Raw genomic sequence first — 57671 nt, 5'->3', positions numbered from 1 at the left:
CGCGGCCAGGCGCTGCTTGAGAAGGTGGCGGAGCCGCTAGCTTCCATCGCCAGGCTGCACGGCGGGGAGTATCCGCATCATCTGTTTACTTACGCCTGGAAGACACTGCTGCAGAACCATCCGCATGATTCGATCTGCGGCTGCAGCGTGGATGAAGTGCACCGCGAGATGGTAACCCGCTTTGACAAAAGCCGCCACATCGCCGAAGGCATTGTGGAGGGCAGCATGCAAACCATCACCCAAGCGGTTGATACTTCCCTGTTCTCCGGGTTTGGCGAAGACGCCTTGCCGCTTGTAGCGGTCAATACAAGCGGCTGGAGCCGCACGGGCACGGTGAGCGTGGAGCTGGACGTTGCCCGCCTGTATTTGCGGGAAGGTCTGCCGCTGGAAGTAACGGCCAGCCGGATGAAAGCGGCAGATCTGGACGGACGGGTGCTGATCAATGAACAGGGGACAGAAATTCCCTGCACCGTCGAGGATCTGGGCCTGTCGTTTGGCTATGATCTGCCGGACGACAGGTTCCGGCAGCCGTACATGTGCCGCAAGGTAAAGCTGACCTTTGAGGCTGCGGACGTTCCGGCGCTGGGTTGGCGCAGCTACGCATGGGTACGCCTTCAAGAGGGTAAAGGTGCACTGCTTACCGAAAAGGTCTCCCTGCTCCAAGGAGAGCAGGTGCTGGAAAACGCAAACCTGCGTGTAGAAATCATGGCGGACGGTTCCTTTGCGCTGACGCACAAAGCGAGCGGCAAGGTGTACCGTGATCTTGGCATTTATGAGAATACCGGCGATATCGGCAACGAATATATGTTCAGACAGCCGGCAGGTGAAACGCCGCTCACTACCCAGGGCTTTGCGGCCGGCATCCGCGTGATTGAAGACACGCCGTACCGGGCTTCCGTAGAAATTACCCATGAGTGGGCAATTCCGGCTTCAGCCGACTCCCTTCTGGAAGATGAACAGCGTTCGCTGGTCTACTATCCCGAGCGGCAGGCGCAGCGCTCCACGGCAACCGTGCTGCTTAAGCTGCGCACGGTGCTGAGGCTGGAGCAGGGCGGCAAAGGTCTGAAGATCGAAAGCTTCATCAGCAATACGGCGAAGGACCACCGGTTGCGGATGCTGTTCCCGACCGATCTGGCCGCGTCCACCCACCGCGCCGATTCCATGTTCGAGCTGGCCGAACGACCGAACGAGCCGGCGCCGGAGTGGCTGAATCCCAGCAATACACAACATCAGCAGTCTTTCGTGGATGTGGCGGAAGCAGGCGCAGGACTTGCAGTAGCCAATCTTGGACTGAATGAATATGAAATTCTGCGCGACGGCCGTAATACGATAGCCGTAACCCTGCTCCGCTGTGTCGGTGAGATGGGAGACTGGGGCTGGTTCCCTACGCCGGAAGCCCAGTGTCAGGGCGAACAGACAGCGGAAATGCTGCTCATTCCGCATGACGGAGACGTTGTGTCCTCCGGCGCTGCCGCCGGGGCTTATCAGTTCCAGATTCCTTGGATCACCGCCCAGGCGGAGCTTCATCCGGGAACCCTTCCTGCCGTTTATTCACCACTTCGCTGGAGCGGCAAGTCCGCTGCCTTGTCCTCGTTTAAAATGAACGAGGACAGCGGGGACTTGCTGATCCGCTGGTTTAATATGGAGAGCAAGCCGTGTGAATTGCATTTGGAGACGGATATACCGAATAGGGGATTTTACAAATCCAATATTCTAGAGGACAAATCGGCAGTCCTGGACTGCAGCAGCACTGTTGCGCTGGAGCTGCCGGTTGGCGGACATGAAATTGTGACCGTGGGAATCGGCCTCGGCTGAACCCAATGATCCTTCTCACTATATAAACGCAAGAAAGTTAAAAAAGCAGCGATCCTCTTGTTACCGGAGGGTCGCTGTTTTTGTTGTTGTTATTGTCATTGGCCGCTCCGCATGAAGGTCGCGTCCGGGTCTTTCTTGCTGAAGCAGTGTTTGGTACTGCTGTTATTTTGGCAGCGGGGTAGCAGGTCCTTGCTAAATATCCGGACGGCTCTCTAAGAGGGTTGTCTTTGGGCTTGTCTAGGGCGTGTCTTCAAACCGCTTCCCCGCCAACACCTGCTGCTGTATGCCCTAAGGAATCATGGGTACAGTACCATTTTCTGATCACACGCAGAGAAAGGCGTTTCGCCACTATATAGATTGAACTTGAAAACTTGAGCTAAAGGAAAGGAGCAACCGAGGGGGATTTTGGAACTGGAGGAGCGGTAGTGTCCGCCTGAAAGCTTTCCGAAGGAAAGCTAGCATCGAAAGCATAAGCAGTCTTCGGATTTCTACCGCTAATAGCGGTTGAAATCAAGAAATTTGAAGACAACAGCGGCCGGAAGTCCAAATATTCACCGTAGTTGCGACTGATCTTGTACTCTAAAACCTTAAGTTCAATCTATTTAGGTAGTTTTTTCGGTAGAGGCTTACGACTCGGTGTTTCAAAGACTTCGTTCTTCTTCCGAAGGCGTGTGTATGCGCCTGGAAAGTGTATTCCTGGCTCTGAGCACGAACGGACCGAGTTGCACTTATTTGAGGATTTTAGCCTGTTACAGGAGGAAAACGGACTCCAGTGCAGTTATTTCTCCCTGCTGGCCGTTTTTAGATAAAATGCAGAGCAGATAAGGCCGCCTGGGTCCGCAAAAGAGAATAAACAGGGGGTTTACTCTCCATAACGCCTCCTGAGTCCGAGTAAACGAACCCGCTGCGGGTTTTTAGGGCCCTATTTTCAATTCTAAATCCTTGCTTCCCCAGAGCTCTTCCATTTGAAGGTATGCTCTAGTTTCAATCTACCTTTCCCAGTTTCACCAGCGTCCACAATCAACACTTTTATATCTGGACTTGTATCTGTAGAATCAAGTGGGGGGTGTTCTGTCTAAGGACACATGAAGGACATATCACTCGATTAAGCTGAAAAATATAAAAATGGTTTGAAGGCGGGGACTATATTGAAAAAGAAAGTTCTTCTCGTTGAGGATGAAAGCCGCATTCGTGAACTTGTTTCCGATTATTTCATAAAGAACGACTGGGAAGTACAAGAGGCGGATAATGGAAAAGATGCATTGAGCTGGTTTGATTCGCTGCAACCGGATCTGCTGATTCTGGATATTATGATCCCCAAGATGGACGGCTTTGAAGTGTGCCGGGAAATTCGCAAAAAGGCAGCGATACCCATCATATTGTTGACGGCCAAATCCGGAGATGAAGATAAAATTCACGGTTTTGAACTGGGTGCGGATGATTATGTGACGAAGCCGTTTAGCCCAAAAGTACTGATAGCCCGGGCGAATGCGCTAATGAAACGGGTCGAGGGAGGTCATTTGCCGGAATCCAGCATCGTAAAGTTTGGTTCCGCGATGTTTAATACGCTGGCCCATCGGCTTGAGGTTGCTGGTGCAGAAATAGAGCTTACCCCTAAGGAATATGATCTGTTATGGCTGTTGATCCGAAATAAGGGCATTGTGATCTCAAGGGACACGATCCTTACCCGGATATGGGGGATTGAATTCGAAGGCGATTCCCGTGTAGTGGACAGCCACATCAAAAAACTGCGAAGTAAGCTGGGGTATGAGTCACGTTATATTCGCACGGTGATTGGCACCGGGTACATATTTGAGGATGAGGCATGAAAAGATGGGGAATTACCTTTAAGCTGTTCGTGATGACAGTTGTGTTTTTTGTCTGCTTTTACGGGATGGTGATTTTGAGCCAGCTGTTTTTCTTTGACAGCTTCTATCAGCAGCAGAAGGAAAACCGTGTGGAGAAGCATCTCAAGAGCTTTGGGTCAAGCTACACAAGCGGGTCGTGGGATACGAGCAGGACTTCCCAGGAGCTTGCCCGCTTCATGCTGCGCAATAAAACGCAGCTGGTTATTATGAAGCTGGACGGCAAGATGAAGTCGGAAGACCCGTTTCATATGAAGGTTATGAATGAAGACGGCCAGATCATAGCTGTTTCTTTATCCCTGTTCATCAATCAGTATGGAGATGAGTTCAGTGCAGCGAATATTAAGCTGGATGATCCGTTGACCATTCAAGGAGACCAGCTGATTGAAGGAGATGTCTACTCACCGGAGCTCATATTCCCCACTAGCATAAAAAAGCAAGGGTCCGCAGCCATTGGGGATGAATCAGAGGGAGGAGACACTCAATTTTCCGGTATTGTCACGGAGATCGTCTTACCTAATCTGAAAATATGGAATCCGCGTCAGGGCATCATGTTTGAGGCCTTGGACGAGTGGTTTCCGTTGTCTGAGGCCCGGGTGGAACAGTTCAAAGGACTGCAAATGCAAAAAGCGGATTGGACAGCTCCTTGGGGTGGGATTCGCAACTCTGTGATGATTCTGCCTGTGCAGCAACGCAACGGAGATATTGATCTGTTATTCACTGTCACTTCCTTACAGGAGGTTAAGGATTCGAATGATGCGCTGCGCTGGTTCTTTTTATATCTCGGAATCGGAGGTTTTGTATTTATTCTTATACTGTCCTACTTCTATTCTAAAATGGTAGCCCGTCCACTGATCAAGCTGAACAAAATTGCCAAACGTATGGTTTCCCTGGACTTTACAGGACATCCCTCCATCCGGCAGAAGGATGAACTTGGAAGCTTGTCCAATAGCATGTTCACCTTATCACAAAGTTTAGACTCCGCCTTGAGTGAGTTGAGGGAGGCCAATCAGCAGCTGGTCGAAGATATGGAGCGCAAACAAAAAATGGAGACCATGCAGCAGGACTTTTTTGCCAATGCCTCTCATGAATTGAAGACGCCTCTAAGCATTATTAAAGGATTTGCCGAAGGACTAGAAGACGGAGTAAGTGCTGCTAAACAGGATTACTACATTAAGGTCATTATAGAGGAATCTGAAAAAATGGGATTTCTTGTGAATGATATGCTGGATTTGTTCAGATTGGAGTCGGGGACGACTAAACTCAGAAAGACCTCCTTCATGCTGACGGAACTGACGGAAAAGGTAGCGGACAGGCTGATTCACTTTCTGCAGGAAAAGCAGCTGCAAGTGATGATAATTCCTGCTAATGAATTGCCGGTATACGCGGATGCGGGCTGGATCGAACAGGTTATTCTTAATTTTCTAACCAATGCAATCAGGCATGCTGAAGATGGAAGTACCATAACCGTGAATGTTCAGAGCGATGAGAAGTCTACTGTATTCTCTATTCATAATAAAGGTGAGTCGATACCCGAAGATCAGCTGGGGCAAATCTGGGAGCGGTTCTACAGGGTTGAGCCTTCCCGGAGCCGGCTGACAGGTGGAACGGGACTGGGGCTTTCCATTGCAAAGCGGATACTGGATATGCATGGCTGTAGTTATGCAGTGGAAAATATCGAGGAAGGCGTCAAATCTATGGTTAGATTTGAAGGCTAATCCCACCAATACATGTACTGTAGCGAAAGGAGTAAGACAGCATGAAATGGAATTGGCTGCCTTCAATGTTTACTCTGGCAAATTTGGGAATTGGAGCATTCTCTTTGCTTTTCACAATTCAAGAACGATATAGTTTGGCATTAACCATGATATTGTTAGCAGCTTTGTGTGATGTAATGGATGGTTTGCTGGCCCGGTGGCTGCATTGTACCAGCGATTTCGGCAAGCAATTAGACTCACTGGCAGATATCATATCCTTTGGATTGGCTCCTGCGTTTCTGATTTTGTTGTACAAGCTGGAAAATGTTCAGTGGCTGGGGACCCTGGCTGCAGTTGCTTTCCTGATCTGCGGCGCACTGCGGTTGGCCAGATTTAATATATCAGCTTCTTCGAAGGGTTTCGTAGGGATGCCGATTACTGCTGCAGGGGTGATCCTTTCGATGATCTCTTTGCTGGATGGACGGATGAAACCGGAATACATAGTAGTATTAATGTTGATGCTGTCTATAATGATGATCAGCCGGATTCCCTTCCCTTCTTTCAAAAAAAACTTCAACAGGAAGTGAAATATTGATGCCTTGGATGATGGAGTTAATTTCACATTACGGCTATTTAGCAATTTTTGCTCTTTTGGCGCTTGGAATTCTTGGACTTCCCGTACCTGACGAAGTGTTGATGTTGTTTGTAGGGTATTTGTCGTCCATTATGGTTCTGAATTTCACACTTTCGGTACTGATCGGCTGCATAGGGTCCATAACAGGAATGATGATCAGCTACACCATTGGTTTGCGGCTGGGACAACCGGTAGTGAATAAATACGGCAAGTGGATTGGGCTTACCCCGAAGCGGTTTATCAGAGTCAAGGGATGGTTTATACGCTTTGGAATTTGGACGGTTGCTTTTGCCTATTTTATTCCGGGGGTCAGGCATGTTGCCAGTTATATTTCCGGTATCAGTGCCATGCCCTTCAAAAAATATGTATGTATATCCGTTGCATGTGCGCTGACCTGGTCACTCCTTTTTGTTTCAATTGGCTACTTTATAGGTGCCAAGGTTTCTTTCTCCTAGACGTATCAACGCTAATCCGAAGATCTGGCGAATCAAACAATAATACTCCTTTTCAGGGCTTGCCTAATCACAAGTTCTGGAGAGGAGTTTTTTTGGGATTGGGCCTAAAGGGGGCTTGACACCTTTTTTGAAAGCGGTTATATTTATCTCGTAAGTAATACGTTATATAACGTTATACAAAGGAGAGAATCAAATGAATGTACATCAGGTTGTTGAAGCTATTCATGGAAAAGTGAACAAGGGGATTTCAGAGGTTTATTTTGTAGCCTGTGGGGGTTCGCTGGTTGATATGTATCCCTCAAAGTATTTTCTTGAAAGCGAAGCAAAAAAACTGGTAGCGGGTCTATATACGGCTAACGAGTTTGTTCATGCTTTGCCTAAACGTCTGGGTAAACAATCGGTAGTCATTGTTTGTTCTCATGGCGGAAATACGCCGGAATCGGTGGCTGCTGCACAGGCTGCCAAAGAGAATGGCGCACATACCATTGGCTTAACCCATAATCAGGAGGCCGCGTTGCTGAATTATTCCGATTATTCTTTCCTGTATGAATGGGGAGATGACAGTGACGTCAAAAACAATCCGATGGCTATCATTCTGGAGCTCGCTGTAGAATTGTTGCATGTGGCTGAAGGTTATACACATATTGACGCTTTTCAAAAAGGCTTGCAAACCATTAACGGTATTATTAACCAGGGTAAAAAGCAGGTTGCTCCACGAGCCCGTGTATTTGCCGAAAAGTACCGCAACGAAGAGTTATATTATATCCTGACAAGCGGAGCTTCGTATGGTCATGCTTATGGATTTGCGATCTGCTCTTTGATGGAAATGCAGTGGCTTCATGCAGCGGCTATCCACTCCGGCGAATTCTTCCATGGTCCCTTCGAAGTGACCGACAAAGAAACTCCATTCATCTTAATGATTAATGAAGGCCGCACCCGTGAGTTGGATGAACGCGCACGCACCTTCCTGAATCAATATGCTGAAAAAGTCGAAGTGATTGATGCTAAGGAGCTTGGCTTAGGTGTTATTGCCGATGAAGTCGTGGAATTCTTTAATCCGGTATTGTTCTACAGTATTATCTGCGTCTACCGCGAGGCTCTGGCCGAAATAAGAAATCATCCGCTGGAAACCCGCCGTTATATGGGGAAAGTAGCCTACTGAACGGGAGTGTAAACCATGAGAGTATTAGGAATTGGCGATAATGTGGTCGACAAGTATGTGCATCTGCGTATGATGTACCCCGGTGGCAATGCACTCAATTTCAGTGTTTTCGCCAAAGGAGAGGGTGCGGATGCGGCCTTCCTCGGCGTGTTCGGTGATGATGCTGAGGCAAGGCTGGTGGAGAATACATTGCAACAGCTGGAGATAGATACCTCGCGCTGCAGACATCACAGCGGTGAAAATGGATGTGCACGTGTAACGCTGGAGAACGGGGAAAGAGTCTTTCTCGGCAGCAACGAAGGCGGGGTTACCCGACTTCATCCCATAGAACTTAGTGAAGATGATAAGGAATACATCCGCGGGTTCGATATTGTCCATACGGGGCTTTACAGCCACACCGGGCATCTGCTTGCTGAGCTGAATGAGCTGAAGATTCCTCTTTCCTTTGATTTTTCCGATGACTTTGAGGAAGAGCAAGTAGAACGTTATATCGGTAATGCCGATTTTGCCTTCTTTTCCTGCAGTCACATGACGGATGAAGCGACCCAAAGTTACATCCGTTCCAAACGCAAGAGAGAGGGGCAGGTATTAGTTGCAACACGCGGCGGAGACCGGTCTATCGCCTATGATGGAACAGCCTTTTATTATCAATCGCCGGAGTTCATCCATGCTGTGGACACGATGGGAGCGGGGGATTCCTATATTACGGCTTTTTTACTAAGCATGCTTAAGGACAGAGATATTCAAGCCGCAATGAAGGAAGGCTCACGATTAGCTGCCAAGAGCTGTCTGGTAGAGGGTTCATTTGGATTCGGAGCCCATTATTAAGGCGCACACTTATCTTTGCTTGTGAAAAAGAGGATCGTTTGTTACTCTAAGGAAAGAGTGATATAACGTTATATAACAAGTGAGGGTAAACTATGTTAAATGCAGAAAACGCTGAGCCATTATACATTCAATTGAAAAATGCGGTTCAATCCGCAATCGCCAACGGCAGCTTTAATCAAGGGGATAAAATACCTACTGAAATTGAGCTGGCCGAAACCTATAATGTGAGCCGGATTACTGTGCGCAAAGCGATAGAAGAATTGGTGAGAGACGGATATTTGACGAAGCGGCAGGGCAAGGGCACCTTTGTGAATAGGCCCAAGATCGGCCGGAAGATTGAGCATATCATCAGTTTTACGGCTGCCTGCAAAGCGAATGGAGTTTCATCGCATAGCATAGTCACGGAGAGAAAAAAGCTGAAAGCCGATTCAGATACCGCAGAGCGGCTGCAAATCCAGCCAGGTGAATCTGTGCTGTATATTCAGCGCCAGAGATATGCCGGCGAACAACCGCTGATGCTGGAAAATAACTATTATCCGTTTGACCGGTTCGCTTTCTTGATGGAGGCTAATCTTGAAGGCTCGATATATGAGCTGCTGCGCAGCGAATACAATATTGATCCGAACCAGCCGGGAGAGACGATATTACAAATTGTCTTGGCGGACGAACCTCAGGCGAAATTACTGGAAGTTCCGATCGGCCAGCCTCTGTTTTACATGAACACCATTATTTACGACCAGTATAGTAAGCCGGTTCATGTAGGGAAGCAGTTCATTATTGGTGACCGTTACCAATTTACTTTGTGATTCATTAAAGTCAGAGTCAGCTGGAATTTCAAATACGTAAAAGCTACTGTTTCTTCCAATGATGGAGAAGCAGTAGCTATAGTATAACGTTATAAGTCGTATTATAAATTTGAACTAAGGCGGAGAGATCATGGGAGCAGCTGAACATGGTTTTGCAGAAAGAGTACTAATGTCTAGTGCCGTGTTTACAGGAAAAGAGGAGGATGCCTCGCCTGGATTCATCGCCCTGCAAGGGGAACGGATTGCCGCGGTCGGCGATCCGGCAGAGGCAGAAGCCTGGATCGGACCGAAGACGATTGTTCATCATCTGAGGGATGCTTTGATTATGCCTGGTGTGCATGATAATCATGTGTTTTTTACCGGTTATATGTCCTTGCATCGTGGTGTGGATCTGACAAATGCAGCCTCTATAGAAGATGCCTTGCAATTGCTTATAGAAGAAGCGGAACAACAACCTGCTGATCGAAATGTATACGCTTACGGTTGGAGCCGGGAGTTATGGGGAAAGCTTCCAGAGCAAAGTATATTAGATAAAGCTTTTCCTCAAAGGGCTGTCATTGCCATGAATCGGACGAAAAATTATTGCTGGATGAACCAAATCGCCCAGGATAAATATCAGTTCACCCCCGATCATTGCAGTGCCGAGGCGCGTGCCAGTTTGCTGTATGAGATGATGCAGGATCGGGAATTAGTCAAAAAAGAGTTTCTGGATTTCACCCGGATGCTTGCCAAGCGGGGTGTAACCTCCATAAAAGATATAGGCTTTGACCAGCACAGCGGTTTATTGCCGGTTCTTGAAGAACTGGAAGCTGCCGGGGAATTGCCGCTGCGGTTTCATTTTGCGCTGGAACCTGTGCTGCAGCCGATTGATATTCCCGCCGGAATTCAATATAAAGATCGCTATCAAGGGGAGGTTCTCCGCTTTCAGGGATTCAAGCTGATGATAGACGGTGTTGTCGCTGATCATACAGGAGATATGCTGGAGCCTTACGCAGATCTGCCAGGAGTAACTACTTTGCAGCCGGTTGACTATGACGTAATTGAAGCTGCAGTATTTGAAGCAGACAGGCATGGAATTAAGTGCTGTCTTACGGCTGAAGGGGATGCAGCAATTCGCAGGGCGGTAGATATGCTCGAAACTTGCCAGCAAAACCAGGGGGATCATCCGGTTAAACATTCTATTAGTGATTTGGAATACCCTCACCCCGATGATTTAAAACGGATGGGGGAAAACGGGATTTTCGCCGAGGTGTATGCCCAGATCCTGCTGTTAAATCCCTCCTATGAAGATGCTTATATGGCGGCTGTGGCTGGAAAAGCGAATGAAAGCCGGTTCTATGATTACCGGTCCATGCTGGATGCGAACATCCCCATAACGATTGGCACTGATTTACCTTTGTTCCTCACTAGTGTTCCTGATTCGATCTACGCGGCCACTTTCCGGTTGTTTCCTGACGGCTCACCACCTGAAGGCTGGAATGTTGAACAGGGAATGCCAGTGTCTGAAGTCTTAAAGGCATGGACCCTTAACGGGGCCAGACACTGTGGTATGGAAGAGAGCACGGGAACTTTAGAAGCGGGGAAATATGCCGATATTGCTGTATTTGACCGCAATCTTCTGGATACAACAGCTGCCGATATCAGAGACGCACATGTCGTATTAACTATCGCTGCCGGAAAAATCACCTACGACGCTTCTAGGAATGAGGGATAGAATGGAAACCTCTAAACGTAAAATAAAATGGTCTCTGCCTCATAGTTATACATTGATTTTCTTGATCATAATTGCTATTGCCGGTTTGACTTGGGTTGTCCCGAGCGGTCAATTTGACCGGCAGGAAGTCATTGTAGATGGTTCTGCCAAGACAACTATTATCCCGGGAACCTATCATTCTGTAGCGAAAGTCAGTGAAGAGGGAGATTTGCGGCAGGGCCTTGCACAAATCGCCAGTGCACCTATGGAAGGCATAATCAATGCCGCTGACGTAGTTGCCTTCGTACTTATTGTGGGCGGAGCCTTCGGGATTATTTTGCAGACTGGAGCGATTGACCGGGCGCTGATGGCCTTGGCCGGACGGCTCAAACAAAAAGGGATATTGCTGATTCCGATAGCGATGGTCATTTTCAGCCTTGGAGGTTCCACGTTTGGAATGAGTGAAGAAATAATACCTCTTTACGCCATTTTTATTCCTTTAATGTTTGCACTTGGTTTTGACTCCATTACGGCCATCCTCATCCTTTTTCTTGGAACACAGATTGGTTATGTCGGCTCCACCGTTAATCCGTTTTCGGTATTGATTGCCCAAGGTGTAGCGGGAGTGCAAGGTAATCCACAGCTATGGCTGAGATTTATTGAATGGATTGTATTCACTGCGATATCGATCGGTTTTACCATGTGGTATGCGCAGCGGGTGAAGAAAAATCCGGAGAAATCTCCTGTATTCCAGAATGACATTTTAAACCGCCAACACTTTATTAAAGAGAACTCAGGTATAGAGGTGAGCTTTACCCATCGGGATAAACTCATCATTGGCGGCTTTATCGTTACCTTGGGGTTGATTGTGTGGGGAATTATGACCCAGGGCTGGTATATGACCGAGATCGGTGCCCTTTTCTTCGTACTTGGTATTTTCTCGGGTGTGGTCACCAAGATGAATCAGAAGGAAATCGCTGAGAACTTTGTAAAGGGCTGTGGCGAATTCATCTATGCGGCAGTCATTATCGGGCTGGCCCGGGGAATTCTCGTCGTTGCTGAGAACGGCATGATTATCGATACGATCCTGAATGCGCTGGCTAACCTGCTTAAAGGTCTGCCGAACTATTTGTTCACTACCATCATGCTGGTCGTCCATAATATTATCACGTTCCTGGTTCCCTCTTCCTCCGGTGAGGCTGCGTTAACGATGCCCGTGCTTGCCCCATTGGGCGATCTGGTCGGTGTCAACCGTGAAGCGGTAGTAACGGCTTATCAATTTGGCAATGGGTTGACCAATCTGATTTCGCCAACAGGTGGAGTATTATTGGCAGGTCTGGCAATCGCCCGGATCAATTTTGGGCAGTGGCTCAAAGTCATCCTTAAGCTGTTTCCAATCTTGTGGCTGGTGGCTGCAGTCTTTGCCGCGATATCTTCAGCTGTGGGAATGTAAGTACTATATAGATTGAACTTATAATTCTTCTGTTTTGGGATTGGCCGTGACTACAGAGAATGTTTGGACTTCCGGCCGCTGTTAGGTTTGGATTTCCTGAAATAACCGCGAATCGCGGTAGAAATCCAAACCTAAAGGCGGACGCTACCGCTCCTACAGTTCCAAAATTCCCCTCCGCCACTTTTCCCTTTTGTCTAGTTATTAAGTTCATTCTATATGGAGGTGTCCCAAAAGTCGATTTTCTATGACCAGGTCCAATCTTCTTCTTTCTAAAAAACAGAGCAGCGATTCTCCTGTAATTGGGGAATCGCTGCTCTTCGTTTTTGCTCCATTGCGGCTTGCTTCTGCATGTTATGGGCAAGCAAAAGCCAACCGTCTTGCCTTTTCAATGTGGCTGTAAACAGCGAGTATCTGTCCTGCTTTGGTGTAGACAGTAAGCCAAAGTAAACTGGTTTGGTGGTAGCTGTTACAGCGGCCGCCCGGGAGGCAGAGTCGAAGATGGCTTCGTCCAGTCGATTTACCGCTGCGTGGGCGATTTTTTGCGTTTTTAAAAGATTGCAGAAACTTTTTCTGCTCAAACAGCGGAGAGGACGGACTGACCCGCGGAAAAGCGGCAGCGGTCGCCTTTGTCCCCGGATTTTCACCGCTAAGGAGAATCAAAAAAAATCTGGGGACAACAGCGATTGGAACAACGGTCCGTTCGCGGAGCGTCCACCCAAGTGCTTACGTTGATCCTGCTCAAAAAACGATGGGTGTCTCAAGCATCCGTTTCACGGCATTTGGGACACCACCGTTGTATTTAGCTGACACCTTGATTTTCCCGATAACCTTTACGATAAAGAGCGGGTGTGACCTCTTCGAATTTTTTGAAGATTTTAATGAAATAACCCGGTTCATTGAAGCCCAGCTCATCACTGATTTGAGAAACGGGCATATCGGTCACTTCGAGCAGCTGCTTCGCCCATTTCACCTTTAGCCTTGCCAAATAAGTGGTGAAGTTTTCTCCCGTTTCCTTCGCAAAAAGTCTGCTGAAATAGCTGGGACTGATGTGACATAGCTCAGCCATATGACTTAATGTTATATTTTCACTTTTGTTATTGTAAATATAATCCCAGGCGGGTTTAAAGATCGGATTTGTACAAATACTCATATCACTGGATGTGTTTTTAAGGTAGGCATCCGCGATGGCATTGGTCATTTCTTTTTTGATCGACTCAATATTTTTTATGGTGTAGCCGGGCAGAATAGTGGAGAGGTTTAGGGCTTCATCGTTTCCGGCAGCCTTCTCGAACATTTCGACCAGCAGGTTTTTGTTGAGTGCCTCTTCGATAATATAGTTGCACAGGAGAAATAGCATGTTGGATATTTTCACGACTTCTTCATAGGTCATCGTTGGTATATCATCGTAGTATGCCTTCAATTGATTCCCTTTGAGCAGATGTGATGATTTGTTTGGCGAAGATACAATTTGCTCCAGATCTGTACCGTTCTCAGGATCGGAAAGCTTGACCTGCCCCGCCATCACAGCACCCAGGTATTTATCATCCACAGTGATCGGAATTGCAATATCTATAATATTAAAGTGGCATAGATAAACGTAAGGTGCATTTAACCGGACCGCTTCAAGCCCGCCGCGGGAATCACACTTCTGGCAAAACGGAAGGAGCTCCGGATCCTTCCGCACATTCTGACAGAAAGCCTGGCAGCTGCTGTGGCTGGTCACAGGGATTCCCTTGTAATCAACCGTCAAAATAGCCAGCTTGGTAACGGTAGCCAAGGAATCCTGAAGCCGCTTCCATTTTTTGAGATCCAAAAATTTGCTTATATTTAAGGACTCTTGCATCAAAAAAATCACCCCTCGATTTAAAATCGTATAATAAGGACCTTCTCTATGGCAAGAGGATACCATTGTTACTGCACAGTGCAAATAATTACGATTAAGAATTATAATTATTGGTTATGATATTCCACTATCAAGATCAATATCCTGCTTTATACTCTAATTAATTAATAAAATTTGTTATAAAAAACAGGAGGCGTTAGATTCATGAGAAAAGCATTCATTAGTCCAACTAAATATGTTCAAGGTGAAGACGAGTTATTAAATCTTGGCTACTTTGTAACTTCATTTGGTTCCTCCGCTTTGTTGATTGCCCATCCGGATGATGTGAAACGGGTAAAGGATAAGCTCGATGCTACGTCTAAGAAGTTTAACATCACCTTTGTTGAAAGCGGTTTTAAGGGAGAGTGCTCACGTCAGGAAGTCGCCAGATTGCAGGCTATTGCGACAGAAAAGGGCTGTACCTGCACAATCGGCCTGGGCGGAGGCAAAGCGATTGATGCGGCCAAATGCGTGGCCCAGGGGGAAGCTCTGATCATTTGCCCGACGATTGCCGCTACCGATGCACCTACCAGCCATTCAGCCGTGCTGTATACACCGGAGGGTGCTTTTGATGATTATGCCTATTTCAAGCAAAGTCCAAGTGTTGTTTTGGTAGATACAACGGTGATAGCCAATGCGCCTACACGCTTTCTTGTGGCAGGGATGGGGGACGCTTTGTCCACCTATTTTGAAGCAAGAGCGACTTCCAAGTCTTATTCGAGAGTGAACGCCAGTCTGCCCATGGGCTCAAGAGAAGGCCACTGTGCCCCTGCTGTAGGCACGAACGCAGCGCTCGCTCTCGCAACCCTATGTTATGAAATGCTGCTTAAAGACGGGGCGAAAGCGAAGATAGCCAGTGATAGTAATGTGGTTACACAGGCGCTGGAGAATATCGTGGAGACTAATATTTTGTTGTCGGGGCTTGGTTTTGAAAGCGCAGGCTTGGGCGGCGCACACGCGATCCATGATGGTTTAACCATTCTGGAAGGAACACATTCCTACTATCACGGGGAAAAGGTTGCCTTCGGCACACTTGCCCAACTGGTGCTGGAGAATGCCCCGACGGAAGAATTGCACCAGGTTCTGGATTTTTGTCTGGAGGTAGGGCTGCCAGTGTGCCTGGCGGATATCGGCGTAGATCATATTACGGCTGAGGAACTGCTTCAAGTCGCTGAAAAAGCCTGCATCCCTGAAGAATCCATTCATGCGATGCCATTCCCTATCACTGTAAAGGAAGTTGCAGCTGCGATTGCCGCGGCAGACAGAATTGGCCAAAATTACAAAACAGCCCGGGAGGCCTAATCCATGAAGAAGATCATCAATCAGCCGGAGAACACGGTCATTGAAATGTGCAATGGCATTGCCATGGCCCATCCGGAGCTTGAATTTGTGAGGAAGTATAAAATCATTAAGAAAAAAGAAATCAATGAAAACAAGGTCAGCCTGATTAGTGGCGGCGGCAGCGGACATGAGCCTGCCCATGCAGGGTATGTGGGGAAAGGCATGCTGGATGCAGCGGTGTGCGGAGATATTTTCGCCTCCCCGTCCCAGATTCAGGTGTATCAGGCCATTCAGGCAACCGCCAGCAATAAGGGTACCTTGATGATTATAAAGAATTACAGCGGTGACATGATGAACTTCAAGAACGCAGCTTTTTTGGCTGAAGAAGACGGAATCGAAGTAGATTATGTCCGGGTAGATGATGATATTTCGGTACAGGACAGTTTATATACGGTAGGACGCCGGGGAGTTGCCGGAACTGTACTGGTGCATAAAATTGCCGGGGCGGCGGCAGAAGAGGGCTGGAGTCTGGCGCAGGTGAAAGCCGCTGCGGAGAAAGCGGCTGCAAATGTTCGCAGCATCGGTTTCGGATTAACCTCATGTACGGTTCCTGCCAAGGGAACCCCCACCTTCGAAATTGCTGAGGATGAGCTGGAATATGGCGTCGGCATTCATGGGGAGCCGGGAATCCGCCGCGATAAAATCGCAACTGCCGATAGTCTGGCAAAACGTATGGTGGAGGCACTTTTAGCGGATTTAAAGATCGGGGGCGAAGCTTCTTCCGAGATTGCACTACTCGTTAACGGGTTTGGGGGAACTCCGCTGCTGGAGCTGTATCTGTTAAATAACGCCGTGACCCGGGAATTAGCAGAGAAGAAAAATATTAAGATTTGTAAAACCTTCGTCGGAAACTATATGACAAGCATTGATATGGCCGGAGCCTCCATCACTCTTCTGAAATTGGACGAAGAACTGAAAATGCTCTTATTCAAGGAAAGCGATACCCCTGCCTTCAAAGTTTCAGGGCCTACGGAAAGCGTTCCGTATGTTGATATTGCCCAGGACAATCTCACAGAATCATCCGTATCCTTTGAGACAGAAACACCTGAAGCATATGCCAAGATCAATGGCGATACCTTTACACTCGATAATTTCGTCTATCTGTTAGACAAGATGAGCGAAATCATTATTAGAAATGAAGTTCCGTTCTGTGAACTGGATTCACATGCCGGTGATGGCGATTTCGGGATGAGTATTGCCAAAGGATTCCGGCAGTTGAAGCGGGAGTGGAAAGATATTCTGACACATAGCCAAGCGGACATTGGGAGCTTTCTGAATGCTTGTTCACTGGTTATTATGGAATATTGCGGAGGGGCTTCCGGGCCGATCTGGGGTTCTGCATTCCGTTCAGCGGGTAAGGCTGTTGGTGCGAAAACAGAAATAAGTGTTTCTGAATTTGCTGACATGATGCAGGCCGCTGTACAAGGCATACAAACAGTCGGTGAACGTTCATTCGGGCGTGGAGCCGTGGTGGGGGACAAAACCTTGATCGACGCTCTTGTGCCTTGTGCAGATTCCTGGTCGAAGAGCAGTCAGGCCGGAGATGATTTCAAAACCGCTTTTGTGAAGGGTGCCGATGCAGCCATTGAAGGAGCCAAAAAGACAGAAGCTATTGTGGCACGTATGGGACGCGCAGGCACTGTTGGCGAAAGAAGTATTGGATATCCGGATGCGGGTGCCTATGCGCTTGGGGTTATTTTTAAGGAGCTTTCGGATCAATTGAAATAAAAAGATTACATTCTCAAAAGGTATCAGCGTTAGATCTCTTAGCGCTGCTATACCTATTGCGAATATTGATAACGCTTACATTCAGGGGTCTGTGATGATGTAACCCCATAAGTTCAAGACAAAGGAGCTATCTATAATGAGTAAAATGGTTTCGCAATTAAAAAAACCACAGGGCTTGCTGGCCTTAGCCTTGAGTCTGATCATTCTTGGCAGTCTGATCGCCAATACGTTTAACACTTCATTTTACTCGGTGAACGTGAAAGAAATTAAATTCAAGGCGGATCACGGCACACTTTCCGGGCTGCTCTATACACCCGATGGGGCCGGTGCAGAGGATCCCAGACCGGTAATCATAACGACACATGGCTATTTGAATACCAAAGAAATGCAGGATGCTCCGGCGATCGAAATGTCCAGACGGGGTTATATTGTCCTGGCGCTTGATATGTATGATCATGGTGATTCGCGCTGGGAAAGTGACATCCCCGTGAAGGACTTATTCGGCACCTTCTGGGTTTATTCCCAATTTGACGCATCCAAGTACATTTTTGAACAGGATTACACCAAAAAAGATGATAAAGGTAACGCATATGTCGCGGTCAGCGGCCATTCGATGGGCGGATTTTCCTCATTGGTAGCTATGTACATGGATGAACTGACCTCGTTACAGACCGGACAGCGCATGATTTATGCCGGGATTTCTGCGGGCGCCGATTTCTCTTACGCCTCTGCGGTTGCTCCTCAGGATCAGATTCAAGCTGCTTTTGGCAGCCGGACAGTAGGCATGATTGCGGGTAAATATGATGAGTTCTTCTTCAATAAGTCGGATGATGAAAAGAGTGCCACAGAGAAGAAAGTACAGGGGACCGTTACGGAAAAGGATTTTGCGGCAACGATCTCGGGCAAAGGGTTCCTTGGACTTGCCGCGGACAATCCGGCTGCAGAGACGGGAAAGTTCTACACTGTAGAATCTGGAGAATTGAAGCTTGAAGATAAGGTCGTTCGTCCAGCGCAGAGCGGTGAGCATATCTTATTTACACCTAGCCAGACTCACCCGTGGAACCATTTTTCCAAAACTGCAACCGCCAACTTTATTGATTTTTATGCTCATGCCTTTAAAGGTGTGACCTCACCCAACCAGACAAACGCCGGCCTTGGTTCAGGCAATCAAATCTGGTGGGTGAAAGAAGCGGGCAATGGGATAGCATTAGTGGGCTTCTTTCTACTTCTGGTTCCCTTGATCAGCTTACTGTTGAAGGTTCCATTCCTGAAGCGTTCGGCCACGGCTTCCACAACCACCGTAGGCGCGCCTTCAACCGGGATGCAGAGAATCGCCTATTGGGCAGCCATTGTGTTCTCGACGTTGTTTCCGGCCATATTGTTCCCTACGTTAATGGATAAGCAAGCGGATGGACTGAATGTTCTGAGTGTAATTTCCATGATCCTGCTGGTCATTTGTTTGATTGCAGCTGCCGCAGGCTTTATTCTGGCCAATAGCCAGAAGGCGAACCCGGATGCCCGCGCCAAAATGAAAAACATAGGCATAGGAAGTGCGTTGCTGGCGGTAATTTCGCTTGTTATGTGGATCGTCTTTGAGAAATCGGCTCGTATTCTCTCGACCAGTTCTTACTTTAACGAACCTACAACAAACCAGATTGGATATTGGGCACTTGTCTCCGGTCTCATTATTGCTTTTATAACCTGTGCGTTCTACTATTTCTCGAAAAAGCAGGCGGGTACGAAATTCAGCAGCTATGGTATCCATCTGAACTCTATTACCATCATCGCCAGCTTGTGCACTGCCATTGCTGCTGTGTTTGTCGGTTACCTGCTGCTGTTCGCCGTGCAGGCAGTAGCTGGCACAGATTTCCGTTTTTGGACCTTTGCTGTACGTACCTTTGAAATCGAGCATTTGATCACGGGGCTTCGGTATATGCCATTTTTCTTTATTTACTACTTTGTCAGTGTTGTTGCACTAAATGCCAATACAAGAGGGCAAAAAAGGGGGTATCTGCTATCCATTATTCTGAATGTGGGCGGACTTATTCTTTGGATGGCCGCTCAATATGGCAAAGATTTCATTACGGGTGTTGCGCTGTATCCAGGGCAATCCTTAAACGGTATTCTGTTGTTCGCTATGGTGCCGCTTCTCGTAATAGCTGCTGTATATGCCCGGAAGATTTTTGAGAAAACTAACAATGTGTGGCTGGCCTCCTTCTTGAACACGATTCTGTTCACCATGATTACAGCAGCGAATACGGCAATGTTCTGGAATCTGGTTTAGATCAACGAGAGACAAAATTAAAGAAGGTCCCGGGCTATTAGCTGAACTGTGACCCGTAAGATGGAAACTTTGAAAAAAGTGACCCTCTTATGGGTCATTTGTGTTTTAATCGAAATAGCGAAATAGCGGAGGAAGCCTTCATGAATAATAAAACAAGAGGAAGCTCAAAAATATTCAACGAAAAAGAGATTAAACTACTAGAGAACAATCCAAATGTAGAGAACGTGACGGAAAAGAGTATCACCTATTCGTCAACGTTTAAGTTGGCTGCGGTTAAGGCCTATAAGGAGGGTCAAACTCCAATGGAAATCTTCCTTAGTGCGGGATTTGACGTAGATATTATCGGTCGCAAGAAGCCTAAGCATTGCCTAACCCGTTGGCGTAATACGTACAATGCTCTGGGAGATGCTGGATTACTAGAGGAACAACGAGGAAAGGGATCCCCGGGCAGACGACCAGCTGGAGAACTTTCTATCGAGGAAAAGTTCAAACGTGCAGAGGCACGAATCAAGCTTTTGGAGATGGAGAACGATTTTTTAAAAAAGCTAGAGGCGCTCGAAAAGCAGAAGATGCAGAGGGAACATTGACACCCTCCGAGCGCTTTGAAATTATTAACCAAACGATACGTAAGCACGGTTTGCAGCGAGTGACGCGTTATTTGTGCAGGCTAGCCAGTGTGAGCTTAAGCGGATATTACCGTTGGCAAGCTGTTGAGGAAGCCAGACAGTTGCGAGAGGAAGCGGACGAGCGTGACGCTTTCCTCATCAAGAAACACTATGATGCTTTAAATGGTAGAGCAGGAGCATTGGTCGTGAAGATGAGGCTGGAACGGGAGAACGGTATCATCATGAATCATAAGAAAATTCGAAGATTAATGCGAAAATATAAGCTCATTGCTACGATCCGGCAAGCCAATCCCTATCGGAAGATGGCAAAAGCCACACAAGAGCACCAAACGTGTCCCAACTTACTCAAGCGTCAGTTTGACCAAAGAGAGCCCGAGAAAGTGCTACTGACGGATATTACCTATATGCATTATGGCGATGGACAATGTGCTTATTTATCCGTGGTGAAAGACGGGGCTACGAGACAGATTCTAGCTCACTACCTCTCTTCGTCATTGGCCATGCCAATTGTAGAACGAACACTGGAGAAACTACTTGAACGACTGGATGGCAATATTCATCCAGAAGCTCTGTTACACTCGGATCAAGGAATGCACTATACTCATCCTAGATTCCGCCTTCTCGTACACAAAGCTGGGTTTACACAGTCCATGTCACGGAAAGGAAACTGCTGGGATAACGCCGCCATCGAGAGCTTCTTTGGCCATATGAAGGATGATTTGGAGTACAAGTCATGTATGACTCTCGTGGAATTACGAACAAGGGTGGATGACTATATCGCCTACTATAACTCCGAGCGATATCAATGGGCATTAAAAAAAATGACTCCCGATGAATTCAGGAGTCACCTATTAACCGCTTCTTAAAGGTCTTCTTTTTTAAACTTTCCACAAATACGGTCACAGTTCATAGCGTAGCTGCGGGACTTTTTTTAAAATATAAAAATTTATATGCTTCACGCTATAAATTATCCTTCTATTTCTCGCTGAAACGGATACCGTCCTTTTGAGGACGGCGAAGCCATTTCTACTTGGTGTTTTAAAGAAAACGGAATGAATTTAATGATTTTACACTGGTGTTCGGAGGATGATTTTGATAGGTTAAGCCGTAAGAACAGTTCAATACCTGCAAGCTATACAGCACCGGAATCGCATTTATAATGGAAAATGTAAAGCGATGAGTGAGACAAAGAGGGGGGATGATGTATATGCCCGAATATAAAAAAACCATTTTCATACGGTTTATCATGTCTTATACGATCCTGTCTGTTGTTCTGATTGGCATCATGGGAGGGTATTGGTATACCCAAACCAATGGAATCATGGAGGATGAGATTGTTAAAGACAATCAGAACCGGCTGAATTCCGCCAAGGATTATATCGAACAGACAGTACTTAAGAAATACGAAGATAATCTGCAAAACAAAGCGCTCTCCATCCGGTTTATCCAGGAAAATTTCAATTTGAATCTGCTACTCAACAAGAGCTGGGAGGGGAATTTGAGCCGTATTGCTTCCTTCCGGCAGGATCTTGATTTTTACAGGATCGAAAATGAAGGGCTCAGCAATGTCACCGTTTATTTCCCGGCCAATAATTATGTGGTGGATTCCAGTCAATTTTATATGAAGACTGAGAATTCGGAGGAAGCGGCGTTTATCTTAAAGCTGAACAGGGTGAAGCCTAAAGAATGGCTGTTCCGGACATTGGCGGATGGAAGTCAGGTCATGACCTACGTGATTAAACTGCCTTATGAGACACCGGGTGTGCCGACCATGGGATACTTTTTTATCGATGTAGGCATGGAGTATCTTCAGACGGCGGCAGCCCAAATGCTCAGCTCTGCGGCTGACCGGCTGTATATCTTTAGCCCTTCCGGGCAGGCCGTTCTTCATACGGGGGAGTATGATGAAGCTTTAGGCGGATTGCTGAAGGAAACGATTCAAAACAGGCGGAACGGCAAACAGATCACCGAGGAGTCAGAAGGCAAAGCCGTCCTTTCGTATCTGGAGCCGGCCCATTCGGCGCATGACTGGACATATGCGATGTACCGCCCGATGAATTCTTTTGTACTTTCTTCCGAACAGTTGAAGGAAAGCCTTTTCATCAGCTGCGGGGCGGTCGTGCTGTTTGGTCTTTTGATGTCATTCTTTTTCTCCAAGCAATTGTATATTCCGGTGAAAAAACTGGTAATGCAGATTAAAGGGTTGCAGTCACCGGGTTCTGTCACGTTATGGGGCAATGAATATGCGTTTATTGGCAGCACCTTTAATTTGTTGGAAGAGAAAATAGTGAATCTGGAAACACAGGCCAGAAAAAATGATTTGAAAAATCTGCTGCTAGGGGTAAACCTGGAAATGGAGGTAGAGTCATTCATCAGGCCGGATTACAGCTATTGCACAGTTTATCTGAATAACCTTGAAGAGGGCAGTGAAGAGTTTAAGGACCATTATGAGCGGATGGACCACTCCTTGCCTAGCGTAGTTGTCGCCTTGAATGAGCAGGAAGCGGCTATTATTTATTATATTCCGCGGGCTGAGCCGGAACCGGAAAGGGTTATGTTGGCCGATTTGCAGCAAACTAAGTCTTCAGAGCAAGCGTCAAGCTTCGGGGCAGCCATCGGTACGATAGTGAACAACCCGGAGGAAATCGCCGATTCCTACCAGATGGCTAAACAGGCGGACCGATATCATTTTTTATACGGGAAGGATTCCATTGTTGCCTATTCCAGTATCGTTGAGCTGAATACGGCGCCTTATCTGTTTCCTTACGATCATTTCAAAAATGCGCTGCAGGCGGGAGACGAGGATAGCGTGAACAGCTTCCTTGATCATTTTCTGCAGACTCTCCGGGAAAGCAAGCTGCAGATTGAGGCGGTGGAACTGGCCTTGCTTCAGCTGATTATGCAGTTGTATCAATCCGTTATTGAGCTTAAGCTGCAGCACTTTCTGCCGCACTCGAATATCTTTGATGAATTAAAGAAAGACACGCTCGCCGGTACGGTTGAAGGGATACGGGTGCTGTCCATGCAGATTACCGAGCATCTGAAATATTCGGGCAACCATGCGCATACCGATCTGATCCGTACTCTGAAAAATTACATTGAAGACCATTTACACGAGGATTTATCCCTGCAGATTCTTTCAAAGGAAGTATCGCTTGCTCCAGCTTATATTTCCACACTGTTCAGTGAGGGGACAAAGGAGTCTTTTACAGAGTATGTAACCCGGCTGCGTCTGGAAAAAGCTGCGGATCTGCTGCGTTGCCAGCCGCGTCTTTCGGTGTCGGCGATCGCCTCGCAGGTCGGATATCGTAATCCCCAGTATTTTCACAGCAAATTTAAGACGCGTTTTGGTGTCACGCCCGTCCAATACCGGAACTCGCAGCTGGCGGCCCTCGATAGCTTGTATTTAGAGAACGAATAGCAAGAAAACGATAAGGAAAAACAGGATGATGATAGGGCTGTTGGTTGGAGCATTTGGTTATGCTATCCAGTCAACGGCCTTTTTTTATGCCTTTAAGGGCAGAAATGAAAGATTTTATAAGGATTCGAATGAAGTTGCAATGGAAAAAGCGCTTTCAGGACCCTAAGATGGGAATGTGGTTTGAGGGATTTTGGATTTTGGAAAGGAGCAGTCAACATGAACCCGGTGAATCGTCCGGAAATTGACGGAGGGAAGAAATTGTACCATGCCCGGCCGTCGAGAATTGCAGCAACCTGGAGAGAGTACAAAAAATGCAGATACCTGTTTCTGCTGCTCGCTCCAGTGATGATTTGGTACGCAGTGTTTGCCTACGCCCCGATGTACGGTATTCAACTGGCTTTTAAGGATTTTAGGATTATGGATGGCATCTGGGGCAGCCCGTGGGCCGGCCTCAAGCATTTCGAGTTCCTGTTCTTTCAGTCCCCTGATTTTCTGCGGATTTTGAAGAATACGGTTACGATCAGTTTTCTGCATATTGCCTTCGGCTTTCCCGCACCGATTATACTCGCGCTGCTGATCAACGAGATCCGCTCAAGCACCTTCAAAAGGGTTGCGCAGTCGCTGACGTATCTGCCGCACTTTTTTTCCTGGGTCATTCTCTCGGGAATTCTGATCACCTTGCTGTCCCCGTCGAGCGGTGTGGTGAATTACCTGCTGCAGCTTGTGGGACTAGAGCCGGTTTATTTCCTGGGCAATCCTAATTATTTCCGCTTCACGCTGGTAACCTCGGGGATATGGAAAGAAGTGGGCTGGGGGACGATCATTTATTTGGCCGCGCTCGCCGGAATACAGCCCGAAATGTACGAAGCTGCCGTCATGGACGGAGCTAGCCGCTGGAGGCAGACCCTCAGCATTACTCTTCCGACGATTTTACCGGTCATTATCCTGATGTTTATTCTGCGGATTGGCAGTGTGCTGGATGCCGGATTTGATCAGATTCTTAACCTCTATTCACCTGCGACCTATAGTGTGGCAGATATTCTTGACACCTATGTTTACAGGGTTGGCTTGCAGAACTTCCAGTTCAGCCTGACGACGGCGGTCGGCTTGTTCAAGAATGTGATCGCTTTTGCTCTGGTGCTGACTACGAACTTTATTTCTAAAAAGCTGGGACAGCAAGGCATCTTTTAAACGGAAAAACCGGATAGGAGGATAAAGCAGTGAAACATAGTTGGGGTAGTACCCTTTTTCAGGCCTGTTTAATTACTTTTATGATCATCTTATGTATCGTCATGTTGTATCCGTTCGTCCATATGCTCTCCATTTCGTTCAGCACACCGGCGGAAGCTTTGAGACTGGGAATCCATTTGTACCCGCAGAAGGTCTCATTATTCGCCTGGGAGAAAGTGCTGGGCAATCCGGATATCTGGACGGGGTTCGGAAACACACTTTTTCGTACCGTAGTTGGCACCATTTGTTCCATCCTGTTCATGTCATTTGGTGCTTACCCGCTCTCCCGTAAATACTTGCCGCACCGCAATGTGTACACAATGATAATTGTGTTCACGATGTTTTTCAGCGGAGGGATGATTCCTTCGTATTTCCTGATCAAGTCCCTGGGACTGCTGGATTCGCGCCTGGTCTATATTATTCCCGGTCTCATCAGTACCTTCTCCATGCTCATTCTGCGCAATTTCTTTCAGGAGATTCCCGACGAGCTTGAGGATTCGGCTAAAATTGATGGAGCCAATGATCTGCGCATTCTGTTTCAGCTTGTACTTCCGTTATCGCTGCCCGTCATTGCAACATTGTCGCTATGGTCGGCGGTGGGACATTGGAACGCCTGGTTTGACGCGGTTCTCTACATACAGGACCCCTCCAAGCAGGTGCTGCAGACCTTCCTGAGACGGGTGGTTATCACGGGAGAGAATCTCTCCCTGTTTGCGAACGATGTTAAGGGCTCTGAACTGGGTTATGCAGAGCCGATTAAAGCGGCTACCCTGATGTTCACGGCGCTGCCGATCATTATTGTCTATCCGTTCCTGCAAAAGTATTTTGTCAAAGGAACCATGGTGGGATCGCTTAAAGGTTAACCGGTGTTTGCTCAAGCTGCCTTTCACGGCAGTTTGATGAAATTATAAAATTGCTAACGATCAAAAGGGAGGCTATTAGAAATGAATAAAAAGAAGCTTGTCACCGGTATGCTGGGGCTGGCCATGTCAGTATCGCTGATTGTGAGCGGTTGCAGCAGCAATGGGAACAATAAGGCGGCTAAAGAAAACAATGCCGGAGAAGCCGCAAATGCCGGTAAAGAAGCACCGATTGAAATTACGCTCGCCAACAACTGGAACAAACCGAAAGCGGACAACAATTATGTCCAGAGGTTTCTGGAGCAGAAATTTAATGTCAAGTTTAAAAATGTTACCTTTGAGACAGCAACCTGGAAAGAACAATTTAACGTAATGCTGGCCTCCGGTGAAATCCCCGACATTATATCGGTGGACGGAACTGTCGGCGATATGGTGCAATGGGCGGATCAGGGCATCCTTGCCAGCATTTCCAAAGAGGAGATTAAGCAATACATGCCTAAATATACGGCGGATGTGGAGAGCGTTGATCCCAACGCCTGGGACCCTGGTACTTACAACGGGAAAAACTGGGGTGTACCAAAGGTATGGGGTGAAGGTGCAACGGGCTTTGTTCCCGCCTTCAACGGGCATTGGCTGAAGGCCGTCGGATACAGCGAGCCGCCCAAGGATCTTACGGAGCTTGAAGATGTTCTGACCAAATTCACGAATAATGATCCCGACGGCAACGGCAAAAAAGACACGTATGGCCTAACAGGACGCGGTAAGGATGCCCAGGCACAGCTGTTCAATACAGTGTTCGCGGCTTACGGTGTAGCTCCTTACCAGTTTAAGCTGGATGCCGATGGCAAAGTGACCTATGGTGCGGTTACGGAGGAAGCGCGCAATGCGTTGAAGCTGCTGAATAAATGGTATAAAGCAGGGATTATCGATCCCGAGTTTATTACCGACGGCAACGGCGAAATTCAAACCAAATTTATCAGCCTGCGCACCGGCCTTATCGAGACAGGAATGTGGCATCATTTATATGACGACGGTTACTTTGGCCTGGTCTCTAAGGATAAGGGCATTGAACTGGTTCCAGGGGTCCCGTTCACCGGTCCGGATGGCAAGAAATATGCCATGGCAAACGGAGCATTGCAGCCGCCACTGTTATTCGGCGCACAGCTTGAGAAGGATGAAGCCAAACGGATCAGAATTTTGCAGATTCTTGAATATGTCACTAGCGATGATGAAGGTTATCTGACCACAGCCTTTGGAGAAAAAGGAAACTCTTATAATCTGGAAGGTGATCTGGCGGTAATTACAGAAGCGGCAACGGGAACGGAATTAATGGGTGAGTTAGGTACCGGCTTCTACAATCCTTTTGGCGGCAAGGTCAATTCGATGATGAAGCACCACTATTCCCCGGAAAAGCTTGCTTACAAGGAAAAACTGACGAATGTGGAGGGGCTAACGGTCCTGACCGATCTGATGCAGTCAACGGTGATGACAACGAAAGCGCAGTATGAGGCCATCCTGAATACACTTCAGGCGCAGTATTATATCAAGGCGATCTCCGGCGAATCCAATACGGATAAAGACTTTGATGATTTCCGGTCCCAGTGGCTCAATTCCGGCGGCCAGACGGAACTTGATGAAGCACAAAAGATTTATGAGGAACGCAGCAAGTAAAATGAACTTAGTGTGAGAAACGGAAGACCGGCTTAAGCGGTACACGGAGAACGTGCCCGCTTCTAAGCCGGTCTCCTCACTATGCCGGAGGGAGTCTAACATCATGCAGGAAGCAAATACAGAGCTGGTAGTATATCCGGTGCCGGAAGGTGCCGCTGGAAACCCGGATTTCTCGGTGAAGGTCCGCAGGCCGCAGGGGGAATGGCAGCCCTTGTTCTGCCACAATGTGAAGGTCGATATGCATGAAGTGCGCAATGCCTCCATGGTCTCGTTTGATTGTTCCGGGCCGGTAGAACTGGAGATTGTGAAGAATGACGGAATCGTTAAGGAAGCTGTTATTCGTCCTCTATCGGCGGATATAAACTGTGAATGCGAAAGGAATGTGATGCTACTCCGGCTGGATGGCCCGCGGCAGCTATCCTTGGAAGCGGACGGGGAAAGGTTCCATAACCTGCATATTTTCGCCAATCCAATGGATGAGAATATCCCGGCTATCGCCGGTCCGGAAGTGCTTACTCTGGAAGCGGGAACCCATGTCACAGCAGAAATCCAGGAGATCCTGGCTAGTTTGCCTGCAGCTGAGAAACCCAAGGTGGTTTATTTTGCACCTGGCATTCACCGCTTGGATCCAGCCCGGCTTGAAGTACCCTCCAATACGTTGATTTATGTCGCGGGCGGCGCTGTAATCTATGGCGGTTTTATTTGCAGTCATGTCCATGATGTGCAGATTCGCGGCAGAGGGGTTCTGTTTATGTCGGATTTCGAGAAGACGACCTATTACCGCGGCGTGGAGATCAGCTATTCCCGGAACATCTCCATTGAAGGCATTACGGTTATTGATCCGCCCCATTATACGGTTCTGCTGGGACAATCAGAGCGAATCGACATCCGGAATATCAAAACCTTCAGTGCCCGCGGCTGGTCTGACGGCATAGATATGATGGCTTGCTCGGATGTGAAGATCGACAGTGTATTTCTCCGCACCTCGGATGATTGTATCGCCATCTATGCTTCGCGCGGTGATTACCAGGGCGATACCCGCAGAGTTGCCGTTACCCGTTCGATTCTTTGGGCGGATGTAGCCCATCCGGCCAATATCGGGACGCACGGCAACCATGAAGGCAATGGGGATGTGATTGAAGATATTCTATTCCACGATATCGATATTCTTGAACATCACGAGCCTCAGCCGGACTATTGGGGATGTCTGGCGATCAATGCGGGTGACAATAACACGGTACAGAATGTTACTTACGAGGATATACGCATTGAACCTTTTGAACTCGGAGAGTTGTTTAACCTGAGAGTGCTTCAGAACCTCAAATACAATCCAGCTCCCGGTAAGATCATCCGGAATATTCTGTTCCGAAATATATGCTATTCCGGCAGTTGCACTAATCCATCCCAAATAGCAGGCTATGATGAAACCCACAGGGTAGAGAACGTGAGGTTTGAGAATGTAACGATAAATGGCAGGCTAATGGATCTTTCGCAAGATGTTGTTATCGGAGCATATGTGAGTAAAGTGAAAAGACAGATCCATAGATTAAGCCCTTCAAGTAAATAATATGACCGTAGTGATCTAAGCTTTTGGGACTGCACCCCGTTTGTGAGACAGGGGTCAAAACACCTTGCAAGTTTAAGCTGCCAGTCGCCGGAAATCCATTGGCGACTGCTGAGATCCTCGGGGTAGAACGTTTCAGACTTTAGTGTGGAATGAAACGATTAGGATAGGGGCATTATCAGCGGGGTGTTCCTTTACGGAACATGCTCATGGTAATGCCTTTTCTCTTTTTGCAGCGTGATAGGCCTGATGTATATACGCTGCCCTGGTCACTGTGAAGCAGCCAGCTCACTTTGTGTGGATATTCTTTGAGAATATTCATCTAGTAAAGATGATTCTAAAAGATTTAAGAAGAGGGAGTATCGCGCTTTCAGAACTTTTGCGTTATAATCTAGAAAAATTTCTTGAAGGTGGAACACTGTGAGAATTGGGAAAATGAGATTGCGCCTTCAGACAACAATCACCCTGATGATCTGCCTGATCGTCGCCCTCGTCCTGCTGATTGTGTATGTGATGTTTGGCATGAAGTTCTCCCGGCAAGCCCAGGAATCGCTGGAGAACAAGGCTATAACCATTGCCCGCACCGTTTCGCGCACACCAGTTGTTATTAACGGTCTGCTGGAAAATTCGGATTCTGGCAGCATTCAGGATTACGCAACCGAAATCAGCGCCATTAATAACGTCCAGTTTGTTGTTGTTATGAACATGCAGGGGATTCGCCGTTCCCATCCCGATGCTGCTTTGATCGGCAAGCATTTCATGGGAGGGGATGAGACGGATGCATTGCACGGTAAGGAGAAAATCTCCATTGCCCAAGGTTCACTGGGCTATTCTGTGAGAGCGTTTTCACCTATACTCGGACCAGATCACAAGCTGATCGGTGCAGTGGCCGTGGGGATTTCACTTGGCAGCGTCCACTCAGCTGTAAAGCAGAATCAGTGGATCATCTACTCGGGGATACTGGTTGGCGGACTTATGGGCATCGCCGGGGCTGTGCTGCTGGCACGCAAAATAAAGCGGATGATGTTTGGTATGGAGCCAGGGGAAATCGCCAAATTGCTGGAGGAGCGGAGCGCCATGCTTCAATCCACCAAGGAAGGGATTTTGGCAGTAGACAAAGAGTCCCGCATCACCTTGGTTAATGCAGAGGCGCGAAGGCTGATGGGCAGCGTCGGCATGAGCCAGGACCCGGTCAACAGGCAGGTGGATCAATTCTGGCCCCTCCTGCGGATGGAGAAAGTGCTGAATAATGGCGAGCCTTTGCAGGATAAGGAAGTGGAGCAGAGCGGCATCACGCTGCTGGTGAATGTGGTTCCGGTAAGGGTGAACGGAATCATCGAAGGAGCCATCGCCACTTTTCGGGATAAGACCGAAATCAGTCTTCTGATGGAGAGGCTTTCGGGGATATCTCTGTATGCGGAGGCGCTGCGTGCCCAGACTCATGAATTTATGAACAAGCTGCACGTGATCATGGGGCTGACCAATATGCGCAGCTACGACCGGCTGGAAGAATATCTGACGGATATTGTGCTTAGTATCCAGACAGAGGCGGACTCCGTGGTCAGACTGGTCAAAGACCCGGTTATGGTCGGATTTCTGCTGGGAAAGCTCAGCCGGATCAGGGAGGCGGATGTGCGTTTGGTCATTCTGGACGACGGTATGCTGCCCGAGTCTGCCAATCACGAAGTATCCCGGGAACTGGTCACTATAGCCGGCAACCTGCTGGATAATGCCCTGGAGGCTGTGCAAGGTGCAGGCAACAAGCTGATAGAGATTGGATTCCGGCATGAGGACAGCCGGCTTACACTCAAGGTTGTCGACAATGGTACAGGTATTTCCATCGTAAACGGAGATCACCTGTATGAACAGGGCTATTCCACCAAAGGCAAGGACCGGGGCATCGGGTTGTATCTGGTGCACCGGAGCGTGGCCAAGCTGGGCGGAACGATTCATTGGGAAAGCCGTGAAGGTGAAGGAACCAAGTTTATTGTGCAGTTACCCTATATTGCGAAGAGTGATGATAACTAACTATGATAAAGGTACTTATTGTTGAAGATGATCCGATGGTTTCGGAGATGAATAAATTTTACTTGCAGCAGGTTGAAGGATTCTGTGCCGAAGGCTGGGCCAGCTCTGCAGAGGAGGTGCTGGACATGCTGAGGGAGAATTCCTATGACCTGATTCTGCTGGATATTTACATGAAAGAGAGCAACGGGCTGGAGCTGCTGTCCGAGATTCGGCGGAGAGGATTAAGGATTGATGTCATCGTTATTTCGGCGGCCAGCGACAAGGGAAGCATCCAGGAGGCTCTGCAAAACGGAGCTGTGGACTATTTGATTAAGCCGTTTGAATTTTCCAGATTCCGTGCAGCGCTGAACGGATACAAGGAGCAGAACCGGTTGTTCCGCACACAGGAACGTCTGAACCAGTCTGAGCTGGACAAGCTGTCCAGATTCAAGCAGGAGCGGGCGGCTTCACAGGAGCTGGCCAAGGGATTCACGCGTCAGACACTGCAGACCATCTGGAGAGCGGTAGAGACCTGCGATTTGGAGTATTTTTCTGCGGAGGATATTTCGGTGATGTCAGGAATTTCCAGGGTTTCTGCCGGTAAGTATTTGGTCGGGCTGACGGAGATGGGTGTGCTGGAAATGGATCTGGTCTACGGAAGTGTGGGCAGGCCGGTACAGAAATACAGGATCGCCCCCAATGGCAGAACGCTGGTTACCCAATACATTTAACAGGATTGGAAGCTCCTGCTGCGAAATCGCAGCGGGGGCTTTTTCTTTACCCCCTTATTCACATCTGTATTTTTTGATAGCGCTTACTTTAATAATTTACAAAACCTCTTCATTATTTACACAAAAACAAAAGCGCTTTCAAAGCAGCTATGATGAATTTGTAAAAGAGTTAAGGAGGTAAGGATAACATGCAAAAAGCAATTCAACCGCCACTTGCAGTACCGGATGAGCAGCATGTACTGAAGCAAGGAAAAAAAGGCTTTGCACAGCGGGTCACGCATTTAAAGGTGGGTGTCATTCCGCTTCCGCTGTATGTGGTATTTGCACTCATCATATTTGCGGCATCTGTACTCGGCGAACTGCCAAACGATATGATCGGCGGATTTGCGGTAATTATCGTCTTGGGCGTACTGCTCAGTGATCTTGGTTTCAAGCTTCCGGTTCTGAAAAATATCGGAGGCCCTGCAATCCTTTCGCTAATGATTCCGTCGTTCCTGGTGTTCTGGAATGTGCTCGACCCTTCGGTTACCGAATCGGTCAACACGCTGATGAAGACGTCGAACTTTCTCTATCTGTATATTTCAATTCTGGTAGCTGGAAGTATTACCGGAATGAACCGCACTACATTAATCAGCGGCTTCATCCGCATCTTTATCCCGATGATGGCCGGAACCATTGTTGCGGTAGGCGCGGGTCTGGGCGTGGGCATGCTGCTCGGCTACAGCGCGCACCGTACCTTGTTCTACATTATCGTGCCCATTATAGGCGGCGGTGTCGGTGAAGGAATCCTCCCGCTGTCCATCGCATTCTCGCAGATTCTCGGCGGCGAATCCGGTTCCTATGTGGCCCAAATGATTCCGGCGGCGGTTATCGGCAATGTGTTCGCAATTATCGGAGCGGGGCTGCTCAAGAAAATGGCCGATAAAAATCCGTCAATTACCGGCAATGGCGTTCTGGTGAAATCGAAAGACGGCCAGAAGCTGGGCGGAAGCACCTATGATAGTGAAAAACCCGACTTCCTGCTGATGGGCGCCGGACTGCTCTTCGCCTGCGGATTATTTATTACCGGACACTTGCTGTCGCCATTCATCGGCATCCCGGGTCCGATCCTGATGATCTTTGCAGCAGCGCTGCTGAAAGTATTGAAGCTGCTGCCGGCTAAAATTGAGCAAGGCGCTTATCAGCTCTACAAATTTGTCTCCGGGACATTAACTTGGCCTCTCATGGTGGGACTTGGCATGTTGTACATTCCGCTGGAGGATGTGGCTGCCCTGATCTCGATTCCTTATATTATCGTCTGCGCTACCGTTATCGCCGCGATGATTCTCACCGGCTATTTTATCGGCAAATGGGTTAATATGTACCCCGTGGAAGCGGCGATAGTAACCGGCTGCCGCGGCGGTCTCGGCGGAACGGGCGATGTGGCGATTCTGTCAGCATCCGGGCGTATGGAACTGATGCCGTTCGCTCAGATTTCCACACGTATCGGAGGAGCGATCACGGTTGTTGCAGCAACGCTGCTCATCTCGGTATGGGGTGGCTGATTAACGCAAGTCATGGCAAAACATCATGCAGGAGGCGATTAGTATGAATCAACTTAGCGGAAAATCTCATGTGTTTACGCTTCGTGTCCAGTACCGCAGCAACAGCGATTATCTTGCGAACCTGGTGAGCATCGCCGAGAACTATAAAGGCACTGTGCTAAATGCAGAGCTGAAGGAGCTTCGCACGGACCTGACCGCTGCCGATGTCGTAATTTCCGTAGAGCAGCCGGAGGATCAGAAATGGATTGAAAAAGCGGTAAACCAGTTGAGCGGAGGAGATATTGTGGAATTATTGGAAGAAATCATGCTTCTGCACAAAGGCGGAAAGCTCGAAACAACCTTGAAAAATCCGATCCGGACCAAAGACGACTTGTCCAAAGTATATACGCCGGGTGTGGCAAAGGTCTGTCAGGCGATCGCACAGGATCAGGCTCAGGCCTATGAATTGACAACGAAGAAAAACACCGTGGCTGTCATATCTGATGGAACCGCTGTGCTGGGCCTCGGGGATATTGGGCCGAAAGCGGCCATGCCGGTAATGGAAGGAAAAGCGGCACTGTTCAAGCAGTTCGCGAATGTCGACGCCGTGCCAATCTGCCTCGATACTAAAGATACGGAAGAAATAATCGCTATTGTGAAGGCGCTCGCCCCTACATTCGGAGGCATTAATCTTGAAGATATTTCCTCTCCCCGCTGCTTTGAGATCGAAGAGAGACTGAGAAATGAGCTGGATATCCCGGTATTTCATGATGACCAGCACGGTACGGCCATCGTAGTGCTTGCCGGATTGCTGAACGCGCTAAAGGTATGCGGCAAAAATATCAAGGATGTCAAAATCGTGGTGAACGGCGTAGGTGCAGCAGGCATCTCCGTTTCCAAAATGCTGCTGCACGCAGGGGCCGTGAACCTGATCGGAGTAGACCGGGAGGGTGCCATTAACCGGCTTGAGACCTATAACCGGACCCATTGGAGCGAATTTGCCCAAATCACGAATCCGGGCCTCGAAACCGGCGGGCTGTCGGATGTAATCAAAGGCGCGGATGTCTTTATCGGGGTTTCTGCACCGGGAGTGCTGAAACTGGATGATGTGTTGAATATGGCCAAAGATCCGATCGTGTTCGCCATGGCGAATCCAACCCCGGAAATTGATCCCGCTATCGCTGCGCCGCATGTAAGAGTAATGGCGACAGGCCGCTCCGACTATCCGAACCAGATTAACAATGTATTGTGCTTTCCCGGTATTTTCAGAGGCGCGCTGGATTGTGAAGCCATGGATATTAATGATGAAATGAAGCTGGCGGCAGCAGAGGCGATTTCCTCGGTTATTGATCCGTCCGAGCTTCATGAGAAATATATCATTCCGGATGCCTTTGATCCGCGGGTGGTTGAAAGAATCCGCATGGCCGTTGCCCAGGCAGCGTTCAAAAGCGGCGCAGCCAGAAAAAATCTGCTCACGGGTGTGAACTGATTTCTGAATAGAAACGTATTCCGGCAATAATAAGAGCTGCTGTAGAGGAGGAAATACAAAGATGTCGGCTGAACAAATTACAGAGAAGCAGGTCTACCTGTTTGAAGAAGGAAATGCCTCTATGGTCAAACTCTTGGGAGGAAAGGGCGGGAACCTGGCTGAGATGACAGCACTGGGGCTGCCCATTCCGCCGGGATTTACGATCACTACGGATGCTTGCAAAAGCTATTACAAGCAAGGGGGGCAATTGTCCGGTGAACTGCAGTCCGAGATCAGAAGGGCAATTTCCACCTTGGAAAAAGTGAAGGACAGCCGGTTCGGTGACGCCAATCAGCCGCTTATGGTATCCGTCCGCTCCGGTTCGGTCACATCCATGCCGGGTATGATGGACACGATCCTGAACCTGGGCCTGAATGATGAAACCGTTCTGGGGCTGGCCCGGCAGACTGCAAGTGAAAGTTTTGCCTATGACTGCTACCGCCGGCTCATCGCGATGTTCGGCGAGATCGTGCTCGGCATCCCCTCCCTACTGTTCAGTCAGCAATTGGAGAACCTTAAGATCCATGCAGGCCGTGAGAGCGACGGGGAGATAACCGCCGGGGAATGGAAGCAATTAACCGGTGTCTACCAGCTGCTGGTTAAGGAGCACAGCGGAATCGACTTCCCCCAGGATGTCTACCAGCAGCTGAATATGGCTGTCCGGGCGGTGTTCCGCAGTTGGAATAATGCGCGGGCCAAAGTCTACCGCAGGCTTTACTCCATTCCACATGATCAGGGAACTGCAGTGAATGTGCAGGCGATGGTCTTTGGCAACAAAGGAGAGGACTCTGGGACTGGCGTTCTGTTCACGCGTAACCCGTCCACCGGAGCCAAAGAACTGTATGGCGAGTACCTGATTAATGCCCAGGGTGAAGATGTGGTGGCCGGTCTCCGGACACCCCGCAGGCTGGCGGAGCTGCGGGAAGGCATGCCTGAGGTCTACGATCATCTTGCCGCCTTGGCATCCGGCCTGGAGGCGCACTACAGGGATATGCAGGATATCGAATTTACAATTGAAAATCGGACACTGTACCTGCTTCAGACCCGCAGCGGCAAGCGTACAGCCCAGGCGGCAGTGAAAATTGCCGTTGATCTGTACGAAGCGGGCGAGATCACAAAGGAAGAAGCCGTCTGCCGGATTGATGCGGGCCATCTGGACCAGCTGTTGCACCGTTCCGTCGCTCCGCTTGAGGAGCTGAAGCCCTTGGCTATCGGACTTCCAGCGTCGCCTGGTGGAGCATCCGGGATGATCGCGCTGGATGCAGAAACGGCAGAGGCATGGAAGCAGAACGGAAGCCGAGTTATGCTCGTCAGCGCAGAAACATCGCCTGAGGATATTCATGGCATTCTCGCCGCTGAAGGTGTGCTTACCGCCCAGGGAGGAATGACCAGCCATGCGGCTGTTGTGGCAAGAGGCATGGGCAAGCCCTGCGTTTGCGGATGCGATCAGCTGTCTATAGATGCGGAGGAGCGGATCATTTATTTGGGTGATCACATTCTGAAAGAAGGAGATGTCCTCTCTATTGACGGCACTTCCGGCCGTGTATATGCCGGGGATGTGCCGCTGAGCGATCCGGAGATGACTCCCGAGCTGCTGAAGCTGCTGGGTCTGGCTGATGAGATCAGGGAACTGAAGATTTACGCAAATGCAGATACCCCGCAGGATGCCCGCATCTCACGGGAGCTGGGAGCTGAGGGTATAGGGCTATGCCGGACGGAGCATATGTTCTTCACGGGCACCCGGCTGCCCACAGTGCAGTCCATGATCCTTGCCGACAGCCGGGAGGAGAGGCTGAGCCTGCTTGAACGCATCCTTCCCATGCAGCAGTCCGATTTCGAGGATATGTTCAAGGCGATGAATGGGCTGCCGATGACCATCCGGCTGCTGGACCCGCCACTCCATGAATTTTTGCCCAATCTGGAGCAGCTCGGAGAACAGCTGCGGAGATTACAACTGACAGGCGGAGGTTTGGAAGAGCAGAAGCGCCTGAAGCGGATGATCGCCAAAATCCGCAGTCTGCAGGAAAAAAATCCAATGCTGGGCCTGCGCGGCTGCCGGCTTGGCATCCAATTCCCGGAAATCTATGATATGCAGATCGAGGCAGTTTTTCGGGCTGCCAAAACTACCGCACACAATGGAATTGAAGTACGGCCGGAAATTATGATCCCGCTGGTAGGAGACCCGCGTGAGCTAAAGGAGCTGCGGGCGCTGGTGGATAAAGTGGCATCAGAGGTTCTCGGAGAAGCGTTCAAGTCGATTTCCTACCGGGTGGGCACAATGATTGAAGTGCCACGGGCGGCTGTTATGGCCGACAAGATTGCCGAGCATGCGGATTTCTTCTCCTTCGGCACCAATGATTTGACACAGATGACGTTCGGTTACAGCCGCGACGATGCCGAAGGTAAATTTCTGAACAGCTATCTGGACAGAAATATTCTATCCGGGAATCCTTTTCAGATGCTGGATCAGGAGGGTGTGGGGAAACTCATTGAGTGGGCCGTTGCCAGAGGGAAGGAGAAAAAATCCTTTCTCAAAACAGGGCTGTGCGGAGAGCATGGCGGAGATCAAAGCTCAATCTTTTTCTGCCAGCAAACGGGGCTTGATTATGTGAGCTGTTCGCCTTACCGGATACCGTATGCCCGGATGGCAGCAGCGCAAGCGGTAATTGCCGCGCGGGATGAGGCGGCGAACAAGAAGGCGGAAGCGGTAATCCTTCCAATCGAGTGAGCCCGGTGACGGAGGGGAAAGACATGTTCAAGCAGCGGCAGATCTTTATCTGCTCCGACTCGGCCTGTGAAACGGCGGATCGGGTGGTCCGGGCGGCGATGCAGCAATTTGATCTTGGCAATCCTGCTGTGCGCCGCTTCAAGCGGATAAATTCTGAGCAGGAAATTGCCGAACTGGTGCAGCTGGCACATACAGAGCAGTCATTCATCGCCTACACGCTCGTCCAGCCGGGTCTGCGCGAAGCCATTCAAAGGGAAGGTACCGAATGGAGTGTAGATATAGTAGACATCATGGGTCCCATGATGGAAACCATCAAAAGCACCTTTAAGCTTGAACCCTTGATGAAGCCTGGATTGCTGTATGACATGAATGCAGATTATTACCGCCGGATTGAGGCCATCGAGTTCGCGGTGAAGTACGATGACGGACGCGACCCGCGCGGGCTGCTGCTGGCGGACATTGTGTTAATCGGAGTATCCCGCACCTCGAAGACTCCTCTTAGTATGTATATGGCCTACAAGGGGTACAAGGTTGCCAACTGGCCGCTGGTTCCAGGAGTCAAACCTCCTATGGAGCTGTGGCAAATCCGTAAACACAGGCTTTTTGCCCTAACGATGGATATAGAGGCCCTGATCAAAATACGTACAGAACGCCTGCGTATGCTTGGACTCGGAGCGGGTGCCAGCTATGTATCCGAGCTTCAGGTACTGGAGGAATATAACGAGGCCGAGGCTTTGATGAAAAGTCTGCGCTGCCCGGTTATTGACGTTACCAGCACATCTATTGAAGAATCAGCAGATCTTATCATGGAGTGCATGGTACAAGAGAGATTCCAGGACCTTTCGTGATTTTGTAATGGAACATTATGCTGCTAGAACGTTATAAGCGGAAGCTTTTGGCTAACTCATCCATATTCCCAATTCGGGAACTTTCCCATAATGGGAAAATCTCAAACACTCTTTTCCCTTTTTGGGAATGAGTGTTTTTTTGCTGCCGCCGTTCACTCGACCGGATATCCCATCTGACAGCTATAATTCAAGGAAACCGGCCTGGAAAAAATAAAATTAGTGAATCCTGCAAAGTTGGCACGAAATTTGCTCTGTATATAGGTGAAGGCCAAATCAAGAGGAGGGATTCACTTGCATATTTCAAAAGAATTGCTTAGCGGGATGTACCGGAAGATGTTGAGTATCCGGAAATTTGAAAAGACTGCATCCACCTTTTTTGCTGAAGGGAAAATACCGGGCTTTGTTCATCTGTACATCGGGGAAGAAGCAATAGCCGTCGGGGCATGCGCCAATCTGCGGGATGACGATTATATTACGAGTACCCACCGGGGGCATGGACATATCGTGGCCAAGGGCGGGAATCTGAAATATATGATGGCAGAGCTGTTCGGCAAAGAAACCGGATACTGTAAAGGCAAAGGCGGTTCTATGCATATTGCAGATGCGGAGCTGGGCATTTTGGGCGCCAATGGAATTGTTGGTGCAGGCCATCTGATTGCAACCGGGGCGGCTTGGAGCGCTCATTATAGAGGAAGCGATCAGGTTAGCGTGTGCTTTTTCGGAGATGCTTCCACGAATCAGAGCACATTTCATGAAGCGATGAATTTAGCGAGTTTATGGAAGCTGCCAGTAATTTTTATATGTGAGAACAATCTGTATGGGATATCGGTCAGCCAGGCCAGACATCAGACGATCAAGGATATTGCCAAACGTGCCGAGGGCTATTGCATGCCTTCCCTTACGGCCGACGGCAACGATGTGGTTACGGTGTATGAACATGTGCAAGAGGCGGTACAGCGGGCGAGAGATGGTGAAGGTCCTACCTTGCTGGAATTCAAAACATACAGACAGCATGGACACTTCGAAGGTGATCCGGGAGCATACCGACCGAAGGAAGAAGTAGAGGCCTGGCTGCTAAAGGACCCGATTCCCAGATTTGAGGATTACCTTATGGAGCACAAGCTAATGACGGCAGACGAGTTGAAGCAGATCGAGGATGAGGTTGACGGGGAGATTCAGGAGGCGCTTGATTTCGCTTTTGCCAGCGATTATCCGGCTCTGGAATCTTCGGTTCAAGGTATTTATTCCGATATCGTTGAGGAGGCGCGCAGCAGATGAGAAAAATGACCTATGGTGAAGGAATCCGTGAAGGTATGCGCAGCAAAATGCTGGAGGACCCGAATGTGGTATTGCTTGGGGAGGATGTCGGGCCGTACGGAGGAACCTTCGGGGTAACGAAGGGGCTCTGGGAGCAATTCGGTGAAGAGCGGGTACGGGATACCCCGATTTCCGAAGGAATTATTGTTGGGGCTTCCGTAGGGGCAGCAGCAACAGGGCTGAGACCTGTTGCCGAGCTGATGTTCATTGACTTTCTGACCTTCGGCATGGACGGACTGGTGAATCAGGCTGCGAAGATGCGATACATGTTCGGCGGCAAAATCTCCGTGCCGCTCGTACTGCGGCTACCGGCAGGTGGTGGAATCAGTGCGGGGGCACAGCACTCCGGATCACTGGAGGCCTGGGTGACGCATGTTCCTGGACTTAAGGTGGTCTATCCTTCCAGCGCTCAGGATGCCTGGGGGATGATGCTGACCGCGATTGAAGATGACAATCCGGTGGTGTATATCGAGAGCAAGGTTCTGTATTCCAAGAAATATGAGGTGGACGACAAGGTTGCCGCGATTCCTTTTGGCGTAGCCAGTGTCAAGCGGGAAGGAAGCGACGTTTCCATTATTACGTATGGCAAGCAAGTGGATGATGCGCTTAGTGCTGCAAAAGCTTTGGCGAAAGAAGGAATTGAAGCAGAGGTTATTGATCTGCGCTCGCTTTACCCGCTTGACCAGGAAGCGATCTTCGCCTCAGTCGCCAAAACGCACCGGGCGCTTGTTGTAACCGAAGAAGTGAAGCGGGGCGGGTTCGGGGGTGAACTGTCCGCCATGATCTCCGAGCTGTGTTTTGACGAGCTGGATGCTCCTGTTGTGCGAATCGGTGCACTTAATACTCCCGTTCCTTATTCTCCGGCGCTGGAAGCCTATGTGCTGCCAAATACGGATGATATTATTCAGGGCATCAAGAGCATGTTCTGATCAGGCTCAGGAAATGTCAGTAAGCAAACTTGCGGAGGTGTACAATGGCTGAACTTATTGTTATGCCCAAATTAGGGCTCACTATGACCGAGGGGACAATCTCCAATTGGCGAAAAGCTGAAGGGGACACCGTGGCCCAAGGGGAAATCCTGTTTGATGTGGAGACCGACAAAATCTCCAATGAAGTTGAAGCAAAGGTTGGCGGTGTACTGCGGAAAATCATTGTGGAGGAAGGCACTGTTGAGATTTTCCAGCCGGTTGCTGTCATAGGCAATGCCAGTGAGGATATTTCCGCTCTGCTCAGTGGGGGCGGGGTGCCGGCAGTTCCCGCTCCTGAACAGGGCGGAGCTCTGGCTGATACCGGAGCAGCTACGTCAGATTCCAGTGAAACGTCGCTTCATGCTGCCGGGGGCAGAATCAAGGCTTCGCCGTATGCGAAGAAGACAGCCGGGTTGTTGTCCGTTGATCTGCACCAGGTGAAAGGGAGCGGGCCGCAGGGCAGGATTACCGAAGGGGATGTGCGCAAGTATGCCGCAGAAGGCGGCAGCAGATCCGTAGATAAATTGAAAATATCTCCGGCGGCGGCTAAGGAAGCGGCGGCGCTTGGAATTGATCTTTCCGGGCTCCATAAAGAAGGGAGAATTATGAAGGAAGACATCCGCTCCTTCGCAGCAGCCTCCAATCAGACAGCGGTACAGACCGCAGTACAGGCCGCCGTGCAGGAAGTCAAACGCGTGCCGATGAACAGCATGCGCAAAATCATCGCCAAACGAATGCTGGAAAGCCAGGCGGTTTCTCCGACTGTGACCTACAATATGAAGCTGGATACAACGGCCCTGGGTGCGCTGAGACAGCAGCTGAAGGAGACGCTCAAGGTTACTTATACAGATTTGCTGGTCAGTATTGTAGCCAGGTCCCTGCTGGAGTTTCCACTTCTGAACTGCTCCATTGAGGGAACCGAGCTTGTCATGAGAAATTATGCCAACATCGGCGTAGCCGTGGGACTGGATGAAGGACTAGTTGTTCCTGTGGTCAAGAATCCCGCGCAAAAAGGGCTGGCAGAAATATCGCAGGAAGTGAAACGGCTGGCGGCAGGAGCCAGAAATAACAGCTTGACCTCCGAGCAGATGACGGGAGGCACCTTTACCATTACCAATCTGGGAATGTATGGAATGGAGTCCTTCACACCGATTATCAATCAACCTGAGGTTGCTATTCTAGGCGTCAATGCCATAGTGAATACTCCGGTCGCAGTCAATGGAGAAGTTGTCATCCGACCCTTGATGAACATCAGCCTGACCGCTGACCATAGAGCAGTGGATGGAACGGTTGCAGCGCAATTTATGCAAAAAATCAAAGCCTATGTAGAGAAACCGGCACTGCTGCTGCTGTGAGAAGCGTATGCTTCCGAAGTCAGTTTTGCGAAGTGAAATCAGAAAGCCTATGCTATCAAAACTTAGGTGTATGCTTCCGAAGCGAGTTTTGCGAAGTGAAATAAGAAAGCCTATGCTATCAAAACTTTTAGGAGGACAACAATGAGGATCGTTGTGCTTGGAGGCGGCCCAGGCGGATACGTGGCCGCAATTAGGGCTGCGCAGTTGGGTGCGGAAGTTACACTTGTGGAGAAGAAGGCGCTGGGAGGGACCTGCCTTAATGTCGGCTGTATACCCACCAAGGTGCTGCTTCATACCTCGGAGCTGTATACACACCTGAAGCGGGATGCCAAGGAGCTTGGTATTGAAGCGGGCGAGGTCTCTGTGAACTGGGGCCAGTTGCAGAAACGCAAAGATAAGATCATCAGAATAAACACTGGAGGCATCGAGACACTGCTCAAAAAAAACAAGATTGCCAAGCTGAGCGGCTCAGGCAAATTTACAAGTAGCAGCGAACTGGAAGTTACTGCAGCAGATGGCAGTGTCCGGACGCTGGGCTTCGACCGGGCGATTATCGCTACCGGCTCAGAGCCCTCGATCGTGCCTATTCCCGGTGCAGAGTTGGAAGGGGTCATAACAAGTGATGAAGCGCTATCACTCCCAGCGGTACCGGAGCGCCTCTGCATTATTGGCGGCGGGGTAATCGGTTGTGAGTTCGCCAGTGTCTACAGCAGCTTGGGCTGCAAGGTTACGATTATCGAGATGCTGCCCGAACTGATCGCGGTCATGGACCGTGATATTGTGCAGTGCCTGCGGAAGGAATTCGCAAGCACCGGCATTGAGATGCACACAGAGACGAAAGTGGAGAGAATCGAGCAGACGGCGGCAGGATTGCGGGTACTCACTTCCACCGGTAACGGCCATCATGTCATAGAGGCGGACAAAGTGCTGCTGTCCATTGGCCGGCGGCCGGTGACTACGGGCCTGGGACTGGAGGACATCGGGGTGGAGATTAAACGCGGTGCAATCCAGGTCAACCGGAATATGGAGACCAGCATACCGGGCATCTACGCTATCGGGGATTGCAACGGAGGAATCATGCTGGCACATGTAGCCTCCGCAGAAGGGGTGATTGCTGCGGAAGCGATTATGGGTAAGCCATCGCCGATAGATTTCAGAACAGTGCCTGCCTGTGTCTACACACGGCCCGAACTGGCATCCGTGGGAATGACGGAGGCAGAGGCCATACAGCAGGGATTTCAGGTGAAGACCGGGGTATTTCCGCTACAGGCCAATGCCAAATCCATGATCATGGGTGAGAGCAACGGGCTGGTGAAGTATGTTGTTGACGCCGGCAATGATGAAATTCTGGGGCTGCATATTGCGGGACCGCGGGCAACGGACATCATTGTGGAAGGGGCGCTGGCTATTCGCCTTGAAGCAACGCTGGATGAGGTCGTTACCACCATTCATGCCCATCCGACAGTTGCGGAATCGTTGCACGAAGCTGCGCACGCCGTTCATAACCGGGCCATTCATCTTCACGTTTAACGTATAGCCTTCAATTCACCAGAGAGATGTCAAATACGATGAACAGACTATGCCGATCCCTTATATCCCTGCGGATTGTCATACTAAGTTCATCGTATTTGTCTTTTTTGGACGTTATGGCGATTTATAATAGAGAGAGATAATGTAAGCGTGTACACGACGAGGGGTGAGCAAATGAGGCTTGCTTTGGATACTAAGCAACGAATGGGTTTATCGCCGGGGCTGCGGCAATCCCTTGAGGTACTGCAAATGGACTTGCAAGAGCTGGGGCAATATGTGGACCGGTTGTCAGAGGGAAATCCGCTGATTGAGGTTCAATATTCATTAGGCGGCAGCAGGGTCAGAAGCGGAAAGAGCACCCAGCATTTGCTGCAATATGTGGCCGGTCCCCGGCACAATCTGCAGGATCATCTGTTGTCGCAATTAAATCTGCTCTCGCTGCCTGAGACGGAACGGTCTCTTGCGGCCTATCTGATCGGCTGCCTGGATGATAAGGGATATTTTGTTGAACGGGTAGAGGAGACGGCCGCCGGACTGGGAGTCGGCTGTCAGGATATCGAAACCGGACTGAGATTCGTTCAGTCCTTGGAGCCTTACGGAGTCGGCGCCAGGAATTTGCAGGAATGTCTGGTGCTGCAACTGGAACACACCGGCAGAATGACGCCCTTATTACGGAAACTGATTGAACGCCATCTTGAGCAGTTGGGCAGTAATCAGTTGGTCCGTGTCGCCAAAGAATTGAAGACTTCACTAAAGAGTATTAAGGAATCCTGCAATGTGATTAAATCCTTGAATCCCCGCCCCGGCAATACCTTTGATCATGGGGAATCAACGGTGTACATTGTGCCGGATGTATCCGTTGTGTTGAAGAACGGCTTGTACGAAGCCGCCCCGCATCCTTTGTCGTGCCCGCAGATTACGTTTGCCGAAAGCTATCAACGTTTGTTCAGCCTGAGCGGAGACGAAGAAACACGCAACTATCTGCGGGAGAAGAACGAACAGGCTAGCTGGATCATGAAATGCATCGAAGAACGCAAGGTGACTTTATGCAGCGTGGTTGGCGCAATTTTGAAGCTGCAGCGGCCTTTTTTCGAAAGAGGGCAGGATTATCTGATGCCCTTAACCCTTGGCAGAATAGCTGAAGAACTGGATCTTCATGAGTCTACGGTGAGCCGGGCGATCCGGGGCAAATATGTGCAGTGTACATGGGGAACCTTTGAGTTAAAGTATTTTTTTCCTTCCGGAATTACGGGAGAAGATACCGATTGGACACCGGATGCCTTGAAGAGAATCATCCGTGACATTATAGAGGGAGAAGATAAGCGGGCAGCCTATAGCGACCGCAGAATCGCCGAGCTTCTGCTTGAGCAAGGTGCGGTCCTCTCCCGCCGGACGGTCGCCAAGTATAGGGAATCCATGCGGATTGCCTCCGCCCCGGGCAGACGTGATTATCCGATTTAAATGCTGCACGCAACGGAAAGGAGCAGTAGACATGCGAATCAGCTATGCACAATCGCTTGGGAACTGGGAACATTTCATATCCAGCGGGGAGATTGCCGCCGGGACCAAGCCGGAAATAGCCGCTTCATGGAGAAGATGCCGCCAATCCGGAGTCGATCCGATGCGCGGCAAGGGAATGCAGGTGTCAGAAGAGGAACTGGCTTCCCGCTTACTGGAGAAGAAGCAGCTTCTTTCCGTTGCAGGGCCGGTCATGAACAGTATCTTTCAGATCATTAAGGATACTGTATACGCAATTGTCTTGACCGATCAGGACGGGGTGCTTCTGCACACGATGCTCAATAAGGAGCTTGAACCGGAATGTGTCAAGGTGAATTTCGTGGAAGGGGCTAAGTGGGATGAGCTCAGTGTGGGCACCAATGCGGTCGGCACTGCACTGGCTATCAATGATGAAGTTCAGGTGCTGGGCGGCGAGCATTATTGCACAACGCACCATGCTTGGACCTGCTCGGCCGCACCGATTCATGACAGCCGGGGCAACGTGATTGGCTGTCTGGATCTGTCGGGCAAGGCCGAAGATGTGCATGCCCATACGTTCGGCGTTGTCGTGTCGGCGGTCAGCAGTATCGAGAAGCAGCTGCATATGCTGGAGACGAGCCAGATGATGCATGCCGTATTTCAGTCGATGCAGGACGGGCTGCTTGTCATTGATACCGAATACCACGTACGGCATTTTAATGAAAGACTGGCCTCAATCTTTATGCTCAGCCTGGAACAGATGGAAGCTTTATGCATCAAAGAACTGCTGGAAGAGGTCGATTTGGACAGTGTATTTGCCGGTGAGAGGCATTTAAGCTACGCGGACTGTACACTCACCGTCGGCAGCAACAAGATCGATTGCATGGTGAACATTTATCCCTTCACCTTCGATGAGAAGATTCTTGGCGCTTCGCTCACGATCAGGGAAGCCGGGCAGGTGCGCAAAGAGGTCAATCAATTGGCCGGCTTCAAGGCGAATTACCGGTTCGAGGAAATCATCACGGACAATTCCTATATGCAGGGACAAATTGCTTTTGCCAAGAGAATTGCGAAGACAAATTGTACTGTGCTGATCGAAGGGGAGAGCGGAACAGGAAAGGAGCTGTTTGCCCAATCCATTCATAATGCCAGCCTGCGGGCCGGAGGCCCCTTTATTGCGATTAACTGTGCGGCGCTGCCTAAAGATCTTGTGGAGAGCGAACTGTTCGGCTACGAGAAGGGCTCCTTCACGGGAGCGCTGCGGGAAGGCAATCCGGGGAAGTTCGAGCTGGCGCACGGGGGAACTATTTTTCTGGATGAAATCGGGGAACTGCCGCTGGAAATTCAGGCGAAGCTGCTCCGTGTTCTGGATAACCATAAGGTCCGCAGAATCGGCGGCAAGCATGAGCGGACGCTGGATGTAAGAGTCATAGCGGCCACCAACCGCGATTTGGTGGAGGAAGTAAGCCTGAAATCCTATCGCAGCGACCTCTATTACCGCTTGAATGTGATCAATATCAAGCTGTCACCGCTAAGGGAACGCAGGGAGGATATTGCACCGCTGGCGAGACTTTTCCTGACGAAGTGCAACCGTGATCATCCCGGCCCGGCCAAGCAGTTCAGCCCCTCCTTTCTGGAAGCCTTGCAGAGCTATGAGTGGCAGGGAAATGCACGTGAGCTTCAGAATGCCGTGCAGCGGGCTTATTATGTGTGTAGCTTCGCTTGCATTACCCATCTGGATTTGCCCCCCGTAAGGATTACACCTGTACAGCACAGCAACAGCGGTAGTGTGGCAGTGTCACAGCAGCCTGTAAGGGAGGCGTCCGGCAAAAAAATGGAGCAGATAGAGATCGAGAGCATTTGTAGTGCGCTTCAAACCTGCAGCGGCAATGTTGTGACCGCAGCCAAAATGCTGGGCATAGGGAAATCGACCATGTACCGGAAGATTACGGAGTATGAGATAAGCAAATAAGACAAATTTAAAGGATATTTTTGATACGCTTTCCTATGATGGGAATCAATTAGTCTAAGCATATTTGTTCAGCCGGACTTCATTGGATGAACTGGTTCTTCCAAGCCCGGATTTATAGTAAATCAATTTGTATTTATACAGCAGGTTGAAGCAAAGGGAGCGCCATAGAAGGCGTTGCTCCCTTTGCTTTTTTTCGTGAAAGGTATCTAGAAAAGGCTTGATAGACTTATAGGAAACACCTAACGTTCCAGTAAGCTTTTTTTATTTTACATTGCCTTCTGAAGCTTCGATGTGTTAAAAAACAAAGTGAAGAAAAACAGCACCAGAGTGGAGGGCGAAATGAACATAAGGAAATTTCCATGGAAGAAAAATGTGTTTCGAAGGCTGATATTATCATTTATTTGCATTCTGCTGCCGCTTTTTATCCTCAGCATGATTATTTATAACTGGGGCGTTCATACGTTGAAGTCGGAGATTTCGAGGTCCATGAGTTCGCAGGTATCGCAATATTTTGGCAATCTGGAACAGGAATTCCGCAGAATCCAGCTGCTGCAGTATGATTGTCTGACCGATAACAATCTGAATGCCCTCGGCTCCATTCCCGAATCTATGAACAACATTGAACGGATGGAAAGCATCCTGAGATTGCAGCAGCGGCTCAATGCGATACGGAACAGCAGCACTTACATCATTGATGTGTACGCTTACATCCCGTCGGTTCAGAAAAAGATCTCGGCTTTGACCGTATCTGCCTTTAATCAGGAGGAAATGGACGGGCTGAAGCTTGCCATGGATTCAACGGGATCGCAGCTCCGGGATATGAACGGCAGGCTCTTCATAAGTGCAGCCTATCCCACAACTTCACCGGGGGGCAGCAGAAAACCTCAGTTTATCCTGTCTGTTGAATTTTCCAAAAGCAAGCTGAATGAGAATCTTAAGAAGCTGGTGAACTCATCCGACGAGCTGCTCATGCTGATCAATCCGGAATATACGATCTCCACAAGCGGCGGAGTCAGACCCGATCCCATGATTGCGGATATCTTGTCCAAACATTCAGAACAGAATCTGGTCAGAACGATGAACTTCGCGAATGCCCGTTATTTGGCGGTATATGCCTATTCCCCGTTTTTTGACGCAGTGCTGAGCAAATATGTTCCGGTAAACGCGGTCTTTGCGCCGCTGGACAAGTTCAAGAACTGGTTCCTGCTGCTCGCGGCGTTATCTGTGATGATTATTGTAATGTACTCTCTCTACGCTTATAAGTACATCCACAAGCCGCTGCTTCATCTGGTCAAAGCCTTCCGCAGGGTGGAGCATGAGGATCTCACTGTGCGGATCGATCATGATGTTGACGATGAGTTCCGGTACATTTATGCCCGCTTCAACAGCATGCTGGAGAATCTGGAGTCTCTGGTTGACCAGGTCTATAAACAGCAGATTCTGACACACCGGGCGGAGCTTAAACAGCTGCAGTCCCAGATTAATCCCCATTTTTTGTATAACAGCTTTTTTATTCTCAACACTATGGCCCGGCTTGGAGACAACGAGAATCTGGAGCAATTCACCAACCAGCTCGGCGTCTATTTTCAGTTCATCACGCGGAGCCATGCGGAGGAAGTGACCCTTGCCGATGAAGTGAAGCATGCGAAGGTCTACGCGGAAATCCAGTCCACCCGCTTCTCCAACCGCAATCAAATTGAATTCGGTGAGCTGCCGGCAACCCTTAGCGAGCTTATGGTGCCAAGGCTAATCCTGCAGCCCCTTATTGAAAACGCGTTCAAACATGGCTTGGAGCAAAGATCAATGAACGGGATCCTGCGGGTCCGGTTTCAGCATCTGGCGGATGAGCTGCAAATGATTGTGGAAGACAACGGCAGCGAGTTAAGCGAGGAACAGCTTATTCGCCTAAGACAATCCTTGGCTGGCAATGATGTGGAAACTACCGGAATGCTTAATATTCATCTGCGCATCCGGCTGAAATTTGGTGAAGGCAGCGGATTGCTGCTGGAGCAGAGCGGGCTTGGCGGCCTGAAGATAACGATCCGCATTATGCTTGCGGAGAGGGGGGCATAACATGTTCAGACTTTTGGTTGTGGACGATGAGAAGATTATTGCCGACGGATTATATGAGGTTCTGAGATACCTGCCGAATTTGGAGCTTGACGTGTATAAAGCCTATTCGGGGGAAGAGGCGGTCCGTCTGTTTGACCGGACACGGTTTGATATTGTCCTTAGCGATATCCGGATGCCGGGCATCAGCGGCTTGCAGCTTCTGGACAAGATCAGGGAGAAATGGCCGACCTGCAAAGTTATTTTCCTGACCGGCCATAATGAGTTCTCTTATATTTATTCCGCCATTCAGTATGACGGTGTAAGCTATCTGCTGAAAACGGAGGGCTATGAAAAGGTCATTGAGGTGGTCGGGCAGTCCGTCAGGGAGATTGAGCTGGAACTGAAAAATGAGTCGCTTCTGAAGCAGGCTCAGGAACAGCTGTACACAACCCGTGAAATGATGCAGAACGATTATGTGAAAGGGATATTGAACGAGCAGCTGAATATCCGGGAAATCAATCAGCAGCAGCTGGACGAACTGGGGTTGCCGCTGCGAGCGGATGAGTCCGTGCTAATTCTGCTCGGCAGAGTCAACAGCTTCCAGAACAAATCCATGTATTCTTATAGAACCAGCCAGCTCTACCGGATCAAGCGGATTGCCGGACAATATATCTCCGCGCATGCCGTATATGTGGAGACGGTGAATGAGAAATCCGACCTCATCTGGTTAATACAGCCCTTGCCGGGTCATGCTGCGGCAGATGGATGGGATCAGGTTCTGACCTATATCAAGGGGAATCTGGAATTGATTCAGCTGGCCTGCCGTGAGTCCGTGGGCGAGGTGCTATCGTTCGTGCTGGATGACAGTCCGGTAAGCTGGGAGCAAGCCGCAGAACGGTTTTCTATCCTGCAGATGCTGATGAACTACCGGATTGGACAGGGCAGCGGAATGCTGCTGCTCGACAAACAGCTGATCCGGCAGGAGATGCGGCAGGCGGAGAAATGGGGCGCCAAGAAGCCGTCATTCCGCCATTCCCGGCTGGAGCAGCTTCGCGATCAGCTGGAGCACGGGCAACGCGAGGAGTTTGAGAAGACCCTGCAGGAGTGCGCCTTCACCTTCGCCGCTGTCGACAGCATGCATTACACCCCGGCGATGGAGGTGTATTATGCCATCGGTCTGGTCTTTCTGACGTACATGAACCGGTGGGATCTGGTGGACACTGTGGCGGCAAAGGTGGGTATGCATAAGCTCATGCAGCCCGGTGAACATGAGTCCTGGCAGGAAGCCTTCGGATATCTGATTCAGGTTGGCGAGCTGCTGTTCAGTCTGCAGAGCCAGGAGGAAGAAAGAAGAGCAACAGCGGTGATCCTGATTGTTCAGAAGCATATTCTGGAACACCTGCATGATCCCGATGAAATTTCACTGGTCCGGCTGGCGGAGCTCGTATTCTTTAATCCTTCTTATCTTTCCAGGCTGTTCAAGCAGGTTACCGAGATCAATCTTTCCGAATACATCAGCAGTGCGCGTATGAATAAAGCCAAGCAGCTGCTGGGCAATCCTGACATCAAAATTCAGGAGGTAGCCGAGCTTGTGGGCTATGGAACAGCTACCAACTTCACCCGCTCCTTCCGCAAGAGCATAAACATGACACCGCAGGAATACCGTTCGCTTGTGCTGAGTAGGTAAACAGCGGATTCAAAAGTAAACAGATGAATATTGAATGAAAGCGGTAACACATCTATCATTGAAAGTACCGGGGGCCCAGCAATAGTACATTCATCAGGGAGGTTCAAATGAAGACAAATCAAAAAATCAAAAGCCTGACGCTTCTCAGCGCGGCGGGAATGCTTATGCTTGCCGCATGCAGCAACGGAGGCGGCAACTCGGCGGAAACCGATAAGAACAGTGCGAACTCTGAGAGCACCACCATTGATATCAACGCCAAATATGATCCGCCTGTTGACGTGACCGCCTGGAGATATACGGAATCGACTTACAAATACGAGAATAGCGATACCATAGAAGACAATATCTATACACGTACTTATGCCAGCGATCTGGGCATCAATCTCAAATACGACTGGACAGTGCCGGTCGAACAGTTTGACCAGAAAATGAACGTCTCGATAGCGTCCGGGGATTTGCCGGATATCATGTGGCTGAAGAATAAGCAGCTTACTGATTTAGCAGAGAACGATATGCTGTATGATTTGACCGATCTGTTCGAGAAATACGCTTCACCTTTATCCAAGAAGATCATGCTTCAGGATGAAGCCAGCTTCAATACGGCCAAGATTGGCGGAAGACTGATGGCGCTGCCGCGGACTTCTTCTGCTGTAGACGGTCTGCCGATCCTGTATGTGCGTACCGATTGGCTGAATAAGCTTGGGCTTTCCGAGCCGAAGACAATGCAGGACGCGATGGCGGTCGCCGAAGCCTTCACCCAGAAGGATCCGGACGGCAACGGAAAAGCGGACACCTTCGGGCTTGCGCTCACCAAGACTTTTTTAACCGACTCGCATTTTGGAACTTCGGGATTTTTCTCAGGGTATCATGTCTACCCGGGCAAATGGGTGAAGGATTCGTCCGGCCAGCTGGTATACGGCAGTGTTCAGCCGGGAGTCAAAACGGCGTTGAAAGAGCTTCAGGATTTATACGCGGCGGGAATGCTTGATCAGGAATTCGGTGTCAAGGACCGTGCAAAGGTAACCGAATCGGTGGCTGCCGGCAAGGTAGGGTTATTCTATGGCTCCATGTCTGCGCCACTGTCGGTCATTCAGAAAAATGTGGACAATGATCCGAACGCCGAATGGAAAGCGCTCCCTATACTCTCATCCGACAATAAGCCGGCAACGCCGATTGGTATCATGCCGATTACCACTTACTATGGAGTCAGCAAGGACAGCAAACATCCGGAAGCGATCTTCAAGCTGCTGAACTTCGGCATGCAGGGCTATGACGAGAATGCGGAATCCAATTCGGAATTCGGCATCAGCGAGAATAATGTTCCGGTGTATCTGTACAATTTGATTGCCGCCGACCCTGCCAAGAAGAATTTAAATGCGCATAACAACGCAATAAAAGCAATTGAAGCAGGTGATCCTTCCAGTTTGTCAGCGGAAGAGAAAGGGTATTATGAGCGGATTATGTCCTACCGCAGCGGAGACAGATCCAATTGGGGAACAGAGCGCGTCTTCGGTTCGCCAAGCAGCTTTGATGTCATAGACAAATATGTAAACGATGAAAATTATATCTTCGACGCCTTCTACGGTTCTCCAACCGCCACCATGGTCGAGAAGAATGCCACACTCCAGAAGATGGAGGAGGAGGTCTTCACCAAGATCGTGATGGGACAGTCCATTGATACCTTCGACAAATTTGTGGAGGACTGGACCAAGCTCGGTGGAGATCAGATTACGAAAGAAATCAATGAATGGGCGGAGAAAAATAAATAAAGCCGCTGGCAGTTCATGTCTTCCGGGAGAAAGGCCGCCTTTCCCCCGGAAGGCAGGGATGCGGTAGAAATGGAGGGTTTGAGTAGATGGGTACCCGAAACAAGCTGAAGTCGTTGCCGCTGCATCTGATGCTGCTGCCCGGAGTGATTCTGACTCTTGTGTTCAGTTATATTCCTATCCTGGGAATTGTAATCGCTTTTCAGAAATTTGTGCCTTCCAAGGGAATCTTCCATTCGAAATGGATCGGGCTTGATAATTTCCGCTATATGCTTGATATGCCGAACTTCACAAGTGTGCTGTGGAATACGATTTTTATAGCCGTTCTAAAAATCATTGCCGGTCTGGTGATTCCGATCATCTTCGCCCTGCTGCTCAATGAGGTTTCCGGAGCGCTGTTCAAACGCACGATTCAAACGACTATTTACTTCCCTTATTTTTTGTCGTGGGTCATTCTGGGTGGAATACTCATTGATATTCTGTCCCCCTCCAGCGGAATCGTCAACCAGTTTCTGGGGATGTTCGGGATGAAGCCGATCTTCTTCCTGGGCAATGACCAATGGTTCCCCTTTACACTGGTTCTAACCGACACCTGGAAAGGATTCGGCTACGGCACTATCGTTTATCTAGCGGCCCTGACGGGGATTGACCAGAGTCTGTATGAAGCTGCCACCGTGGATGGCGCGAGCCGCTGGAAGCAAATGCTGAATGTCACCCTGCCGGGTATGCTTCCCATAATTACGCTGATGACGGTACTGAGTCTCGGGAATGTGCTCAACGCAGGTTTTGAACAGGTCTTTAATCTCTACAGCCCCATGGTATACAGCACCGGTGATATTATTGATACCTTTGTGTACAGGCTTGGTTTGGTGGAAGCGCAATACGGGGTTGCCACGTCCGTCGGACTGTTCAAATCGGTGATCTCACTGGTCCTGATTGTCGTCTCCAACAAGCTGGCCAACCGGTATGCCGGATATCGAATCTTTTAAGGGGGAGAGGAATTGCACAAGTTAACTGCCAGTAGAAGAGTATTTCTGATTGTGAATTATATATTACTGAGTGTGACCGCCATTGCCTGCATTCTGCCGCTGATCAACGTGCTGGCGATTTCCTTCAGCTCCAGCAGTGCAGCGGCGGCAGGTTATGTGAAGCTGTGGCCCGTAGATTTCACGATCGCATCCTATAAGTTTGCCTTGACCAAACATGAATTTCTCGACGGGTTTCTCGTATCGCTCAAGAGGGTGGGGCTGGGTTATGCCATCAGCATGACCGTAAGCATTCTGATTGCTTATCCGCTGTCCAAAGAGAAGCAGGTGCTGCGCTCGCGCAATATCTACGCCTGGTTCTTCATTGTTACCATGCTGTTCCACGGGGGGCTGATCCCGACTTATATGACGATAAAATCAGTGGGGCTGCTGGATACACTCTGGGCTTTAGTTCTGCCCTCTGCCGTCTCGGTCTTCAATGTTATTCTGCTGATGAACTTCTTCCGCGAGCTGCCGAAAGAGATTGAGGAAGCGGCCAATATGGACGGTGCAGGCCACTGGCGGACATTGTGGAGCATTTATCTTCCCTTATCCAAGCCCGCCGTGGCGACGATTACCTTGTTCATAGTCGTATTTCACTGGAATTCATGGTTTGACGGTCTAATCTATATGAACTCCACCACGAATTACCCGCTGCAAAGTTATCTGCAGACGATCATTATCAATGTAGATCCGAGCACAGCCACCACAAATGATCTGCTGGATATGTCTGCGATTTCGGATAGAACCTTTAAGGCGGCGCAAGTGTTTCTGGCGGCATTTCCAATCCTCATCGTGTATCCATTTCTGCAGAAGTATTTTATGAAGGGGCTAGTGATGGGCAGCGTCAAAGGATAATCTGCTAGACGACAAGGAGAGGAATTTGTGAATATACACGACCTGGCTGAATGGCCCCGCTGGGGAGATTTGGGCAATGGCTATTATCGCAATCCTGTGCTGAATGCGGATGTTTCCGATCCCGATGTCATTCGCGTGGGCGACGATTTCTATATGGTATGCTCGGACTTTCATTTTATGGGCATGCAGGTGTTTCATTCAAAAGATCTGGTGAACTGGAGTTTGACCGGGAAAGTGTACGAACGGCTGGATATCGACCCGGCCTATGACGAAATGCGCGGATACGCCAAAGGAAGCTGGGCGCCTGCAATCCGTTATTATGACGGACGTTTCTATGTTTACTTCTGCACACCGGATGAAGGTCTTTACATGAGTTCAGCTTCCCATCCTGCCGGACCCTGGGAGCCGCTTCATGAAGTGGCCCGGATATCCGGCTGGGAAGATCCTTGCCCCTTCTGGGATGAGGATGGCCAGGCCTATCTTGGACATAGTACCGTAGGGGCAGGGCCGATCGTCCTTCACCGCATGAGTAAGGACGGGAAACGTCTGCTCGATCCAGGGACGATCGTTTACGTCGGTAAAATTGCGGAAGGGACCAAGATTTATAAAAGGAACGGATATTATTATTTCATCATTCCCGAGGGCGGGGTAGAGACCGGATGGCAGACCGTCCTGCGTTCCGGCAGCCTGTATGGACCGTACGAACGAAAGGTGGTTCTGCAGCAGGGGGCTACTGCGGTTAACGGTCCGCATCAGGGTGCGATTGTGGAACTCAGAAACGGCGAAACCTGGTTTCTGCATTTCAATAGCAGCGGTGCTTTGGGGAGAGTCTGCCATCTCCAGCCAGTGCGCTGGGAGGACGATTGGCCGGTTATTGGCATGAACGGAGAACCCGTTGACATCTATGCCAAACCGGGTATCGCCGGAAGCCATTTGCCCGCGCTGCCTGCCACATCGGATGATTTTCTCGGGCCGGAGCTGGGCTTGCAGTGGCAATGGAATCACAATCCAGTCCATGGAAACTGGTCGCTCACGAAGAACGGGTTGCGGCTGCAGGCGCTTAAGGCACGGGATTTGCTGCATGCCAGGAACACGCTGACCCAAAAAATCATCGGCCAACGAGGGACAGCAAGCACCGAATTGTTCATCGGTGCCATGAAGACCGGCCAGCGCGCCGGGTTTGCTTTTCTATGCGCCCGGGAGGAGAACTGGATCGGGGCAGTCTCGGAGCCGGAAGGAATCTATCTGCGTGCAGTCACGGGCGGAACCGTGTTTCACGGTCCAAAGCTGGCAGGAGAGACGGTGAAACTGGGAAGCCTGATTGATCTGGACGGAGAGACACGGTTTATCTTCAGCTTAGGTGAGGAATGGATTCCGTTCGGCGGTCCTTGCCTTATGCTCCCGGGGTTCTGGAAGGGGGCGCGTCTGGGCTTGTTCAGCTATACGAGCGAAGTAACAGGCGGGAACGCAGATTTCAAGTGGTTTCAATATGACGTTCATAGAGGCGGTGCATAGCAATGAAGGATTTGCTTGACCGGCTAAGAAGCATCGACACGGCATCGGAGATTGGTGAGCTTAAGAAACCTTCCGATGAACAGATGCTGAAGGAATGGCTGAACTCCGGTGTGAAATTCGCCTCCGCTTCCGGAAGCCTGGAGAAGGTCTATTACAGCGCGGTTAAGAAACTGCTGGACTGCATTGTTTCTGCCGGCGAAGGCGCACCCGTGCTTCATGAAGGAGGAGCTTATCGAGGCACCTGGCTGGAGAGTACAGGGACGATCAACGCAGAGCTGTTGTCCCGATATATGCCGAATGTCGCGCAAGCTACGTTTCGCTTATTCGCCGAGTACCGGAGGGAGGACGGCCTGCTCCCTTACAAGATTACGGACAACGGTCCGGCCTACAGGCAAATCCAGATGGTGACGCCGCTCGCGAGAAGCGTATGGAATCATTACTCCCTGAACGGACAAGATGAAGAATTCCTGCGGGAGATGTACCAGGCAATGGCCGGATTTGACGAGTGGCTGGTACAGTACAGGAATACACGCGGCTCAGGCTGTGTGGAGGCGTTCTGTACTTTTGACACCGGCCACGATCTGTCCCCGCGGTTCTGGCATATTCCGGATACCCCGCACATGGATGATCCGCGCCGCTTCAGCCTTGAATCGCCAGTACTGCCGCTGCTTGCACCAGACCTCACGGCCAATGTGTACTGCCAGCGCAAGTATATGGCCCGTATGGCCAGTATCCTGGGGGAAGACGGCTCTGTCTGGGAGCGAAAAGCGGCCCAAAGCCTCGATAGTCTGTTTCAATATTGCTATGACGAAAGCGATGAATTCTTTTATGACCTGGACCGCAATGACCACTTTGTCCGGGTTCAATCCGATGTATTGCTGCGTGTATTGGCTTGTGAAGTAGGTGAGCGTGCCTTGTTCGACTCGGCACTGAAGCGGTATTTGCTGAATACCGCAAAGTTTTTTGCCAAATATCCTTTAACGTCCATCGCGATGGATGATCCGCGGTTTGACCCCTCATCGGCGTATAACAGCTGGGCGGGGACAACCAATTTCTTGACCCTGATCCGCACTCCGCATGCTTTTGAAGCCCATGGCCGGTATGTGGAGCTGACTTGGATCATCACCCCTATTCTGAATGCAGTGGCAAGGATGAAGAATTTCTCCCAGACTATAAGCCCGTGGACCGGAACCGAAGGTTATACTGATACCTACTCCCCGGCGATTCTCTGTGTGCTGGATTTGGTAGAGCGGACCTGCGGCATCCTGCCGACACCGGAAGGTGAGATATGGTTTACCGGACTTGTGCCTTATGCCATGGATCATGGGGAAGAGCTTTCGAGCGCGACTGCTTATGCCCGCATCATCGACGGGGTGTCATATGAGCTGGTGAATACCCGGGAAGGAGCCATGCTGTACAAGGAGGGCAATGCACATCTCGCATTCCCTTATGGAACAAGAGCCGTGACGGACCGCGGAGGAAATCTGAAGGCACTGGTGGGCATGATGGCTCAGCCTGCACAAGGCCTGGTTCAGTGGGGAGGCAACACCTACAGCGTTGCCGTCAAAGGAAATCAACAGCTGTTTTATACGGCGGAGGGCTTTGAAGCTGGGCCTGAAATCGGTGTGATCGCCCCTGCTTATGACCCCGGAATCCGGGGACGTTCATAACGCAGGCTGTATGCGAAGAGAATAACAGAAGGAAACAGTAGAAGGGAACAGCAGTAGGGCATATTGCCCGCTGCTGTTCCCTGTTCTGTCTGTAAGATCT

The 57671-nt window shown here is 49.6% G+C and carries 41 protein-coding genes and 1 pseudogene (2 of these 42 only partly in view); 39 read left to right on the top strand and 3 right to left on the bottom strand.

The window, feature by feature from the left end; genetic code table 11:
• The 10 genes from MHI45_RS09210 to MHI45_RS09165 form a co-directional block, all read left to right on the top strand.
• Positions 1 to 1815, top strand: partial view of an alpha-mannosidase gene (locus MHI45_RS09210; protein WP_340897074.1) — the 3' portion only. Its footprint begins 930 nt before the window's first position; only the last 1815 of its 2745 coding nucleotides appear in the window; its start codon lies beyond the left edge, outside the window; it ends in the stop codon at positions 1813 to 1815.
• A 1148-nt stretch (positions 1816 to 2963) separates the two neighbouring features.
• A complete protein-coding gene (locus MHI45_RS09205; RefSeq protein ID WP_076114419.1) occupies positions 2964 to 3644 on the top strand; it encodes a response regulator transcription factor in 681 nt (226 codons plus the stop codon).
• A complete protein-coding gene (locus MHI45_RS09200; RefSeq protein WP_341118986.1) occupies positions 3641 to 5398 on the top strand; it encodes a sensor histidine kinase in 1758 nt (585 codons plus the stop codon). The genes MHI45_RS09205 and MHI45_RS09200 overlap by 4 nt, the downstream gene beginning before the upstream one ends.
• A gap of 41 nt (positions 5399 to 5439) precedes the next feature.
• Positions 5440 to 5964, top strand: a complete 525-nt coding sequence (gene pssA / locus MHI45_RS09195; RefSeq protein ID WP_076114417.1) for a CDP-diacylglycerol--serine O-phosphatidyltransferase — start codon at positions 5440 to 5442, stop codon at positions 5962 to 5964.
• Between the two features lie 7 nt (positions 5965 to 5971).
• Positions 5972 to 6466, top strand: a complete 495-nt coding sequence (locus MHI45_RS09190; protein WP_076114416.1) for a DedA family protein — start codon at positions 5972 to 5974, stop codon at positions 6464 to 6466.
• A 193-nt stretch (positions 6467 to 6659) separates the two neighbouring features.
• Positions 6660 to 7628, top strand: coding sequence for an SIS domain-containing protein (locus tag MHI45_RS09185; RefSeq protein WP_341118985.1), 969 nt, complete (start codon positions 6660 to 6662; stop codon positions 7626 to 7628).
• Positions 7629 to 7643: 15 nt separating this feature from the next.
• Complete coding sequence (locus MHI45_RS09180; protein WP_076114414.1) at positions 7644 to 8456, top strand: fructoselysine 6-kinase; 813 nt, start codon at positions 7644 to 7646, stop codon at positions 8454 to 8456.
• A 92-nt stretch (positions 8457 to 8548) separates the two neighbouring features.
• Positions 8549 to 9262: a GntR family transcriptional regulator gene (locus tag MHI45_RS09175; RefSeq protein WP_076114413.1), complete on the top strand. Its 714-nt coding sequence runs from the start codon at positions 8549 to 8551 to the stop codon at positions 9260 to 9262.
• A 130-nt stretch (positions 9263 to 9392) separates the two neighbouring features.
• A complete protein-coding gene (locus tag MHI45_RS09170; RefSeq protein WP_341118984.1) occupies positions 9393 to 10976 on the top strand; it encodes an amidohydrolase in 1584 nt (527 codons plus the stop codon).
• 1 nt (position 10977) lies between these two features.
• Positions 10978 to 12408: a YfcC family protein gene (locus MHI45_RS09165; RefSeq protein WP_076114411.1), complete on the top strand. Its 1431-nt coding sequence runs from the start codon at positions 10978 to 10980 to the stop codon at positions 12406 to 12408.
• A gap of 799 nt (positions 12409 to 13207) precedes the next feature.
• Here the strand turns inward: MHI45_RS09165 and MHI45_RS09160 are convergent.
• Complete coding sequence (locus MHI45_RS09160) at positions 13208 to 14251, bottom strand: PocR ligand-binding domain-containing protein (protein ID WP_445667499.1); 1044 nt, start codon at positions 14249 to 14251, stop codon at positions 13208 to 13210.
• Between the two features lie 204 nt (positions 14252 to 14455).
• On the opposite strand from MHI45_RS09160, the gene MHI45_RS09155 reads away from it, so the two are divergent.
• The 10 genes from MHI45_RS09155 (at position 14456) to MHI45_RS09110 (ending at position 29018) form a co-directional block, all read left to right on the top strand.
• Positions 14456 to 15592, top strand: coding sequence for a glycerol dehydrogenase (locus tag MHI45_RS09155; protein ID WP_341118982.1), 1137 nt, complete (start codon positions 14456 to 14458; stop codon positions 15590 to 15592).
• Between the two features lie 3 nt (positions 15593 to 15595).
• Positions 15596 to 17359, top strand: a complete 1764-nt coding sequence (gene dhaK / locus MHI45_RS09150) for a dihydroxyacetone kinase subunit DhaK (RefSeq protein ID WP_341118981.1) — start codon at positions 15596 to 15598, stop codon at positions 17357 to 17359.
• A 136-nt stretch (positions 17360 to 17495) separates the two neighbouring features.
• A complete protein-coding gene (locus tag MHI45_RS09145) occupies positions 17496 to 19643 on the top strand; it encodes an alpha/beta hydrolase family protein (protein ID WP_341118980.1) in 2148 nt (715 codons plus the stop codon).
• Positions 19644 to 19783: 140 nt separating this feature from the next.
• Positions 19784 to 21135, top strand: a protein-coding gene (locus MHI45_RS09140; protein WP_144024538.1) for an IS3 family transposase whose coding sequence is annotated in 2 segments (ribosomal slippage) — positions 19784 to 20171 and positions 20171 to 21135 — 1353 coding nt in all. Because the reading frame shifts where the segments join, the coding sequence is not laid out codon by codon here.
• Between the two features lie 341 nt (positions 21136 to 21476).
• On the top strand, positions 21477 to 23690 hold the full coding sequence (locus MHI45_RS09135) for a helix-turn-helix domain-containing protein (RefSeq protein ID WP_179091862.1): 2214 nt from the start codon (positions 21477 to 21479) through the stop codon (positions 23688 to 23690).
• A gap of 25 nt (positions 23691 to 23715) precedes the next feature.
• On the top strand, positions 23716 to 23856 hold the full coding sequence (locus MHI45_RS09130; RefSeq protein ID WP_179091863.1) for a hypothetical protein: 141 nt from the start codon (positions 23716 to 23718) through the stop codon (positions 23854 to 23856).
• Between the two features lie 50 nt (positions 23857 to 23906).
• Positions 23907 to 24881, top strand: a complete 975-nt coding sequence (locus tag MHI45_RS09125) for an ABC transporter permease (RefSeq protein ID WP_076113953.1) — start codon at positions 23907 to 23909, stop codon at positions 24879 to 24881.
• Positions 24882 to 24910: 29 nt separating this feature from the next.
• The gene (locus MHI45_RS09120) at positions 24911 to 25783 is read left to right on the top strand and encodes a carbohydrate ABC transporter permease (protein ID WP_256718262.1); all 873 of its coding nucleotides are present in this window, start codon (positions 24911 to 24913) and stop codon (positions 25781 to 25783) included.
• An 81-nt stretch (positions 25784 to 25864) separates the two neighbouring features.
• On the top strand, positions 25865 to 27451 hold the full coding sequence (locus tag MHI45_RS09115) for an extracellular solute-binding protein (RefSeq protein ID WP_076113954.1): 1587 nt from the start codon (positions 25865 to 25867) through the stop codon (positions 27449 to 27451).
• Between the two features lie 103 nt (positions 27452 to 27554).
• The gene (locus tag MHI45_RS09110; protein ID WP_076113955.1) at positions 27555 to 29018 is read left to right on the top strand and encodes a glycosyl hydrolase family 28 protein; all 1464 of its coding nucleotides are present in this window, start codon (positions 27555 to 27557) and stop codon (positions 29016 to 29018) included.
• Positions 29019 to 29140: 122 nt separating this feature from the next.
• Here MHI45_RS09110 and MHI45_RS09105 read toward each other — a convergent pair.
• Positions 29141 to 29298, bottom strand: a pseudogene (locus tag MHI45_RS09105) (IS3 family transposase); the annotation flags it as partial.
• A 137-nt stretch (positions 29299 to 29435) separates the two neighbouring features.
• On the opposite strand from MHI45_RS09105, the gene dcuS reads away from it, so the two are divergent.
• From dcuS to MHI45_RS09010, 19 genes are all read left to right on the top strand, one after another.
• Positions 29436 to 31043: a DcuS/MalK family sensor histidine kinase gene (dcuS, locus tag MHI45_RS09100; protein WP_083675914.1), complete on the top strand. Its 1608-nt coding sequence runs from the start codon at positions 29436 to 29438 to the stop codon at positions 31041 to 31043.
• A gap of 2 nt (positions 31044 to 31045) precedes the next feature.
• Positions 31046 to 31753, top strand: coding sequence for a response regulator (locus MHI45_RS09095; protein ID WP_076113956.1), 708 nt, complete (start codon positions 31046 to 31048; stop codon positions 31751 to 31753).
• Positions 31754 to 31941: 188 nt separating this feature from the next.
• Complete coding sequence (locus tag MHI45_RS09090) at positions 31942 to 33297, top strand: 2-hydroxycarboxylate transporter family protein (protein WP_083675915.1); 1356 nt, start codon at positions 31942 to 31944, stop codon at positions 33295 to 33297.
• Positions 33298 to 33601: 304 nt separating this feature from the next.
• Entirely contained in the window at positions 33602 to 34765 is a 1164-nt protein-coding gene (locus tag MHI45_RS09085) for an NAD(P)-dependent malic enzyme (protein WP_439823193.1), read from the top strand.
• 61 nt (positions 34766 to 34826) lie between these two features.
• Positions 34827 to 37532 carry a pyruvate, phosphate dikinase gene (gene ppdK, locus MHI45_RS09080; RefSeq protein WP_179091864.1) on the top strand — a complete coding sequence of 902 codons (2706 nt, stop codon included), beginning with the start codon at positions 34827 to 34829 and terminating at the stop codon, positions 37530 to 37532.
• 23 nt (positions 37533 to 37555) lie between these two features.
• Positions 37556 to 38380, top strand: coding sequence for a pyruvate, water dikinase regulatory protein (locus MHI45_RS09075; protein ID WP_076113958.1), 825 nt, complete (start codon positions 37556 to 37558; stop codon positions 38378 to 38380).
• Between the two features lie 321 nt (positions 38381 to 38701).
• Entirely contained in the window at positions 38702 to 39658 is a 957-nt protein-coding gene (locus MHI45_RS09070; RefSeq protein WP_076113983.1) for a thiamine pyrophosphate-dependent dehydrogenase E1 component subunit alpha, read from the top strand.
• Positions 39655 to 40626 (top strand): alpha-ketoacid dehydrogenase subunit beta, encoded by a 972-nt coding sequence (locus MHI45_RS09065; RefSeq protein ID WP_076113959.1) that lies wholly within the window; start codon positions 39655 to 39657, stop codon positions 40624 to 40626. Before MHI45_RS09070 ends, MHI45_RS09065 begins: the two co-directional genes overlap by 4 nt.
• 44 nt (positions 40627 to 40670) lie before the next feature.
• Positions 40671 to 42020, top strand: coding sequence for a dihydrolipoamide acetyltransferase family protein (locus MHI45_RS09060; protein WP_076113960.1), 1350 nt, complete (start codon positions 40671 to 40673; stop codon positions 42018 to 42020).
• A 141-nt stretch (positions 42021 to 42161) separates the two neighbouring features.
• Positions 42162 to 43550: a dihydrolipoyl dehydrogenase gene (gene lpdA, locus MHI45_RS09055; RefSeq protein WP_076113961.1), complete on the top strand. Its 1389-nt coding sequence runs from the start codon at positions 42162 to 42164 to the stop codon at positions 43548 to 43550.
• Between the two features lie 186 nt (positions 43551 to 43736).
• The gene (rpoN, locus tag MHI45_RS09050) at positions 43737 to 45011 is read left to right on the top strand and encodes an RNA polymerase factor sigma-54 (RefSeq protein WP_179091865.1); all 1275 of its coding nucleotides are present in this window, start codon (positions 43737 to 43739) and stop codon (positions 45009 to 45011) included.
• A gap of 31 nt (positions 45012 to 45042) precedes the next feature.
• Positions 45043 to 46998, top strand: a complete 1956-nt coding sequence (locus MHI45_RS09045; protein ID WP_341118979.1) for a sigma-54-dependent Fis family transcriptional regulator — start codon at positions 45043 to 45045, stop codon at positions 46996 to 46998.
• 339 nt (positions 46999 to 47337) lie between these two features.
• Complete coding sequence (locus MHI45_RS09040) at positions 47338 to 49071, top strand: sensor histidine kinase (protein ID WP_076113964.1); 1734 nt, start codon at positions 47338 to 47340, stop codon at positions 49069 to 49071.
• A gap of 1 nt (position 49072) precedes the next feature.
• The gene (locus MHI45_RS09035; protein ID WP_076113965.1) at positions 49073 to 50737 is read left to right on the top strand and encodes a response regulator; all 1665 of its coding nucleotides are present in this window, start codon (positions 49073 to 49075) and stop codon (positions 50735 to 50737) included.
• A 107-nt stretch (positions 50738 to 50844) separates the two neighbouring features.
• Positions 50845 to 52506, top strand: coding sequence for an extracellular solute-binding protein (locus MHI45_RS09030; RefSeq protein ID WP_076113966.1), 1662 nt, complete (start codon positions 50845 to 50847; stop codon positions 52504 to 52506).
• An 86-nt stretch (positions 52507 to 52592) separates the two neighbouring features.
• Positions 52593 to 53492 carry an ABC transporter permease gene (locus MHI45_RS09025; protein ID WP_076113967.1) on the top strand — a complete coding sequence of 300 codons (900 nt, stop codon included), beginning with the start codon at positions 52593 to 52595 and terminating at the stop codon, positions 53490 to 53492.
• A 12-nt stretch (positions 53493 to 53504) separates the two neighbouring features.
• A complete protein-coding gene (locus MHI45_RS09020) occupies positions 53505 to 54386 on the top strand; it encodes a carbohydrate ABC transporter permease (RefSeq protein ID WP_076113968.1) in 882 nt (293 codons plus the stop codon).
• 27 nt (positions 54387 to 54413) lie between these two features.
• Entirely contained in the window at positions 54414 to 55901 is a 1488-nt protein-coding gene (locus MHI45_RS09015) for a glycoside hydrolase family 43 protein (protein ID WP_076113969.1), read from the top strand.
• Positions 55902 to 55903: 2 nt separating this feature from the next.
• Positions 55904 to 57571, top strand: a complete 1668-nt coding sequence (locus MHI45_RS09010) for an MGH1-like glycoside hydrolase domain-containing protein (RefSeq protein ID WP_144024478.1) — start codon at positions 55904 to 55906, stop codon at positions 57569 to 57571.
• Between the two features lie 98 nt (positions 57572 to 57669).
• On the opposite strand, the gene MHI45_RS09005 is transcribed toward MHI45_RS09010, so the two are convergent.
• On the bottom strand, positions 57670 to 57671 hold a 2-nt sliver of the coding sequence (locus tag MHI45_RS09005) for a class I SAM-dependent methyltransferase (RefSeq protein WP_076113971.1). 754 nt of this gene lie beyond the right edge of the window; just 2 of its 756 coding nucleotides fall inside the window; its start codon lies beyond the right edge, outside the window; its stop codon straddles the right edge of the window (only 2 of its three bases are visible, at positions 57670 to 57671).

This window comes from Paenibacillus sp. FSL H3-0321 (genome assembly GCF_038002865.1).
GTDB lineage: Bacteria > Bacillota > Bacilli > Paenibacillales > Paenibacillaceae > Paenibacillus_AQ.
The sequence above is the reverse complement of the archived record's forward strand: the minus strand, read 5'-3'. Positions and strand labels throughout refer to the sequence as shown.

Coding starts and splice junctions, on each gene's coding strand:
- MHI45_RS09200 (WP_341118986.1), top strand. CDS start 3,641: ATGAAAAGATGGGGAATTACCTTTAAGCTGTTCGTGATGACAGTTGTG.
- pssA (WP_076114417.1), top strand. CDS start 5,440: ATGAAATGGAATTGGCTGCCTTCAATGTTTACTCTGGCAAATTTGGGA.
- MHI45_RS09190 (WP_076114416.1), top strand. CDS start 5,972: ATGCCTTGGATGATGGAGTTAATTTCACATTACGGCTATTTAGCAATT.
- MHI45_RS09185 (WP_341118985.1), top strand. CDS start 6,660: ATGAATGTACATCAGGTTGTTGAAGCTATTCATGGAAAAGTGAACAAG.
- MHI45_RS09180 (WP_076114414.1), top strand. CDS start 7,644: ATGAGAGTATTAGGAATTGGCGATAATGTGGTCGACAAGTATGTGCAT.
- MHI45_RS09175 (WP_076114413.1), top strand. CDS start 8,549: ATGTTAAATGCAGAAAACGCTGAGCCATTATACATTCAATTGAAAAAT.
- MHI45_RS09170 (WP_341118984.1), top strand. CDS start 9,393: ATGGGAGCAGCTGAACATGGTTTTGCAGAAAGAGTACTAATGTCTAGT.
- MHI45_RS09165 (WP_076114411.1), top strand. CDS start 10,978: ATGGAAACCTCTAAACGTAAAATAAAATGGTCTCTGCCTCATAGTTAT.
- MHI45_RS09160 (WP_445667499.1), bottom strand. CDS start 14,251: ATGCAAGAGTCCTTAAATATAAGCAAATTTTTGGATCTCAAAAAATGG.
- MHI45_RS09155 (WP_341118982.1), top strand. CDS start 14,456: ATGAGAAAAGCATTCATTAGTCCAACTAAATATGTTCAAGGTGAAGAC.
- dhaK (WP_341118981.1), top strand. CDS start 15,596: ATGAAGAAGATCATCAATCAGCCGGAGAACACGGTCATTGAAATGTGC.
- MHI45_RS09145 (WP_341118980.1), top strand. CDS start 17,496: ATGAGTAAAATGGTTTCGCAATTAAAAAAACCACAGGGCTTGCTGGCC.
- MHI45_RS09135 (WP_179091862.1), top strand. CDS start 21,477: ATGCCCGAATATAAAAAAACCATTTTCATACGGTTTATCATGTCTTAT.
- MHI45_RS09130 (WP_179091863.1), top strand. CDS start 23,716: ATGATGATAGGGCTGTTGGTTGGAGCATTTGGTTATGCTATCCAGTCA.
- MHI45_RS09125 (WP_076113953.1), top strand. CDS start 23,907: ATGAACCCGGTGAATCGTCCGGAAATTGACGGAGGGAAGAAATTGTAC.
- MHI45_RS09115 (WP_076113954.1), top strand. CDS start 25,865: ATGAATAAAAAGAAGCTTGTCACCGGTATGCTGGGGCTGGCCATGTCA.
- MHI45_RS09110 (WP_076113955.1), top strand. CDS start 27,555: ATGCAGGAAGCAAATACAGAGCTGGTAGTATATCCGGTGCCGGAAGGT.
- MHI45_RS09095 (WP_076113956.1), top strand. CDS start 31,046: ATGATAAAGGTACTTATTGTTGAAGATGATCCGATGGTTTCGGAGATG.
- MHI45_RS09090 (WP_083675915.1), top strand. CDS start 31,942: ATGCAAAAAGCAATTCAACCGCCACTTGCAGTACCGGATGAGCAGCAT.
- MHI45_RS09085 (WP_439823193.1), top strand. CDS start 33,602: ATGCTTCTGCACAAAGGCGGAAAGCTCGAAACAACCTTGAAAAATCCG.
- ppdK (WP_179091864.1), top strand. CDS start 34,827: ATGTCGGCTGAACAAATTACAGAGAAGCAGGTCTACCTGTTTGAAGAA.
- MHI45_RS09075 (WP_076113958.1), top strand. CDS start 37,556: ATGTTCAAGCAGCGGCAGATCTTTATCTGCTCCGACTCGGCCTGTGAA.
- MHI45_RS09070 (WP_076113983.1), top strand. CDS start 38,702: ATGTACCGGAAGATGTTGAGTATCCGGAAATTTGAAAAGACTGCATCC.
- MHI45_RS09065 (WP_076113959.1), top strand. CDS start 39,655: ATGAGAAAAATGACCTATGGTGAAGGAATCCGTGAAGGTATGCGCAGC.
- MHI45_RS09060 (WP_076113960.1), top strand. CDS start 40,671: ATGGCTGAACTTATTGTTATGCCCAAATTAGGGCTCACTATGACCGAG.
- lpdA (WP_076113961.1), top strand. CDS start 42,162: ATGAGGATCGTTGTGCTTGGAGGCGGCCCAGGCGGATACGTGGCCGCA.
- MHI45_RS09045 (WP_341118979.1), top strand. CDS start 45,043: ATGCGAATCAGCTATGCACAATCGCTTGGGAACTGGGAACATTTCATA.
- MHI45_RS09040 (WP_076113964.1), top strand. CDS start 47,338: ATGAACATAAGGAAATTTCCATGGAAGAAAAATGTGTTTCGAAGGCTG.
- MHI45_RS09035 (WP_076113965.1), top strand. CDS start 49,073: ATGTTCAGACTTTTGGTTGTGGACGATGAGAAGATTATTGCCGACGGA.
- MHI45_RS09030 (WP_076113966.1), top strand. CDS start 50,845: ATGAAGACAAATCAAAAAATCAAAAGCCTGACGCTTCTCAGCGCGGCG.
- MHI45_RS09025 (WP_076113967.1), top strand. CDS start 52,593: ATGGGTACCCGAAACAAGCTGAAGTCGTTGCCGCTGCATCTGATGCTG.
- MHI45_RS09010 (WP_144024478.1), top strand. CDS start 55,904: ATGAAGGATTTGCTTGACCGGCTAAGAAGCATCGACACGGCATCGGAG.